Annotated in this window: 52 protein-coding genes and 1 tRNA gene (2 of these 53 running past the window's edge); 34 read left to right on the top strand and 19 right to left on the bottom strand. The window is 68.7% G+C overall.

The features are described 5' to 3' along the window. From B3611_RS09535 to B3611_RS09525, 3 genes are all read left to right on the top strand, one after another. On the top strand, window positions 1-2 hold a 2-nt sliver of the coding sequence (locus B3611_RS09535; RefSeq protein ID WP_291314840.1) for a Dyp-type peroxidase. It extends 1,135 nt beyond the left edge of the window; just 2 of its 1,137 coding nucleotides fall inside the window; its start codon lies beyond the left edge, outside the window; the stop codon is cut by the window's left edge — 2 of its three bases fall inside, at window positions 1-2. A gap of 1 nt (window position 3) precedes the next feature. Then, the gene (locus B3611_RS09530) at window positions 4-813 is read left to right on the top strand and encodes a family 1 encapsulin nanocompartment shell protein (RefSeq protein ID WP_291314839.1); all 810 of its coding nucleotides are present in this window, start codon (window positions 4-6) and stop codon (window positions 811-813) included. A gap of 287 nt (window positions 814-1,100) precedes the next feature. Then, a complete protein-coding gene (locus B3611_RS09525; RefSeq protein WP_291314838.1) occupies window positions 1,101-1,352 on the top strand; it encodes a hypothetical protein in 252 nt (83 codons plus the stop codon). Between the two features lie 95 nt (window positions 1,353-1,447). Here the strand turns inward: B3611_RS09525 and B3611_RS09520 are convergent, their stop codons facing one another. Together B3611_RS09520 and B3611_RS09515 are read right to left on the bottom strand one after the other, a co-directional pair. Beyond that, window positions 1,448-2,803, bottom strand: a complete 1,356-nt coding sequence (locus B3611_RS09520; RefSeq protein WP_291314837.1) for a DUF4185 domain-containing protein — start codon at window positions 2,801-2,803, stop codon at window positions 1,448-1,450. Window positions 2,804-2,902: 99 nt separating this feature from the next. Then, complete coding sequence (locus tag B3611_RS09515) at window positions 2,903-3,982, bottom strand: hypothetical protein (protein ID WP_291314836.1); 1,080 nt, start codon at window positions 3,980-3,982, stop codon at window positions 2,903-2,905. A gap of 175 nt (window positions 3,983-4,157) precedes the next feature. Between B3611_RS09515 and fdnG the strand changes: the two genes are divergently transcribed. Genes fdnG through nrfD form a run of 3 tightly spaced genes read left to right on the top strand, consistent with a single transcriptional unit; the run spans window position 4,158 to window position 9,532 of the window. Then, complete coding sequence (gene fdnG, locus B3611_RS09510; protein ID WP_291314835.1) at window positions 4,158-7,427, top strand: formate dehydrogenase-N subunit alpha; 3,270 nt, start codon at window positions 4,158-4,160, stop codon at window positions 7,425-7,427. Continuing rightward, window positions 7,428-8,435, top strand: a complete 1,008-nt coding sequence (locus tag B3611_RS09505) for a 4Fe-4S dicluster domain-containing protein (RefSeq protein ID WP_291314834.1) — start codon at window positions 7,428-7,430, stop codon at window positions 8,433-8,435. After that, the gene (gene nrfD, locus B3611_RS09500; RefSeq protein ID WP_291314833.1) at window positions 8,435-9,532 is read left to right on the top strand and encodes an NrfD/PsrC family molybdoenzyme membrane anchor subunit; all 1,098 of its coding nucleotides are present in this window, start codon (window positions 8,435-8,437) and stop codon (window positions 9,530-9,532) included. The genes B3611_RS09505 and nrfD overlap by 1 nt, the downstream gene beginning before the upstream one ends. Window positions 9,533-9,544: 12 nt before the next feature. Here the strand turns inward: nrfD and selD are convergent, their stop codons facing one another. Continuing rightward, the gene (selD, locus tag B3611_RS09495) at window positions 9,545-10,528 is read right to left on the bottom strand and encodes a selenide, water dikinase SelD (protein WP_291314832.1); all 984 of its coding nucleotides are present in this window, start codon (window positions 10,526-10,528) and stop codon (window positions 9,545-9,547) included. A gap of 25 nt (window positions 10,529-10,553) precedes the next feature. Here selD and B3611_RS09490 point away from each other — a divergent pair. The 3 genes from B3611_RS09490 to selB all read left to right on the top strand — a co-directional run bounded on the left by B3611_RS09490 (window position 10,554) and on the right by selB (window position 13,704). Further along, window positions 10,554-10,648: transfer RNA gene (locus tag B3611_RS09490), tRNA-Sec, on the top strand. Window positions 10,649-10,669: 21 nt separating this feature from the next. Beyond that, window positions 10,670-11,950, top strand: coding sequence for an L-seryl-tRNA(Sec) selenium transferase (gene selA, locus B3611_RS09485; protein ID WP_291314831.1), 1,281 nt, complete (start codon window positions 10,670-10,672; stop codon window positions 11,948-11,950). Next, complete coding sequence (selB, locus tag B3611_RS09480; protein ID WP_291314830.1) at window positions 11,938-13,704, top strand: selenocysteine-specific translation elongation factor; 1,767 nt, start codon at window positions 11,938-11,940, stop codon at window positions 13,702-13,704. The genes selA and selB overlap by 13 nt, the downstream gene beginning before the upstream one ends. Window positions 13,705-13,895: 191 nt before the next feature. Here selB and B3611_RS09475 read toward each other — a convergent pair whose 3' ends face one another. From B3611_RS09475 to B3611_RS09465, 3 genes are read right to left on the bottom strand one after another with little or no spacing between them, the layout of a single operon-like run. Further along, a complete protein-coding gene (locus B3611_RS09475; protein WP_291314829.1) occupies window positions 13,896-14,330 on the bottom strand; it encodes a cupin domain-containing protein in 435 nt (144 codons plus the stop codon). A gap of 59 nt (window positions 14,331-14,389) precedes the next feature. Beyond that, window positions 14,390-16,747 carry an excinuclease ABC subunit UvrA gene (locus B3611_RS09470; RefSeq protein ID WP_291314828.1) on the bottom strand — a complete coding sequence of 786 codons (2,358 nt, stop codon included), beginning with the start codon at window positions 16,745-16,747 and terminating at the stop codon, window positions 14,390-14,392. A 24-nt stretch (window positions 16,748-16,771) separates the two neighbouring features. Beyond that, complete coding sequence (locus B3611_RS09465; RefSeq protein ID WP_291314827.1) at window positions 16,772-17,701, bottom strand: DUF808 domain-containing protein; 930 nt, start codon at window positions 17,699-17,701, stop codon at window positions 16,772-16,774. 86 nt (window positions 17,702-17,787) lie between these two features. On the opposite strand from B3611_RS09465, the gene B3611_RS09460 reads away from it, so the two are divergent. The 9 genes from B3611_RS09460 (at window position 17,788) to B3611_RS09420 (ending at window position 27,218) form a co-directional block, all read left to right on the top strand. Further along, window positions 17,788-18,129, top strand: coding sequence for a DUF2218 domain-containing protein (locus tag B3611_RS09460; protein ID WP_291314826.1), 342 nt, complete (start codon window positions 17,788-17,790; stop codon window positions 18,127-18,129). A 183-nt stretch (window positions 18,130-18,312) separates the two neighbouring features. Further along, on the top strand, window positions 18,313-19,917 hold the full coding sequence (locus tag B3611_RS09455) for a peptide ABC transporter substrate-binding protein (RefSeq protein ID WP_291314825.1): 1,605 nt from the start codon (window positions 18,313-18,315) through the stop codon (window positions 19,915-19,917). A gap of 128 nt (window positions 19,918-20,045) precedes the next feature. Further along, complete coding sequence (locus tag B3611_RS09450; protein ID WP_291314824.1) at window positions 20,046-20,972, top strand: ABC transporter permease; 927 nt, start codon at window positions 20,046-20,048, stop codon at window positions 20,970-20,972. Beyond that, the gene (locus tag B3611_RS09445) at window positions 20,965-21,999 is read left to right on the top strand and encodes an ABC transporter permease (protein WP_291314823.1); all 1,035 of its coding nucleotides are present in this window, start codon (window positions 20,965-20,967) and stop codon (window positions 21,997-21,999) included. Before B3611_RS09450 ends, B3611_RS09445 begins: the two co-directional genes overlap by 8 nt. Beyond that, window positions 21,996-23,798 carry a dipeptide ABC transporter ATP-binding protein gene (locus B3611_RS09440; RefSeq protein ID WP_291314822.1) on the top strand — a complete coding sequence of 601 codons (1,803 nt, stop codon included), beginning with the start codon at window positions 21,996-21,998 and terminating at the stop codon, window positions 23,796-23,798. Before B3611_RS09445 ends, B3611_RS09440 begins: the two co-directional genes overlap by 4 nt. Window positions 23,799-24,042: 244 nt before the next feature. Beyond that, window positions 24,043-24,663, top strand: a complete 621-nt coding sequence (locus B3611_RS09435) for an ECF transporter S component (RefSeq protein ID WP_291314821.1) — start codon at window positions 24,043-24,045, stop codon at window positions 24,661-24,663. A gap of 4 nt (window positions 24,664-24,667) precedes the next feature. Next, a complete protein-coding gene (locus B3611_RS09430; RefSeq protein ID WP_291314820.1) occupies window positions 24,668-25,987 on the top strand; it encodes an ABC transporter ATP-binding protein in 1,320 nt (439 codons plus the stop codon). Then, entirely contained in the window at window positions 25,984-26,751 is a 768-nt protein-coding gene (locus tag B3611_RS09425) for an energy-coupling factor transporter transmembrane component T family protein (protein ID WP_291314819.1), read from the top strand. The genes B3611_RS09430 and B3611_RS09425 overlap by 4 nt, the downstream gene beginning before the upstream one ends. After that, complete coding sequence (locus B3611_RS09420) at window positions 26,748-27,218, top strand: hypothetical protein (RefSeq protein ID WP_291314818.1); 471 nt, start codon at window positions 26,748-26,750, stop codon at window positions 27,216-27,218. The genes B3611_RS09425 and B3611_RS09420 overlap by 4 nt, the downstream gene beginning before the upstream one ends. Here B3611_RS09420 and B3611_RS09415 read toward each other — a convergent pair. From B3611_RS09415 to B3611_RS09390, 6 genes are all read right to left on the bottom strand, one after another. Further along, on the bottom strand, window positions 27,215-29,170 hold the full coding sequence (locus tag B3611_RS09415) for an ABC transporter ATP-binding protein (protein ID WP_291314817.1): 1,956 nt from the start codon (window positions 29,168-29,170) through the stop codon (window positions 27,215-27,217). The two genes, B3611_RS09420 and B3611_RS09415, sit on opposite strands and share 4 nt — an antisense overlap. Beyond that, complete coding sequence (locus B3611_RS09410; protein ID WP_291314816.1) at window positions 29,167-30,180, bottom strand: ABC transporter permease; 1,014 nt, start codon at window positions 30,178-30,180, stop codon at window positions 29,167-29,169. The genes B3611_RS09415 and B3611_RS09410 overlap by 4 nt, the downstream gene beginning before the upstream one ends. A gap of 10 nt (window positions 30,181-30,190) precedes the next feature. After that, window positions 30,191-31,174, bottom strand: coding sequence for an ABC transporter permease (locus tag B3611_RS09405; protein ID WP_291314815.1), 984 nt, complete (start codon window positions 31,172-31,174; stop codon window positions 30,191-30,193). Window positions 31,175-31,309: 135 nt separating this feature from the next. Then, window positions 31,310-33,037: an ABC transporter family substrate-binding protein gene (locus tag B3611_RS09400; RefSeq protein ID WP_291314814.1), complete on the bottom strand. Its 1,728-nt coding sequence runs from the start codon at window positions 33,035-33,037 to the stop codon at window positions 31,310-31,312. A gap of 223 nt (window positions 33,038-33,260) precedes the next feature. After that, window positions 33,261-33,797, bottom strand: coding sequence for a DUF402 domain-containing protein (locus tag B3611_RS09395; protein WP_291314813.1), 537 nt, complete (start codon window positions 33,795-33,797; stop codon window positions 33,261-33,263). Window positions 33,798-33,799: 2 nt separating this feature from the next. After that, entirely contained in the window at window positions 33,800-34,492 is a 693-nt protein-coding gene (locus tag B3611_RS09390; RefSeq protein ID WP_291314812.1) for a hypothetical protein, read from the bottom strand. Between the two features lie 210 nt (window positions 34,493-34,702). Between B3611_RS09390 and typA the strand changes: the two genes are divergently transcribed. From typA to B3611_RS09355, 7 genes are all read left to right on the top strand, one after another. Continuing rightward, window positions 34,703-36,619 (top strand): translational GTPase TypA, encoded by a 1,917-nt coding sequence (typA, locus tag B3611_RS09385; RefSeq protein WP_291314811.1) that lies wholly within the window; start codon window positions 34,703-34,705, stop codon window positions 36,617-36,619. Between the two features lie 11 nt (window positions 36,620-36,630). After that, on the top strand, window positions 36,631-38,277 hold the full coding sequence (locus B3611_RS09380) for an ABC transporter family substrate-binding protein (RefSeq protein ID WP_291314810.1): 1,647 nt from the start codon (window positions 36,631-36,633) through the stop codon (window positions 38,275-38,277). Window positions 38,278-38,359: 82 nt separating this feature from the next. Further along, a complete protein-coding gene (gene mshB, locus B3611_RS09375) occupies window positions 38,360-39,280 on the top strand; it encodes an N-acetyl-1-D-myo-inositol-2-amino-2-deoxy-alpha-D-glucopyranoside deacetylase (RefSeq protein ID WP_291314809.1) in 921 nt (306 codons plus the stop codon). Next, window positions 39,277-39,657 (top strand): hypothetical protein, encoded by a 381-nt coding sequence (locus B3611_RS09370; RefSeq protein ID WP_291314808.1) that lies wholly within the window; start codon window positions 39,277-39,279, stop codon window positions 39,655-39,657. The genes mshB and B3611_RS09370 overlap by 4 nt, the downstream gene beginning before the upstream one ends. Before the next feature lie 13 nt (window positions 39,658-39,670). After that, window positions 39,671-39,994, top strand: coding sequence for a ferredoxin (gene fdxA, locus B3611_RS09365; protein ID WP_291314807.1), 324 nt, complete (start codon window positions 39,671-39,673; stop codon window positions 39,992-39,994). Window positions 39,995-40,035: 41 nt separating this feature from the next. Beyond that, window positions 40,036-41,127, top strand: a complete 1,092-nt coding sequence (gene dapC / locus B3611_RS09360; RefSeq protein ID WP_291314806.1) for a succinyldiaminopimelate transaminase — start codon at window positions 40,036-40,038, stop codon at window positions 41,125-41,127. 114 nt (window positions 41,128-41,241) lie between these two features. Beyond that, window positions 41,242-41,826 carry a GtrA family protein gene (locus B3611_RS09355; RefSeq protein ID WP_414646329.1) on the top strand — a complete coding sequence of 195 codons (585 nt, stop codon included), beginning with the start codon at window positions 41,242-41,244 and terminating at the stop codon, window positions 41,824-41,826. 76 nt (window positions 41,827-41,902) lie between these two features. Here B3611_RS09355 and dapD read toward each other — a convergent pair whose 3' ends face one another. From dapD to B3611_RS09335, 4 genes are all read right to left on the bottom strand, one after another. Then, window positions 41,903-42,868, bottom strand: a complete 966-nt coding sequence (gene dapD, locus B3611_RS09350; RefSeq protein ID WP_291314805.1) for a 2,3,4,5-tetrahydropyridine-2,6-dicarboxylate N-succinyltransferase — start codon at window positions 42,866-42,868, stop codon at window positions 41,903-41,905. Between the two features lie 5 nt (window positions 42,869-42,873). After that, a complete protein-coding gene (locus B3611_RS09345) occupies window positions 42,874-44,307 on the bottom strand; it encodes an amino acid permease (RefSeq protein WP_414646328.1) in 1,434 nt (477 codons plus the stop codon). Beyond that, window positions 44,304-45,761, bottom strand: a complete 1,458-nt coding sequence (locus B3611_RS09340; RefSeq protein ID WP_291314804.1) for an amino acid permease — start codon at window positions 45,759-45,761, stop codon at window positions 44,304-44,306. Before B3611_RS09340 ends, B3611_RS09345 begins: the two co-directional genes overlap by 4 nt. A 63-nt stretch (window positions 45,762-45,824) precedes the next feature. Then, complete coding sequence (locus B3611_RS09335) at window positions 45,825-46,769, bottom strand: succinyltransferase (protein WP_291314803.1); 945 nt, start codon at window positions 46,767-46,769, stop codon at window positions 45,825-45,827. 47 nt (window positions 46,770-46,816) lie between these two features. On the opposite strand from B3611_RS09335, the gene dapE reads away from it, so the two are divergent. The 7 genes from dapE (at window position 46,817) to B3611_RS09300 (ending at window position 51,879) form a co-directional block, all read left to right on the top strand. After that, window positions 46,817-47,905: a succinyl-diaminopimelate desuccinylase gene (dapE, locus tag B3611_RS09330; RefSeq protein WP_291314802.1), complete on the top strand. Its 1,089-nt coding sequence runs from the start codon at window positions 46,817-46,819 to the stop codon at window positions 47,903-47,905. A gap of 47 nt (window positions 47,906-47,952) precedes the next feature. Beyond that, complete coding sequence (locus B3611_RS09325; protein WP_414646327.1) at window positions 47,953-48,789, top strand: TIGR00730 family Rossman fold protein; 837 nt, start codon at window positions 47,953-47,955, stop codon at window positions 48,787-48,789. Between the two features lie 15 nt (window positions 48,790-48,804). Next, window positions 48,805-49,617 (top strand): dihydropteroate synthase, encoded by an 813-nt coding sequence (gene folP, locus B3611_RS09320; protein WP_291314801.1) that lies wholly within the window; start codon window positions 48,805-48,807, stop codon window positions 49,615-49,617. Next, a complete protein-coding gene (locus B3611_RS09315) occupies window positions 49,614-50,366 on the top strand; it encodes a glucosyl-3-phosphoglycerate synthase (RefSeq protein WP_291314800.1) in 753 nt (250 codons plus the stop codon). The genes folP and B3611_RS09315 overlap by 4 nt, the downstream gene beginning before the upstream one ends. Before the next feature lie 3 nt (window positions 50,367-50,369). Continuing rightward, complete coding sequence (locus B3611_RS09310) at window positions 50,370-50,744, top strand: hypothetical protein (protein ID WP_291314799.1); 375 nt, start codon at window positions 50,370-50,372, stop codon at window positions 50,742-50,744. Window positions 50,745-50,777: 33 nt separating this feature from the next. Then, window positions 50,778-50,948, top strand: a complete 171-nt coding sequence (locus B3611_RS09305) for a DUF3117 domain-containing protein (protein ID WP_291314798.1) — start codon at window positions 50,778-50,780, stop codon at window positions 50,946-50,948. 70 nt (window positions 50,949-51,018) lie between these two features. Beyond that, window positions 51,019-51,879 (top strand): methyltransferase domain-containing protein, encoded by an 861-nt coding sequence (locus B3611_RS09300; RefSeq protein ID WP_291314797.1) that lies wholly within the window; start codon window positions 51,019-51,021, stop codon window positions 51,877-51,879. 54 nt (window positions 51,880-51,933) lie between these two features. Here B3611_RS09300 and B3611_RS09295 read toward each other — a convergent pair whose 3' ends face one another. Both B3611_RS09295 and glgA read right to left on the bottom strand, forming a co-directional pair. After that, entirely contained in the window at window positions 51,934-53,370 is a 1,437-nt protein-coding gene (locus tag B3611_RS09295) for a GH32 C-terminal domain-containing protein (RefSeq protein ID WP_291314796.1), read from the bottom strand. An 8-nt stretch (window positions 53,371-53,378) separates the two neighbouring features. Next, complete coding sequence (glgA, locus tag B3611_RS09290; protein WP_291314795.1) at window positions 53,379-54,533, bottom strand: glycogen synthase; 1,155 nt, start codon at window positions 54,531-54,533, stop codon at window positions 53,379-53,381. A gap of 141 nt (window positions 54,534-54,674) precedes the next feature. Here glgA and glgC point away from each other — a divergent pair, with 141 nt between their 5' ends. Further along, window positions 54,675-55,892: a glucose-1-phosphate adenylyltransferase gene (gene glgC / locus B3611_RS09285; RefSeq protein WP_291314794.1), complete on the top strand. Its 1,218-nt coding sequence runs from the start codon at window positions 54,675-54,677 to the stop codon at window positions 55,890-55,892. Here the strand turns inward: glgC and B3611_RS09280 are convergent, their stop codons facing one another. After that, window positions 55,893-56,564: an O-methyltransferase gene (locus B3611_RS09280; RefSeq protein ID WP_291314955.1), complete on the bottom strand. Its 672-nt coding sequence runs from the start codon at window positions 56,562-56,564 to the stop codon at window positions 55,893-55,895. Window positions 56,565-56,686: 122 nt separating this feature from the next. Between B3611_RS09280 and sigE the strand changes: the two genes are divergently transcribed. Continuing rightward, window positions 56,687-57,074: the 5' portion of an RNA polymerase sigma factor SigE gene (sigE, locus tag B3611_RS09275; protein ID WP_291314793.1), read on the top strand. The gene runs 311 nt beyond the window's last position; the window shows 388 of its 699 coding nt (coding positions 1-388); the start codon lies at window positions 56,687-56,689; its stop codon lies off the right edge, out of view.

Here is a 57,074-nt window from a genome sequence, read left to right as displayed (position 1 = left end):
GACATGACCGTGTCCAATAACCTGCACCGCGAACTCGCCCCCATCACCCCGGAGGCCTGGGCCGAAATTGAGGAGGAGGCCGCCCGCACGTTCAAGCGCTGGATCGCCGGGCGCCGCGTCGTCGATGTCGTGGGCCCGCTCGGTCCCGAGCTGGCAGCCGTGCCGACGGGTCACCAGAAGAAGATGCCCGATGCCTTCGACGGCGTCTCGCTGAAGAAGCGTGAGGTCTCCCCGGTCATCGAGCTGAGGGTCCCCTTCACCGTCACCCGCGAGGCCATTGACGACGTCGCGCGCGGATCAAAGGACTCCGACTGGCAGCCCGTGAAGGATGCCGCCACGCAGATCGCCAAGGTGGAGGACTCCATCGTCTTCAACGGATACCCGGCTGGCCCCGTCCACGGCATCCTGCCGCACTCGTCCAACGAGAAAATCTCCATCTACGACGACATCGAGGACCTCCCCGAAGCCGTCTCCAAGGCCCTTGCCAAGCTGCGCCTCCAGGGCGTCGAGGGACCCTACTCCCTGCTGCTGCCGGCGGACATGTGGGAGCAGGTCCACGAGGAGACGGACGACGGATATCCGGTGATCAAGCACGTGAACAAGCTTCTCAGCGGCAACGTCATCTGGGCCCCCGCGCTCGACAAGGCCCTGGTGATCTCCACCCGCGGCGGGGACTACGAGCTCCACATCGGACGCGACCTGTCCATCGGCTACAGCAGCCATGACGCCGAAACCGTCAGCCTCTACCTGGAGGAGACGATCACCGCCCTGCCGTACACCGACGAGGCGAGCGTGATCATCACCGCCAGCTAGGCGCGTGGCGTCTCCTGGGGTGCTGGGCCGCTCGCAGATTTCACGACTTGTGTCTCCGCTCGGGTTGAGGCTCGTGCCCCTGGTTTTCGCGGTTCACCTTATCCAGAAGCACCCTGGCGTCTAGGCAAAACGGAAGATTCATCATGGTGCCTTTCCCCGCACGAGATAATTTCGTCCACATATCCGCTCTCGCTGGGCCGCTAGAGGTTCTTTCTGAACCTGTTTTGATAACGAATGAGAACGGTTCGCCCCGCACCTCCGACGATTTTCCGGGTTACAGCGCTTTCATGATCCACCTGAAGGTGGGGCTCGGGAAAAGGGAAAAGCCGCGGCCGGACGGAACTTCCGTTCAGACGCTCGTCACTCAGTCGACCCCTGTATGTGTCTGGAGCGAAAACGCACTCGAGGGCATCGCGGCGGGAGATTATGTGGTGCTAAACGGTATCATGATCGGCGCCGTTGACAACACGCTCGTTTTCGAGGCGCTCGGTATCTCGTGCGCTAACGGGCTCGTCGATAAGCTGGAGTACGACGAGTAACCGCGGAGTTCGCATTGGTTGCGCGAAGGGGCCTGATCCCCCGGACAGCGGCCGCGTCCCCCACGGTTGAACCGCAGGGGAAAATCGCGTCGCCCCTACTGCGCCAGCGGGATCACCACGTTGTCCGGGGCCTGGATGAGCAGGCTGTCCTCCACGGCCTGGTCGGCGGTGACGGCGGCGGGGTTCTGCGTGACCTCGAGGACCGAGGGATCCGCAGGAGCCGTGGCAGAGCGCGGCGCGAAGGAGTTGCCGCGGCCCACACCGAAGAAGGAGTCCAGCCCCTTCACGTTGAACTGCGTGGCGTTGTAGCGCTGGTTGGTGGATGTGTTCCACTGCGAAACCACAATGTCCATGTTTGCGAGCGTCGATCCCGGCACGATGTAGCCGCCGTAGGGCTGGGAGAAGTTTGCCGGGGTCTGCGGATTCGACCACGGGCCGTGCTCCGCGACGACAGCGACTGGCACGTCGTCCCAATTCCGGGGGAGGTCCCGGGATACACGGACCTCGATGCTCAGCGTCTGCTCATTGAACATCACCAGAACCCACTGCCCGTCGATGCGGCGGAGGTTCATCTCGCCCGCCTTCACGTTCTTGGCGAGGATGGGCGCGCCGGTGGAGGACCACTGGGCGGTTGCCGGGTTGAAGATCTCCCACGTGGTGCGGTCGCCGATCTGCTCGGGTCGGAATCGAGAGAGGTACACGGGGTTGTTGCGTTTGAAGCCGGACGAGACGACGTAGACGAAGCCGTCGTCTCCCCGCTCCCAGGAGATGAGGTTGCCCATTCCCCGCATGTAGTCCGCCCCGGTTGTTCCCACCGACACCCATGTTGCCCCGCTATCGGTGGACTTCCAGATCTGGGTGTGGCTGACGTTGCCGATGCCACGGTTCCACATTCCCTGCATGTAGAGGGTGCCGTCGATGTTGATCACGTCGGAGGGGATGAGGGTGAGATTGTCACCCTCGGCACGGTAATAGGGGATGAGGGGGTTGACCCTCTCCCCGGCGTTGAGGGGCCGGATGATTTCGATGACCCCGTTGTTCATCCGGGCGAGCACGCCCACGGGGCTCATCCATTCGCCCTGGCCGACTGTGTCGTCGCGGAACGAATCACCGAAGACAATTGCGAACTCCTGTCCGTCGCCCACGGGTGTCATCATGCCAAGATCACCCGAGCGAAGATCCACGCTGTCGGAGACACCGCGTCCCAGGAGGTCGCCCATTATCTGCACGACGACCCCGCCCGGCATGGTGACCGGCGTGCCGGGAATTTTCTTGATCGGGCTGGGGTCGGAGTTATCCACAGTGTCCCCCGGCCCTCCGGGGTTGCCCGGGTTAGCGGGGCGGCTCGAGGAGCCGAACGAGCTCTGCGCGGCGGCATCCGGTGCGGCGCAGAGGGGGAGTGCAAGGGCTCCGGCGGCGACGACGGACAGGACGCGGACAGGGAAGTGCATTCGTGGGACTCGCCTTCGGACGGGGCGCCCGGACACAGGGAGGGCGCAGGAAATTCGGACCAAGTACACATCTTAGACCACGAAGCACCGCCCCGGCGGCTAGTCGGCCAGCCGGTGCCGGCCACCCTCGGTCGCGCGCCGGGCCTCCCGGCGCAGGCGCACCTTTTCCACCTCGGTGAGGTAGTTCCCGGCCGAGATGTGCCAGGTGCGCGTGGGGGTGAAGTCGACACCCTCTGAAGGCACCGGGGCGGGGCCGGTATCGGCCCGGACCAGGTCGGCCAGCGAGGGCCCGGATGGCGGGGCGACCGGGCCGCCCACGCTGCCCGGCAGGCCGATCCGGCGCGCGCCCGGAACCGGGGTGACCACGTCCTCCGGGTCGACGGCCTCCGCGCGCTCGACGGTGACGGCCCAGCTTCCATCCGGGAACACCGTGAGCCGCGGTCCTCCCTCGGGTGCGGGTTCCGGAACCGTGGCCGGGATCTCGGGAAGCGGGGGGACAACCGGGCACGGCCCCTCCGGCGCGGCGATGTCGAGGCCCACCATCCCGTCGAGGGCGTAGGCACGGGCCGTCAGGGGAGCCGCAGGGTCGCCGTCAAGGACCGGCCCGATGATGTTTCGGATCTCGGCGCTGTCTGAGGGGGAGAGGCTGCCGAGGACGCGGCCGTCGAGGGTGGCCACGACCGCACCCGCAACCACGCTCAGGCCCACGAGCCACTGGCCGGGGGATGCGGCAAGGAGGTCCGGGCCGGTGAACTCGCCGGTGGAGGTGTCCACCACATACATGTCACCGGGCGGAAGAACGCGGGCCCCGGCGGGAACGCCGCCGCGCGGGACGGCCAGGGCGGGGTGGGGCAGGAAGACGGTGGCGTCGAAAAGCCCGCGCTCGGGGTCCAGCCGAATCCCGGCGAGCGTGGCGGGCTGGAGGCCGGCCGCGTGGACGCGCTCGATGGAGGGAAAGCGCGAACGCTGCGCGGGGCTGATCTCGCCGAGGACACCGCCGGGGTAGCGCACCCGCCACGCACCGCTCAGCGGCTCGGGGTGGAGGGTGACCTCGACGTAGGCGGTGCCGCGCGCCGCGGTGAAGTCGGAGAACAGGCTGGCCTGGACGGGTGCGGTGACGGGCACCTCCACTGCAGCCCCCCAGGCGGAAGGGGCGAGGGGGTAGCGCACCGGGGTCATTGATCGCTCCTTCGGGCACCGCCCCCGCGGGGCGGGGAGGTGGGGTCGGCAGGGTGTACCCGAGCCATTGTAGGCAGCCGCGGTGCGCCGGAACCCCGGGACGCGCGGCCCGCGGAGTGCGGGGGTGAATCCTCCGGTGACCCATAAACGCCGCCCGATGCGATAATGTAATGCCATGTCTCGAATAAGCCCTTTGAACTGGCCGGTCGTGCGCCAGCTGCGGGAAGGCGATGTCTTCGCCCGCGGGCACAACACCGAATCCCAGAAGAGCGCCCACCTTCAGGGTCGCACGGTCGAGGCGGACCGCGTGGTCAAGAGCGTGTGCCCCTACTGCGCCGTCGGCTGCGGCCAGAACGTCTACGTCAAGGACGACAAGGTCATCCAGATCGAGGGCGACCCGGACTCCCCGCACTCCCGCGGCCGGCTGTGCCCGAAGGGCGCGGCCTCCGAGCAGCTGGTCAACGCGACGAACCGCGTCACCGACATCCTCTACCGCGCCCCGCGCTCGACGGAATGGCAGAAGCTGGACCGGGAGACGGCGCTCGAGATGGTTGTCGACCGCTTCATGGAAGCCCGCCGCAACGGGTGGCAGGACACCGACGACCAGGGCCGCCCGGTGCGCCGCACCATGGGTATTGCCGGCCTCGGCGGCGCGGCAATGGACAACGAGGAAAACTATCTGATCAAGAAGCTGTTCACCGCCGCAGGCGCGATTCAGCTGGAGAACCAGGCCCGCATATGACACTCGTCCACGGTTCCCAGTTTGGGATCCTCGTTTGGACGCGGTGGAGCGACCCAGCCACTGCAGGACATGGCGAATGCGGACTGCATCGTCATTCAGGGGTCGAACATGGCGGAGGCCCACCCCGTGGGCTTCCAGTGGGTCATTGAGGCGAAGGCGCGCGGTGCGCGCATCATCCATGTCGACCCGCGTTTCACACGCACCTCCGCCGTGGCGCACAAGCACGTGCCCATCCGCGGCGGCTCGGACATCATCCTGCTCGGCGCGGTAATCAACTACGTCCTGCAGAACAACCTGTACTTTGACGAGTACGTGCGCGCGTTCACCAACGCCGCGACGATCATCAACGAGGACTTCCAGGACACGGAGGACCTCGAGGGCCTGTTCTCGGGTTACGGCCCCACCGCGGGCAAGTACGACAACGCCACCTGGCAGTACGAGCTGAACGATGGCGCCGAGACCAGCTGGGACGTGCGCAAGGACGAGACACTCACCGACCCGCGGTGCGTGTTCCAGATCCTCAAGCGCCACTACTCGCGCTACACCCCCGAGGTGGTGGAGGAGGCCTGCGGCATTTCGCGGGAGGACTTCCAGTATCTCGCGGACTCCATCGTGGAGAATTCCGGCCGGGAACGCACGACCTGCTTCGCCTACGCGCTGGGCTGGACACAGCACACCCTCGGAGCGCAGTTCATCCGCACCTGCGCCATTCTCCAGCTGCTCATGGGCAACGTGGGCCGGCCCGGTTCCGGGATCATGGCGTTGCGCGGCCACGCCTCCATCCAGGGCTCGACGGACGTGCCCACCCTGTTCCACATCCTGCCCGGTTACCTGCCCATGCCGCAGGTGGAGGTCCAGGACTGGGACACCTACCGCGAGCTCACGGGCAAGAAGGACCAGAAGGGCTTCTGGCAGAAGGGCGACACCTACGCCGTCAGCCTGATGAAGGCCTACTGGGGTGAGCACGCCACTCCGGAAAACAACTGGGGCCTCGACCTCATGCCCCGCCTGACCGGCGCGCACTCGACGTACCACACGCTGCAGCTGATGAACACCGGCGGTGTCGACGGCTACTTCGTCTTCGGTCAGAACCCGGCCGTGGCGCAGTCCAACGGCCGCATGCAGCGCATGGGCCTGTCCAAGCTGAAGTGGCTGGTGGTGCGCGACTTCCAGGAAATCGAGACCGCGACCTTCTGGAAGGACTCCCCGGAGGTCAAGTCCGGTGACCTCGTGACCGAGGAGATCGACACCGAGGTCTTTCTCTTCCCCGCGGCGAACCACGTGGAGAAGGCGGGAACGTTCACGCAGACCTCCCGCATCCTTCAGTGGCGCTTCAAGGCGAAGAACCCGCCCGGCGCCGCCGAGTCCGACCTGCAGTTCTTCTACGAACTGGGCAAGCGCGTCAAGGAGCGGGTCAAGAACTCCACGGACCCGCGCGACCTGCCGCTTCAGGCCATCACGTGGGACTACGATGTCGACGCCGAGGGTGAAATCGACGCCGAGTCCGTCCTGCGCGAGATCAACGGTTACTACCTCGACGGCCCCCGCAAGGGCGAGCTTGTCGACGGCTTCCGCGACCTCAAGGCCGACGGCTCCACGTCCTGCGGCTGCTGGATCTACTCGGGCGTCTTCGCCGGCGGCGTGAACCGCTCCGCGAACAAGCGCCCGGGCCAGGAGCAGAACGCGATGGCCCTGGACTGGGGTTTTGCCTGGCCCGCCAACCGCCGCGTCCTCTACAACCGTGCCTCCGCGGACCCCGAGGGCCGGCCGTGGTCGGAGCGCAAGAAGCTCGTCTGGTGGGACGAGGAGCAAAACAAGTGGGTCTCCGACGACGTGGTGGATTTCCCCGCCGACCGGGCACCGGGCTACGAGCCTCCCCGTGACGCGGTGGGCCCCGCGGCCCTGGCGGGCGACGACGCCTTCATCATGCAGGACGACGGCAAGGCCTGGCTCTTCGCCCCGCGCGGCATGGTCGACGGCCCGTTGCCGACGCACTACGAGCCCCAGGAGTCGCCGTTCCCCAATCCTCTCTACGAGCAGCAGCAGTCGCCGTCGCGCATCGTGATGAAGAGCCCGGACAACCTCTCCGCCCCGAACTACGGCGAGGAGGGCCTGGACGTCTACCCGTACATGCTCAACACCTACCGCCTGACGGAGATGTACACCTCCGGCGCGATGACGCGCACTCTGCCGTTCCTCGCCGAGCTGCAGCCGGAGCTGTTCTGCGAGGTCTCCCACAAGCTCGCGGAAAAGCTCGGGCTGGAAAACGGCGGTTGGGCGACCATCATTTCCCCCCGCAACGCCATCGAGGCCCGCGTGCTGGTCACCGAGCGCGTCAAGACGCTCACGGTCGACGGCCGCGAGGTGGACCAGATCGGCATGCCCTTCCACTACGGCAACGGCAAGTACGCGGAGGTCACGGGCGACAGCCCGAATGATCTGCTCGGCATCATGCTGGACCCGAACGTGAACATCCAGGCGTCGAAGGTCTCGGCGGTGGACATCCGGCCGGGCAGGCGCCCCCGCGGGGCGGAGCGCGACAAGCTGGTGCGCGAGTACCAGGTCCGCGCGAAACTCACCGAGAACACGGGCACGATGCTTATCGACGAATCCCAGGAACTGCTCGTGGAGGCCCAAATGGGCAATACGGCAGCCGGCGAGAAAGAATCGACCAAGCGCCACATGTCCGAGAAGGAGGACTAAATGCAGACGAAGAACATCCTGACGGAGTCCCCGTCGCACGTCGGCTACGATGCCTCCGAGCGCATGTCCTTCTTCACCGACACGTCCATCTGCATCGGCTGCAAGGCCTGTGAGGTGGCGTGCAAGGAGTGGAACCGCAACCCCGAGGACGGTTACGAGCTGTCCGGCAACTCCTACGACAACACGGGCTCCCTGGGCGCGAACACGTGGCGGCACGTCGCTTTCATCGAACAGAGCGAGGAGCAGATCGAGCGCGCCCGGGAGGAGGGGGCGAAGCTGATCTCCCTGGGCATGCCCGGGATGGGCCCGGCCGGGGTGCGCGAGGCGCTGCCCGATCCGGAGTCGATCACCCCGCCCGACACACCCGACTTCCGCTGGCTCATGTCCTCTGACGTGTGCAAGCACTGCACCAACGCGGGTTGCCTCGACGTCTGCCCGACGGGTGCGCTGTTCCGCACCGAGCACGGCACCGTCGTGGTGCAGGACGACGTGTGCAACGGCTGTGGCACGTGCGTCGCGGGCTGCCCGTTCGGCGTCATCGAGAGGCGCTCGGACGGGGGCGTCGAGAAGCGCAACGAGCGGCGGGGACAGGACTTCACGCCGGGGGAGAAGGCCCCGCGCAAAAACCTCGGCCTCGCCCAGAAGTGCACCATGTGTTTCGACCGGCAGGCGATCGGGGAGGGCCCGGCCTGCGCCAAGACCTGCCCGACGCAGTCGATCAAGTACGGCACGCACACCGAGATGCTCTCCGTGGCCAGGCAGCGAGTCGCCGAGCTGCACGCGCAGGGCATGACGGAGGCGCGCCTCTACGGGGCCAACCCCAACGACGGTGTCGGCGGGACGGGATCCATCTTCCTGCTTCTCGACGCCCCCGAGGTCTACGGTCTCCCGCCGGACCCGGAGGTGCCCACGGCCAACCTGCCCGACCTGGCCAAGCGCGCGGTCGTGGCCGCCGCGGGCATGGTCGGCACCGTCGCGGCGGCATTCCTGATTGGGGGACGAATCTAATGGCAGAGTTCGATCAGTTCCGCCCGCCGGAGGAACCGCGCCGGCCGCGCCGCCGTGGAGGCCCGCGCGGTGAGCGCGGATACGGCCGCAAGCAGCGCCGCGGTGAGGAGCTCATGGTTCCCGAGGCGCAGTTCGAGCAGTTCGACTCGTACTACGGCAAACCCATCGTGAAGTTTCCTCCGTGGGAGTGGCCCATCGCCGGCTATCTCTTCCTCGGCGGCCTCGCGGGCGGTTCCTCGCTCCTCGCTGCGGGCGGCAGGGCAATGGGCAACAACGAGCTTGCGCGCAACGCGCGCGTCACCGCGTTCGGCGCGGCCGGCATCGGCTCTGCGTTCCTCGTTCTCGATCTCGGGCGGCCCGAACGCCTGCTGCACATGTTCCGGGTGTTCAAGCTATCATCCCCGATGAGCGTGGGCGCGTGGATCCTCGCCGCGTTCTCCGGCATGGCCGCCGTCCCCGCGGCCGCGGAGCTCGACGACATGACCGGCCGCCGCGTCCCTGCGCCCGGGGCGCTGCGCGACTTCCTCCACTTTGCCGCCACCCCGGCGGGAATCGGCGCGGGTCTTCTGGGCTCGCCGCTCGCCGTCTACACCGCCGTGCTTCTGGGCGACACCTCCGTGCCGATGTGGCAGGCGGGGCGCAAGGTCCTTCCCGCTCTCTTTGTCTCCTCCGCGTCCTGCGCCTCGGGCGGTGCGGGGCTGGTAACCACCTCCGCGCCCAACAACGGCCCGGCCCGGGTGCTCGCGGTGGCGGGTGCCGTCGCAGACGTGGCCGCAACCCGGGCGTTGAAACGCAGCGTGGGCGACGTGATGGGGGAGACGCTGGAGACCGGCAAGGCGGGTAGGTTGCTGCGCGCCGCCGAGGGGTGCGTCATCGGCGGCGGCCTTGCAGCCGCCCTGGCCGGGCGCAACCGGGTGGCGGGTGCGCTGGCCGGGGCCGCCCTCATGGCCGGGTCCTGCTTGACGCGCTTCGGCATCATGCAGGCGGGCCGGCAGTCCGTGGAGGACCCGAAATATCTGGTGGAGACGCAGCGCAACCGGCTCGCGCGCCGCGTCGGCCGCGGCCAGGTGGGCGACTCCATCACCACCGCCCGCTGACGCCGCCGCGGGTTAGACCACCCGCACCCGCCCCGCACCCGCCACAGTCTCACCGATGACGGGGTAGCCCGGCAGCTCCCCGACGACGAGGAGGCCCCCGGAGGTCTGGGCGTCGGCGAGCAGGAGCAGCTCGTCCTCCCCGAGGGCGGGGTCGGCGTCCAGGTGTGGGCGCACCCAGTCGAGGTTTCGGCGCGTGCCGCCGGAGACGCACCCGGCCTCCAGGGCGGCGCGGGCACCGGCGATGAGCGGGACCTTGGAGTGGTCGATGACGGCGTCGATTCCGGAGGCCCGTGCCATCTTGTACAGATGCCCGAGCAGCCCGAAGCCCGTGACGTCGGTGGCTGCCCGCACCCGGGCGTCCACGGCCGCGGCCGAGGCATCCCTGTTCAGGGTGGTCATCACCGCGACGGCCTCCTCCGAGACCTCGCCGGTGGTCTTGTGGCGGTTGTTCAGGAGGCCGGAGCCGATCGGCTTGGTCAGGGTGATCGGCAGGCCGGGCTCGGCGGCGTCGTTGCGCATGAGTTTGTCGGGGTGGGCGGTTCCCGTGGCGGCCATGCCGTAGAGCGGCTCGGGGGCGGTGATGGAGTGCCCGCCGGTGACGGTGATGCCCGCCTCGGTCGCTGCATCGAGTCCGCCGCGCAGGACCTCGCGGATGAGTTCCCGGGGGAGCACGTCGCGAGGCCAGCCGAGGAGGTTGATCGCGGTGATGGGGGTGCCGCCCATTGCGTAGACGTCGGAAAGTGCGTTGACCGCGGCGATCTTTCCCCAGGTGTAGGCATCGTTGACCACCGGGGTGAAGAAGTCCGCGGTGGAAATCACGGCGAGGTCGTCGCGCACGCGGATGGCTGAGGCGTCGTCGCCGTCGTCGAGCCCGACGATGACGTTGGGGTCGGTGAACCCGACGAGGCCGCGCACCGCGTCCTCGAGCTCCCCGGGGGGGATTTTGCAGGCGCAGCCGCCACCGGAGGCGAACTCAGTGAGCTTAATTTCGGTCATGCGGCTCATGGTAACGTTGCCGGCCGGAGGCGTACGTGTCCTGGTGGGCGCCCCAGTCTTCAAAACTGGTGAGGCCGGGCATCCCGGTCTGGCAGGTTCGATTCCTGTCCGTCTCCGCCACAGATTTCCAAGGAGGCAGCCGTGGGTGACCCGCGCCGAAACATTCCCGGTACCGACGCGCTCTTGTCGCTTCTCGACGTCCCGCAGTTCGCGCCGGCAGCCCTCAAGGCCCTGGCCACAGACCTTCAGGCCGCGGCGCGACGCGGTGAGATCGCCCCGGCCGACGTGGAGCCTCTCTTCCTCGAGCGCGCCGCCGGGCCGCTGAGCTCCCTGACGCGGGTGCTCAACGCCACCGGGGTGGTGGTGCACACCAACGTCGGCCGCGCCCCGCTCGCCGCCGAGGCCGCCCGAGCGATGGAGAACGCCGCGGGGTACGTGGACGTGGAGATGGACCTGGGCACCGGGCGACGCTCCGCCACGCGCGGGGCGGGGGCGGTGCGGGCCCTGCTGGCCGCCTGCCCCGCCGCAGAGGATGCCCTGGTGGTCAACAACGGCGCCGCCGCGCTGCTTCTGGCCACCACGGCGCTGGCGGAGAACTCCCGGGTGATCATCTCCCGCGGTGAGCTCATCGAGATCGGTGCCGGGTTCCGCCTGCCGGAGCTCATCGAGTCGGCCCGCGTCGAGCTCGCGGAGGTCGGGGCGACCAACCGCACCCACCCGCGCGACTACGATGCCGCCGCAGCAGGGGGAGCCGCGGCCATTCTGAAGGTGCACCCGTCGAACTACCGCATCCACGGTTTCACCGCCGAGGCGTCGGTGGCGCAGCTGCGCGAAATCGCGGACGAGCACGGGCTGGCACTGATCGTCGACACCGGCTCCGGCCTGCTCCACCCCGATCCTGTTCTTCCCGACGAACCCGACGCGGCAACCGCCCTCGCCCAGGGCGCTGACATCGTTCTGTTTTCCGGGGACAAGCTGCTCGGGGGTCCGCAGGCCGGGGTGATCCTCGGTACCCGTGACGCGGTGGAGAGGTTGAGGAGGCACCCTCTGGCGAGGGCCGTGCGCGTGGACAAGCTGCGCCTCGCCGCGCTCGAGGCGAGCGTGCGGATGCCCTCGACCCCCGTGGCCGACTACCTCCACGCCGACGGGGGCAAGCTCAGGCGGCGCGCGGAGAAGCTGGCCGGCCGTGTCGGCGGGCGCGTGGTGGAGCACGACGGGCGCGTCGGCGGCGGGGGTGCGCCCGGCCACCCGCTGCCCGGGTGGGCGGTGGAGCTGCCGGAGGCACTGGCCGCGCCGCTGCGTGCGGGGGATCCGGCGATCATCGGGCGGGTGCACGAGGGGCGGCTGCTCCTGGACCTGCGCTGCGTGCCCGAAGACGAGGATGAACACATCGCCGCGAGGGTGGCCGAATGCATGTTGTAGCAACCGCCGGGCACGTCGACCACGGCAAATCCACCCTGGTCAGGGCGCTGACGGGGATGGAACCCGACCGCTGGGAGGAGGAGCGCGCCCGGGGGTTAACCATCGACCTCGGCTTCGTCTGGGCGGACGTGAAGGGCGAGGACGTGGCCTTCGTGGACGTGCCGGGCCACGAGCGCTTCATCGCCAACATGCTCGCCGGTGTCGGCCCCGCACCCGCGGTGATGTTCGTTGTCGCCGCGGACGAGGGGTGGAAGGAGCAGTCCACCGACCACCGCGACGCAATCGACGCCTTCGGCATCCGCACCGGCATTGTAGCGCTGACCCGCGCCGACAACGCCTCGCCCGCGCGCCGCACCGAGGTGCGCGCCGACATGGCCGCGCGGCTGGCGGGGACGACGCTCGCCGGTTGGCCGGTCGTGGAGGTCTCCGCCGCCACGGGCGAGGGCCTGGAAGAGCTGCGCCGCGAGCTCGCGGGCGTGCTGCGCGCCGCCGGGGCAGGGGATCCGCGCGATCGGGTGCGCTTCTGGGTGGACCGGTCCTTCACCATCAAAGGTGCGGGAACCGTGGTCACGGGCACCCTCGCCGCGGGCGCCATCCGCCCCGGTGACGTGCTGGATCTTGACGGACGCGAGGTGACGGTGCGCGGGATCCACTCCGAGGACGCGCCCGTCGATCTCGCCGTGCCCGCCATGCGCGCCGCCCTCAACCTGCGCGGAGTCCCGCCGGAAGCGGTCTCGCGCGGTACTGCGCTGACCACTCCCGGGGCGTGGCACTCCACCCGGCTCATCGACGCCCGCCGCGCGACCGGCACCGCCCTCACCGACGCCCCCCACGAGGTGGTGGTCCACGTCGGAACCGCGGGCGTGCCCGCCAAGGTCCGGCCCTTCGGCCCGGAGCATGCCCGCCTGGTCCTCTCCACCGAGCTGCCGCTGAGCATCGGCGACGCCCTTGTCCTGCGCGGTTCCGGCGCCCAGCACATCCTGGCCGGCGTGAGGGTCATCGACGCTGACCCGCCGGCCATCGCCCGGCGCGGCGACGGGCGGCGCCGCTCCGCCGAGCTGGAGCACCTGCCCGATGTCAGCCGCGAGATCGCCCGGCGCGTCGCCGTGCGCCCGGGGGACCTGCGGCGTCTCGGCTACGAGGTGGGGGAGGAGCCGCCCGCCGGTTCCGTCGCGTTCTCGGGCTGGTGGATCCGCGCCGCGCAGGTGATGGAGTGGAAGGAGCAGCTTCTGCGGGCGGTGGAGGAGCACGAGGCGGCCGATCCGCTTTCGGCGGGGCTGAGCGTGGGGGCGGCCGTTGACAAGCTGGCGCTGCCGGACCCGAAGCTGCTGCCGCTGGCGGCCGCCGCCGCGAAGCTCACCGTATCCGGGGGCGTGGTCGGGCGGGGGGTGAAGCGCGACCTCGGGGCTGCCGAGGCGGGGGTGCGGCGGCTGGAGGGGCACCTCGGGAGCGCCCCGTTCCGAGCCCCTGAGGCTGCCGACCTGCGCGAATGGGGCCTGGGTCCGAAGGAGCTCGCCGCTGCGGAGAGGGCCGGGCGGGTGCTGCGCATCGGCGCGGGAAGGGACGTGGTGCTCCTGCCGGACGCTCCGCGCCGCGCAGCAGAAATGCTCGCCGGCCTGGCACAGCCCTTCACGGCGTCGGACGCGCGCAAGGCGTGGGGCACGACGCGGCGGGTGGCCATCCCTCTGCTCGAGCTTCTCGACGCCCGCGGCGTCACCCGCCGGGTCGAGGGCACCGCGCGGGTTCTGGCGTAGGGGATGAACTGAGCGCGCCTGGCCGGGCGAGGGACACCGGGCCAGATGAGCGCCCATAAATGAGCGCCAGTCTGGATGCGTGCGGGCCGGCGCGAAAATCCACCAGACTGGCGCTCATTTACCGGCGCTCATCTAGATCAAGCAGCAGAAAACCCCGGACCGCACGGGCCCGGGGCTTCACCGTTTGGGGCCTACACCCCGTCGGTTTCCTGTTCGTCGGCGTCGGCATCCGCCTTCGTCTCGTGGTACGTGCCCGGCTTGTGTTCCGGCGGGGCGTAGATGGAGTACAGCTTGGCCGGCTCGTCGCCCTCGTTGACGAAGTTGTGCCACTTGCCGGAGGGCACGAACACGGCATCGTCGGCCTCGACGGCGGTGTCGAGCTCCAGGTCGTCCTCGCTTGTCCCGATCATGGCGTGCAGGGTGCCGGCCTCGAGGCGCAGGAACTGGTCGTGTCCCTCGTGGATCTCGGCACCGATTTCGCCCCCAGGCGGGATGGACATGACCGTGAGCTGAAGGTTCTTGCCCGTCCAGAGGGTGTCGCGGAAGGCGTCGTTGTCTACGGTCGCCTTCTCAATGTCCACGGCGAACGGGTTGGGGCCGTGGTCGTTGCGCAGTGCGTCGGACATATCTGCTCCTTGGTGAGGGTGTCGTTGTCGGACGCCTCCCAGCGTACTGGCTTCGCGGGCTACGAGAGGCCGGAAAACCGGCGCAGGTAGCGCCCGGTCACCGAGGCAGGGTTCGCGGCGACGGCTTCCGGGGTGCCCTCGGCCACAATCCTGCCGCCGGCGGACCCGGCACCCGGGCCGAGGTCGATGATGTGGTCGGCCCGGGAGATGACGGCCGGGTTGTGCTCGATAACCACCACGGTTGCCCCGGCGTCGACAAGCGAGTCGAAGAGGTCGACCAGCGCGCCCGCGTCCGCGACGTGCAGGCCGTTGGTGGGTTCGTCGAGGACGAAGAGGGTGGCGTCGTCGTTGAGGTGGCTGGCCAGCTTGAGGCGCTGGCGCTCGCCGCCGGAGAGGGTGGTCAGGGGCTGGCCGAGGCGGATGTAACCGAGGCCGACGTCCACGAGATGCCGCGCGATGCGGGCGGCGGCGGGCACCTTGTGCTCCCGCTCCGCGAAGAAAGCCGCGGCCTCGGTGGCGGGCATGTCGAGGACCTCGGAGATGTCGCGCCCGCCGAAGGTGTACTCGAGGACGGCCTGGTCGAAGCGCCGCCCCTCGCACACCTCGCAGGGCACGTCGACACCCTGCATGATGCCCAGGTCGACGTAGACCACCCCGGCACCCTTGCAGTTTGCGCAGGCGCCCTCCGAGTTGGGTGAGAACAGCGCCGGCTTCACCCCGTTAGCCTTGGCGAAGGCCTTCCGGATGGAATCCAGCATGCCGGTGTAGGTGGCGGGATTGGACCGCCGGGAGCCGGAGATGGAGGACTGATCCACCCACACCGTGTTCTCGTCGAGGGGCAGCGCGCGCACGAGCGAGGACTTGCCGGAACCGGCCACGCCCGTGACCGCGGTGAGCACCCCGCGGGGAATGTCGGCGTCGACCCCGTCCAGGTTGTTCTCGTCCGCACTGCGGATCTCCAGCGCACCCTCACCGTGGCGGCATTCTGCGTCGGATTTGAGCGCGTAGCGCTCGTGCAGGTGGCGCCCGGTGGGGGTGTCGGCGCCGCGCAGCTCCTCCACGCTGCCCTCGAAGATCACGTTCCCACCCTCCGAACCCGCGCCGGGGCCCATCTCCACCACATGGTCCGCAATCTCGATCGTCTGCGGGCGGTGCTCGACCACGAGGACGGTGTTGCCCTTGTCGCGCAGCGCCAGCAGGAGGGAGTTCATCCGCTCGATGTCGTCGGGGTGCAGCCCCGCGGTGGGCTCGTCGAAGACGTAGGTCACGTCCGTCAGGGGCGAGCCGAGGTGGCGGATCATGGTGATGCGCTGCGCCTCACCCCCGGAAAGCGTCGAGGCGGGCCGGTCCAGCGTGATGTAGCCCAGACCGATGGTGAGGAAGTTCTCCAGCGTCTCGCGGATCGCCCCGACCAGGGGAGCCACGGACTGCTCGGTCACCCCCTCCATCCACCCCGCCAGCTCGCGGACCTCCATCGCGCACAGCTCGGCGATGTTGCGCCCCGCCACCGTCGACTCCAGCGCATGGGGTGCGAGCCTCGTGCCCCCGCAGTCGGGGCAGGGCCCGGAGGTGGCGGCCCGCTCGACGAACTCGCGCATCGCCTTCTGCATGCCCTCCTTCTCCCTGGACAGCAGCGACTTTGTCAGCTTGGGGATGAGCCCCTCGTAGGTGGTGTTGATCCCCAGGTGGTTGACCCGCCGCGGCTCGGCGAACAGCAGCATGTGGCGCTGCTCGTCGGTGAACTCCCCGACGGGGACGTCGGTGGGGAAGTAACCGGACTCCGTGTAGTGGCGCAGCAGCCACGACCCGGGTTTGTACCCGGGGACGCGCACGGCGCCGTCGTCAAGCGAAAGCTGCTTGTCCACCACCTCCGCGACGTCGAAGGTGGACGCCCGGCCCGTTCCCTCACAGGTGGGGCACATGCCGCCGGTGCGCCTGTAGTTCTTCAGCACCTTCCTGCGCCCCCGCGAGTCCGTGAGCACACCACCGCCCGAGACGCTGGGCACGTTGAAGGAGTACGCCCCGGGCCCGCCCGCGTTTGGCTCGGCGATGCGCGAGAAGAGCACTCGCAGCATGGCGGTGACATCGGTGGCGGTGCCCACGGTGGAGCGCACGTTGGCGCCCATGGGCTCCTGGTCGATGACGATGGCGGTGGTGATGCCCTCGAGCTTGTCGACGTCCGGCCTCGCCATCGAGGGCATGAAGCCCTGCACGAAGCTGGAGTACGTCTCGTTGATCAACCGGCGCGACTCCGCGGCGATGGTGTTGAACACCAGCGAGGACTTGCCCGAGCCGGACAGGCCTGCGACGACCGTCAGCCGGCGCTTCGGGATGCGCAGTGAGACGTTGCGCAGGTTGTTCTCGTTCGCGCCGGTGACGACGATCGCGTCGTGCGGGCTGGGCGATGAAGTGGTCACGGGGGCACAGCCTACGCGGGTGCCCTACTTTGCGGCGCGATCCTTCGGGCGGAGGCGGCGCACCAGCTGCACGGCACCGAGGGCGAGGAAGCCGGCGATGAGGCCCGCGACGAGGGAGAGGCCCGTCTCGGCGAACCACCCGGCAGCACCGCCGCCGACGGCCTCCACGGCATGTTCGATGAGCTCGTGCGGCGCGTGCCAGCCGAAAACCTCGTGCAGGCCACGCACGATGAGGTGGCCGCCGACCCACAGCATGGCGACGGTGCCGATGATGCCAATGGCGGAAAGCACCCACGGCATGCCCTTGACCAGGGCGCGCCCGAGCCTCGGGGTGTGGCCGCGGCGGATCATGCCCTGGCCGATGTCGTCGATCTTGACCAGCAGGCCCACGGCCCCGTAGACGCCGAGGGTCATGAGGATGCCGACCACGACGAGGACGGCGGCCTCGACGAGGAAGCTCTGGTCCTTCACCGTATCCAGGGAGATGATCATGATTTCCGCGGACAGAATGAGGTCGGTGGTGATTGCGCCGCGGACGAGGGAATCCTCGTCCTTCGCGGCCTCCCCGCCCTCCCCGTCCTTGCCCGTGTGGGAGGAGGGGAGGAAGCGGTGGGCGATCTTCTCCGCGCCCTCGAAGCACAGGTAGGTGCCGCCGACCATGAGGATGGGCACCAGCACCCACGGTGCGAAGGCGTTGAGGAGCAGCGCGATGGGCAGGATGATGACCAGCTTGTTGCGCAGGGAGCCCTTGGTGATGCGCCAGATCATCGGCAGCTCCCGCGCCGGGGTGACGTCCGAGACGTACTGGGGGGTGACGGCGGCGTCGTCGATGACCACGCCGGCGGCCTTCGCGGACGTCTTCGCCGCCATCCCCGCGACGTCGTCGGCGGACGAGGCTGCGGTGCGCGCGATGAGGGCGACGTCGTCAAGCAGGGCGAGTAGGCCACCGGACATGGTGGGACCCCTTTCGTATGTGGAACCCCGCTGCCGCGGGGGCGGATAACCGGAGGGTTATTTTAACGTTTCGCTAAGGTGTGGGCATGTACCAGCTTGTCACGTCCAGGGCGCGGGTGAGGACGGAGAACCCGGCGCGACGCGCGAAGGTTCTCTCGGCGTACTTCCGGGAACCCATCGAGACCGAGTGGGACCCCGACCAGAAGCGGGGGCACATCGTCTTCCGGCGCGCGGAGGACGGCGCGCCGGAAAGCATGTGCGATCTCCTCTGTGGGGAGGGTGTGCTCATGCTCGCGCTCGAAGCCCCCGCGCGCGACATCGGACACCTCGAACAATGGGTGGAAGATGCCCTCGCCTCGGCGGCGGGGGATGAGGCTGGCTCTGCTGGCGTGGGGTGGACGCGCCGGACGGCTCTCGCCGAAGGTTAACCGGGGGTAAACTTTTACCCCCGTTTTCCCATTGTTCGTACAGGAAAAACTTCACGGCGACAGAAACTTCACAAAAAATAGCAACACCGGCCTTTCCGTGTGGTGGAATAAGGGGCAACGAGCCGGGTGTGACTCAATGCACTCGACGCGCGTTATCCCGACACAACTAACGAAGGAGGCGCTGTGCAGCTTAAGAAAGCAGCAGCGGTGTTCGCGGCGAGTGCCCTCACCCTGGGCGTTGCAGCCTGCGGTGATTCCGGTTCCGACAACGCCAAGGGCGGCGACGGCAAGTCCAAGGGCGGCGACAACTACGTCATGGCCAACGGCTCCGAGCCCCAGAACCCCCTGGTTCCGGCCAACACGAATGAGACCGGCGGCGGCCGCATCGTCGACGAGATCTACTCGGGTCTCGTCTACTACGACGCCGAAGGCCACACCCACAACGACATGGCCAAGTCCATCGACCTGGAGGGCGACAAGACCTACAAGGTCACCCTGAAGGACGACGTCAAGTGGTCCGACGGCTCCGCGGTCAAGGCCGAGGACTTTGTCAAGGCGTGGAACTACGCCGTCAAGGAATCCCTCATCAGTGCCTCCTTCTTCGAGCCGATCCTCGGTTACAAGGAGGGTGCCGAGTCCATGGAGGGCCTGAAGGTTGTCGACGACAAGACCTTCACCATCGAGCTTGCCCAGCCGGAGGCGGACTTCCCGACGCAGCTCGGCTACTCCGCGTTCTACCCGATGCACCCCTCCGCCTACGACGACATCGCGAAGTACGGTGAGAACCCGATCTCCAACGGCCCGTACAAGCTGGAGAAGTGGAACCACAACCAGGACGCCACGATCGTCCCCAACGGCGAGTACAACGGCGACCGCAAGGCAAAGAACGATGGCGTGACGTTCGTCTTCTATGCGCAGCAAACCGCCTCCTACTCGGACCTGCTGGCGGGCAACCTCGACGTCCTCGATGCCGTGCCGGACTCCGCCTTCTCCACCTTCCGCGACGAGCTGGGTGACCGCGCCGTGAACCAGCCGGCCGCGGTGTTCCAGTCCTTCACCATCCCGGAGAACCTCCCGCACTTCTCCGGTGAGGAGGGCAACCTCCGCCGCCAGGCGATTTCCCGCGCGATCGACCGCAAGCAGATCACCGACACCATCTTCCAGGGCACCCGTACCCCGGCCAGCGACTTCACCTCTCCGGTCATCCCGGGCCACTCCGACTCCCTCAAGGGCGAGGACGTCCTGAACTACAACGCCGAGGAGGCCAAGCGCCTCTGGGCCCAGGCTGACGCAATCTCGCCCTACAGCGGCAAGTTCACCATCTCCTACAACGCGGACGGTGGCCACCAGGCGTGGGTCGACGCGGTGACGAACTCCATCCGCAACACCCTCGGGATCGATGCCGAGGGCAACGCCTACCCGGACTTCAAGTCGCTGCGCGACGACATCAAGAACCGCCGCATGCAGGGTGCCTTCCGTACCGGCTGGCAGGGAGACTTCCCGACCCTGGGCAACTTCCTCACCCCGCTGTACACCACCAAGGCCAGCTCGAACGACGGTGACTACACCAACCCGCAGTTCGACGCCCTCCTGAAGGAGGCGGCCGGCGCCTCCACCCCGGAGCAGGCCACCCCGAAGTACAACGAGGCCCAGGAGATCCTGCTCAAGGAGCTCCCGGCAATCCCGCTGTGGTACGCGAACGTCACCGGCGGCTCCTCGGACAAGGTTGAGAACGTCAAGTTCAACTGGAAGTCCGTGCCGGTCTACGAGCAGATCACCAAGAAGTAATCCGTGACCGGTTAGACCGCGACACCCCGCTGGCCCCGTGCCAGGGGGGTGCCCGTCTTTCCGCCACCTCATACATTTCACTGCACCGCAGTACATTCCGTTCACATACCTAAGGAGAGCCCGCAAGCATGTTGCGTTATATCGGGCGACGGCTGCTCCAGATGATCCCGGTTTTCTTCGGCGCCACGCTGCTTCTGTACGCGCTGGTGTTCCTCATGCCGGGTGACCCCGTCCAGGCCCTCGGTGGAGACCGTGGCCTGTCGGAGGCAGCGCGAGCACGCATCGAGGCGCAGTACCACCTCGATAAACCCTTCCTCGTCCAGTACCTCTACTACATCAAGGGCATTTTCACGGGCGACTTCGGCACGACCTTCTCCGGTCAGCCCGTCACCTCCGTGATGGCCCACGCATTCCCGGTGACCATCAAGCTCGCCATCATGGCGCTGGTCTTCGAGGCCGTCCTGGGCATCATCTTCGGTGTCATCGCCGGTATGCGCCGCGGGGGCATCTTCGATTCCACGATTCTCGTCGTGTCCCTGTTCGTCATCGCGGTTCCCTCCTTCGTCATCGGCTTCGTGCTGCAGTACCTCATCGGTGTCAAATGGGGCCTGCTGCCGGTCACCGTCGGCAGGAACGCGTCGTTCGAGGCGCTGCTCATGCCCGCCATCGTGCTGGGCTCGCTTTCCTTCGCGTATGTGGTGCGCCTGACACGGCAGTCGGTCAGTGAAAACCTCAAGGCCGACTACGTGCGCACCGCCCGGGCCAAGGGCCTGAGCGGGGGCACGGTCATGTCCCGCCACGTCCTGCGTAACTCACTCATCCCCGTCGTTACCTTCCTGGGCGCCGACCTCGGCTCCCTCATGGGCGGCGCAATCGTCACCGAGGGAATCTTCGGCATCAACGGCGTGGGTGGCACGATCTACCAGGCCATCATCAAGGGTGAGCCGGCCACGGTGGTCTCCTTCACCACCGTGCTTGTCATCGTCTACATCGTGGCCAACCTCATCGTTGACCTCCTCTACGCAGTTCTCGACCCAAGGATCCGTTATGCCTAACAACGAAACCTCACGGAACACCGCGGCTGCCCGGGACATCAACGACGATCTCGGCAACGAGACCCGTGATGCGGTTTCCGCCGACGCGGGCCTGCGCCGCGGCCAGGACTACTTCATCGCCGAGACGGACGAGACCGGCCTGGGCGCCGTCGACGCCGTCTCCGACGATTCCGCACCCACCAGCCAGTGGGGCGAGGCGTGGCGCTACCTGCGCCGCCGCCCGCTGTTCTGGATTTCCGCCGCGCTCATCCTGGCGACGATCGCGCTGGCCATCGCCCCGGGGTTGTTCACCAGCGTCGACCCGCGCGCCTGCGAGCTCGGCAGCTCCCTGAAGGGCCCCACCGGCGGCCACCCCTTCGGCTTTGATCGTCAGGGCTGCGACATCTACTCGCGCACGATCTACGGCGCCCGGGCCTCCGTCACGGTGGGCGTGCTCACCACCCTCTTTGTCACCATCATCGGTGCGATATTGGGTGCCATCGCGGGCTTCTACGGCGGGATCTGGGACACCATCCTCTCGCGCCTGACGGACATCTTCTTCGCGGTGCCGCTCGTACTGGCCGCCATCGTGGTCATGTCGATGTTCCAGAACCAGCGCTCCATCTGGATGGTCGTTTTCGCGCTGTCGATGTTCGGTTGGACCCAGATCACCCGCATCACCCGCGGCGCGGTCATGGGCGTGAAGAACGATGAGTTCGTCACCGCGGCGCGCGCTCTTGGCGCATCCGACCTGCGGATCATCACCTCCCACATCATGCCGAACGCCGCCGCGCCGATCATCGTCTACGCCACCGTCGCCCTGGGCACGTTCATCGTCGCCGAGGCGACGCTGTCCTTCCTGGGCATCGGCCTGCCGTCGACGGTCGTGTCGTGGGGCGGCGACATCTCCGCCGCCCAGGCGTCGCTGCGCACCAAGCCGATGGTTCTGTTCTACCCGGCAATCGCTCTGGCCCTGACCGTGCTGAGCTTCATCATGATGGGCGACGCCGTGCGCGACGCCCTCGACCCGAAGGCGAGGAAGCGATGAGTCCCACCATCCCCAACCCGCGCGGCGGGGAGAAGCGCCCGCTTGACAGCGCCCCCTCCAGCGCCCCCACCACCGCCACCGGCGGCAGCACCACAGCAACCACCCCGGCCGGCGGGGAGCAGCCGCTGCTCGACATCTCCAACCTGAAGATCACCTTCGAGTCCACCACGGGCACCGTCGAGGCGGTCCGCGACTTCGACCTGACCATCTACCCCGGCCAGTCCGTGGCCATCGTGGGCGAGTCGGGCTCCGGCAAGTCCACCGCGGCCATGTCGATCCTGGGCCTGCTGCCCGGCACCGGCAAGGTGACCAACGGCTCCATCAAGCTTGACGGCAAGGAGCTCACCGGCCTCGACGAGAAGGGCTGGCAGGAGATCCGCGGCAGCCGCATCGGCCTTGTCCCGCAGGACCCGATGAGTAACCTCAACCCTGTGTGGCGCATCGGCACCCAGGTGGAGGAGTCGCTCAAGGCGAACAACATCGTCGAGGGCTCCGAGCGCCACAAGCGCGTCGTCGAGCTGCTCGGCGAGGCGGGCCTGCCCGACGCGGAGCGCCGCGCGAAGCAGTACCCCCACGAGTTCTCCGGCGGCATGCGCCAGCGCGCGCTCATCGCCATGGGTCTCGCGGCGCGGCCCGAGCTGCTCATCGCCGATGAGCCGACGTCCGCCCTCGATGTGACCGTGCAGAAGAAGATCCTCGACCACCTGGACAAGCTCACCTCCGAGCTCGGAACGGCGCTGCTATTCATCACCCACGACCTCGGCCTCGCCGCGGAGCGCGCGGATTACCTCGTGGTGATGCACCGCGGGCGCATCGTGGAGAAGGGTCCGAGCCTGAAGATCCTGCGCAACCCGCGGCACCCCTACACCCGCCGCCTGGTCAAGGCCGCGCCCTCGCTGGCGTCGGCGCGCATTCAATCCGCCAAGGCGCAGGGCCTGGCCACGGCGGAGGAGCTCACCACCGATCACGTGGGAGGCGAGGTTGTGGTCAGCGTGCAGAACTTGGTCAAGGAGTTCGATGTGCGCGGCCAGCGCGGGGACAAGAAGATCCTCCGCGCGGTGGACAACGTCAGCTTCGACCTGCGCCGCGGCTCCACGCTGGCGCTGGTGGGTGAGTCCGGCTCCGGCAAGTCCACCGTGGCCAACATGGTGCTCAGCCTGCTCGAGCCGACGAGCGGCTCCGTCATCTTCGAGGGCCGCAACGTCGCGGAGCTCAAGGGCCGGGAGTTGTTCAACATGCGCCGCAAGATGCAGGTGGTATTCCAGAACCCCTACGGTTCGCTCGACCCGATGTACTCGATCTACCGGTGCATCGAGGAGCCGCTGACCCTGCACAAGGTGGGCAACCGTAAGGAGCGCGAGGCGCGCGTCGCCGAGCTTCTGGACATGGTGCAGATGCCGCGCTCGGCCATGCGCCGCTACCCGAACGAGCTCTCCGGCGGCCAGCGCCAGCGCATCGCCATCGCCCGGGCGATGGCGCTCAATCCGGAGGTCATTGTGCTCGACGAGGCTGTTTCCGCCCTCGACGTGCTCGTGCAGAACCAGATCCTGCGCCTGCTCACCGACCTCCAGGACGAGCTGGACCTGTCGTACCTCTTCATCACCCACGACCTCGCGGTGGTCCGCCAGACCGCCGACGACATCGTCGTGATGTCCCAGGGCCGCGCCGTGGAGCAGGGGCCCGCGGACATGATCTTCGACGACCCGCAGGACGACTACACCAAGAACCTGATCAACTCCGTTCCCGGCCTCAACATTGAGCTGGGCACGGGCGAGGATCTCGGTATCGAGGTCGGTTAACTCCAGCGGCCGGCAGGCACCCGGGAGGGCGGGCAACCGTCTCCTCCCGGGTGTTTTCGCGTCCGGGAACCTTCCCCCGGGCGGCGGGCGGGACGTCGCCAAGCGGGCCGCGCCACGCGCCTTGCTATGCTGTCCCGGACACGTTGCAACAACGCGGGTGCTCCCCGGAACGGGGGCTGAGATGCCTGAGGGCGAACCGTTGAACCTGATCCGGGTAATGCCGGCGTTTAGGAAGGAAAACTCCATGACTGCACCTACCTCCACAACTCCCGCGCGCAGCCTGCAGTGGCGCGTGATCGACATCGTCACCGCGGCCGTGCTCGGCGTCGCCTGCGGCCTCATCTTCTGGGTGTGGAACACCGTGGGCTACGCCGGCTTCAAGGCGTTCGACGCGCTCACTCCGGGCCTCGGCGGGTTGTTCACCGGGGTGTGGTTCCTCGGCGGCACGCTCGGCGGGCTGATCATCCGCAAGCCGGGTGCCGCCGTGTTCGTCGAGGTCATCGCCGCCAGCGTCTCCGCGCTGATCGGCAGCCAGTGGGGCATCGAGACGCTCTATTCCGGCCTGGCCCAGGGGCTCGGCGCGGAGCTGGTCTTCCTCATTTTCGCTTACCGACGCTTCTCGCTCACCGTCGCCGCCCTCGCGGGCGTCGGCTCGGCGGTGGGCGCGTTCATTCTCGAGCTCTTCACCTCCGGCAACCTCGCGATGAGCATCACCTTCAACGTCATCTACCTGGTGTGCATGGCCATCTCGGGCGTTGTTCTCGCGGGCCTCCTGGCCTACTGGCTGGTGGGTGCCCTGGCCAAGACCGGTGCCCTGGACCGCTTCGCCGCCGGCCGCGAGCGCTTCGGGGCCCGCGGAATCTAGCCGCATGGCGCAGGCGGTTGTCTCGGCGCGGGGGCTCGGGTACCACCACGCGACGAGGAGGGACCCCGCGTTCACCGGCATCGACCTCGACGTCGCGGCGGGGGAGAGGGTGCTCATCACCGGCGATTCCGGCTCGGGCAAGTCGACGCTGCTCTCCGTGATCGCCGGGTTGGCCTCGGACGGCGAGGAAGGCCACATGCTCGGCTCCATTTCGGTCGACGGCGCGGTTGGGATGGTAATGCAGGACCCCGAGGCGCAGACCATCCTCACCCGCGTGGGGGACGACGTCGCCTTCGGCGCGGAAAACCTCGGTGTGCCCCGGGAGGAGATCTGGCGCCGCGTGGACGCGGCCCTCGACGCGGTGGGCCTCGACGTGCCGCTCGACCACAACACCGCGCACCTCTCCGGCGGGCAGAAGCAGCGCCTGGCGCTCGCCGGGGTTATCGCGATGGGCGCGACGATCATTGTGCTCGACGAGCCCACCGCCAACCTCGACCCCGCGGGGCGCGACGACATCGTGGGCGCCGTGGACCGCGTCTGCCGTCTCACCGGGGCGAGCCTGATCGTGGTGGAGCACCGCCCGATGCACTGGGCGGGGGTCATCGACACCTTCTACCGGCTGGACCCCGCCGGTTTGCACCGCATCGCCGCCTCCGAGCTGCCCATGCCGCCGACCCTCCCCCCGGCACGGGCGGTGCCGGACGGCGCGGAATCCGCGGTGCGTGCTCTCGGTCTCCAGCCCCTGTGGGGTCCGCCGCGCTCCATCACGGTGCCCCAGGGCTTCTCGACGGTCATAACCGGCGCCAACGGCACCGGAAAAACCACCCTGGCACTGGCGCTTGCGGGCTTGACCGTCCCCCGCGCCGGCCGTGCTGACTACTCCCCGGAAGTGGCCCGCGGGCTGGGCGCCCCGCCCCACGAGTGGCCCTCCCGGGACCTGGCCGCGCGCATCGGCTACGTCTTCCAGGATCCGGAGCACCAGTTTGTCACCAGCACGGTGCAGGCGGAGATGGAACTCTCCGGCGCCCCGCGCGAGCGGGTCGACGCCCTTTTGTCCCGGCTGCGCCTGGATCACCTGCGGGGCGCGAACCCCTTCACCCTCTCGGGAGGGGAGAAGCGCCGCCTGTCCGTGGCCACCGCGCTGGTCAACGCCCCGGGCCTGGTCTTCCTCGACGAGCCGACCTTCGGCCAGGACGACCGCACCTTCGCTGAGCTGGTGGGCCTGATCCGCGAGTTGACCGAGGAAGGCGTGACGGTGGTGTCCATCACCCACGACGACGCCTTCATCTCCTCCCTCGGCGACCACCGCGAGGTGCTGACGTGACCCGCAACCTCATCGCCGGGGTCAACCCCGTCACCCGCATCCTCGCCCTGGCGCTGTTCACCACCCCGCTGATGGTCACCATCGACTGGGTTTCCGCCACCGTCGCCATCGCGCTGACCTTGACAGTTGCCCCGCTGTGCGGGGTCGGTTGGACGAGGACGCTGCGCCGCGCGTGGCCGCTGCTGCTCGTCGCCCCCATCTCCGGCATCCCCATGGCCCTCTACGGCCAGAGCGGGGGAGAGGTCTACCTCAGCTGGGGCCTCGTCGAGGTCTCCCAGCTCTCCCTGAGCCTCGCGGCCGCCATCGTCCTGCGCATGCTGGCCATCGCGCTTCCCGTCGTGGTGCTCTCCGCGGACGTGGACCCGACCGACCTCGGTGACGGGCTCTCACAGGTTCTCCACCTGCCGGAGCGCTTCGTCATCGGAACAGTCGCCGCGTTCCGTATGCTCACCCTCCTGCGCGGCGACCTCGATGCGATGCGCCGCTCCCGGCGCGCCCGCGGCATCGCCGACACCGGCCGGGTGCGCTACTGGCTCTCCCTCGCCTTCGGTCTGCTGGTGATGAGCCTGCGCCGCGCCGGCAAGCTCGCCACGGCAATGGAGGCCCGCGGCTTCGGGCGCGGCACCCCGCGCAGCCACGCCCGCGCGTCGCGCCTGTACCGGATCGACTGGCTGGTCATGGTGCTGAGCATCCTGGCCGCCGCGGTCGCGCTCGCCGCGGCGTGGTACAGCGGCCACTTCCGCCCCCTGTGGAGCGTGGGGTGAGGCCCTACACGGTGCTTATCGACGGCCCCTCCGGCGCCGGGAAGACCACGCTTGCCGCAGTCATGGGGCGCGCGCTGGGCATCCGCGTGGTCCACCTCGACGATTTCTACCCCGGGTGGGGAGGACTCGCGGAGGGTGCGCGGATGGTTGCCCGGGATGTCCTGCACCCGCGGAGCCCGGGGTACTGGCGCTGGGACTGGGGCGCTCACCGGCGCGCCGGGTGGGTGGAGCTCCATCCGGCGGCCGACGTGATTGTGGAGGGAGTGGGGGCGGTGACGGGGGCGTCGATACGCGCCGCGCGGGCCCGCGGAGACGTGACCACCGTGCGGGTGGTCGCGGCAGCGGGTGTGCGCAGGTCCCGGGCCCTGCAGCGCGATCCCGGGTACGCGGACTACTGGGACATGTGGGCGGCGCAGGAGGCGGGGATGCCGCGGCCGCCCGTCGACGTCACCGTGCGCGTGGTTTAACCGGCCTCCGGGGTGTATTTCAGCGGCACCCGGTTGCGCTCCACGTCGGGGTCCGGGATCGGGATGGCCGAGAGCAGTGCCCGGGTGTAGGGGTGCTGCGGGTTGTCGAAGACTTCGTCGGCGTCGCCGAACTCCACGAAGTCACCCTTGTACATCACGGCGACCCGGTCGGAGAGGTGGCGCACCACCGACAGGTCGTGGGCCACGAAGAGGTAGGACAACCCCAGCTCCCGCTTCAGCGATTCGAGCAGGTTGATCACACCCGCCTGGATGGACACGTCCAGGGCCGAGACCGGCTCGTCGAGCACGATGACGGAGGGGTTCGTCGCCAATGCGCGGGCGAGGCCGATGCGCTGACGCTGCCCGCCCGAGAAGTGCCCGGGGAAGCGGTCGATGTGGGACGCGTCCAGTCCGACGGTGCGCATGAGCTCCGCCACGCGGGTGTCCTTGTCGCCCTCGTAACCCAGCGCGTCGAGCGGCTCGCTGAGGATCTCCTTGACCGTCATGCGCGGGTTCAGTGAGCTCATCGGGTCCTGGAAGACCATCTGCAGGTTGCGGCGGGCGGCTTGGCGCCGGGCGTGGTTGAAGGTCGAGGCGTCCTCTCCGCGCAGCACGATGCGGCTGCCCTCTGCGGGCTCGAGGTTCATGATCTCCAGCAGGGTGGTGGTCTTGCCGGAGCCGGACTCGCCCACGATGGCCAGGCACTCACCGGCGCGCAGGTCGAAGGACACGTTCTTCACGGCCTGCACGGTGCCCACGCGCCGCTTCACCAGCGCCCCCTTGGTCAGCGCGAACTCCTTGTTGAGGTTCTCCACCTCCAGGGTCACCTCGCGCTTCTCGCGGGGGACGCCGGCGAAGGGGTCGTCTGGAAGCTTCGGCACGGGGTAAAGCGGTTTGCCGCCGATCATGCCACCGGAGATCTCGTCCCTGCGGATGCACGCGGCCTCGTGGGTGGTGCCGGGTTCCACCGGTTTCATGGGCGGTTCCCCGGAGAGGCACGCCTCGACGGCGGCGGGGCAGCGGGGGGCGAACTGGCACTGGTTCTTGACATCGATGAGCTGCGGGGGGTTGCCCTCGATGTAGGTCAGGGGCTCGGTGGAGGGCTGATCGACGCGCGGGGTCGAGCCGAGAAGGCCGATGGAGTACGGCATGCGCGGGGCGTGGAACAGCGTGCGCACGTCGGCCTTTTCGACGGGCCGGCCGCCGTACATGACGAGGACGTCGTCCGCGATGTTCGCCACCACGCCCATGTCATGGGTGATCATGATGCAGGCGGCCCCCGTCTCCTTCTGGGCGACCTTGATGACGTTGAGAATCTGCGCCTGAATGGTCACGTCGAGCGCCGTTGTCGGCTCGTCGGCGATGATCACGCTCGGGTTGTTCGCGATGGCGATCGCGATGACGACGCGCTGGCGCATGCCACCCGAGAACTCGTGCGGGAAGGACTTGAGGCGCTTCTGCGGCTCGGGGATGCCCACCAGATCCAGTAGCTCCGCCGCGCGGGCGAGCGCCTGCTTTCGCGGCATGTTCTGGTGCGTCTGGATCGCCTCGACGAGCTGGGTACCGATGTCGTAGACCGGTGTCAGCGCGGAGAGGGGGTCCTGGAAGATCATGCTGATGCCGGAGCCGCGGATATGGGACATCTGCTTGTCGGACTTGCCCAGGAGTTCCTCGCCCTCGAAAACGACGGAGCCCGTCACCTTGGCGTAGTCGGGGAGCAGGCCCATGACCGCGAGCGAGGTGACGGACTTGCCCGAGCCGGACTCTCCCACGATGCCGAGGGTGCGCCCGCGGTAGAGGTCGAAGTCCACGCCACGCACCGCCGAGACCACACCGGCCTCGGAGGGGAAGGACACGTTGAGGTCCCGCACGCTGAGGATGGGCCAGGTTGCACGGGGGTCTCCGCCCGCGGCACCCCCGTTGGAGCTGTTTCCGGTCACTGCGGTTGTCATGCTTTACCTCCGGAGTTGGAGTTCGGGTCGAGGGCGTCGCGCAAACCATCGGCGATGAACGCCATCGAGGTGGTGAGCAGCGTGAGGACGAGGGCCGGGAAGTAGAACTGCCACGGCGCGGTGCGCAACGTGGTGGTGCCTACCTGAAGCAGGGTGCCCAGGGAGACGTCGGGAAGTTTCACGCCCAAGCCCAGGAATGACAGCGCCGTCTCGGACATGATGGTGGCAACGAGCCCCATCATGAACTGGATGATCAAGAGGGAGGCGACGTTGGGGATGATGTGGCGAACGATCGTGCGCGGGCGGGAGACGCCCATGAAGCGGGCGGCGCGCACGTAGTCGTTCTCGCGCACGGACAGCGCCAGCGACCAGATCACGCGCGCCGGGTACATCCAGCCGAAAAGAACGAGCACGACGGTGAGCACCTTCCAGTCGCCGCCCGAGCCGGAGACCAGCAGGGCGATCATGAGGAAGGTGGGCACCGCGAGCATGAAGTGGATCACGGCGAGGACTGCCTTCTCCAGAAACCCGCCGTAGAGTGCCGCGCCCGCACCAAGCAGGGCGGAGATGAGCGAGATGGCCAGCGCGGCGGGAACCGCGATGGTCAGCGAGCGGCCCAGACCGTGGACGGTCTGCGCGTAGAGGTCGTTTCCGGAGTCGGTGGTGCCGAACCAGTGGTCCGCGGAAGGGCCCACCGAGAGGTTGAGAAAGTCCGGCTCGTCGTAGGACCACGGGGTGGCGAATTTGCCGAAGACCGCCAGCAGCACGAGGGCCGCGAAGATCAGCAGACCCACGACGGCCATCTTGTTGCGCAGGAAGCGGCGGCGGTAGATGGTCAGCTTCCTCGTCCCGCGCACCGTGACGGCGCTCTGGGGTTCCTCCGCGATCAGGCCCAGGCCCTGCGCCCCCGTTTCGGACTGCGGGGTGAGGTCGTTGACGGGGATGCTCGCGACGGGGGTGACGGGCGCGTTGCCCGATCCCGGCTCGATGAAGTTTGGGTTGTCGGTCATGTCATTCCCCTTAGCTGACGCGGACGCGCGGATCGAGGGCGACGACGAGGATGTCCGCGAGGATCGCGGAAACGGCGGTCATGGCCGCGCCGAAGGCGGCGACTGCCACGGCCCCGTGGACGTCGTTACGCGAGATGGTCTGGATGAAGTACTGGCCCATTCCCTGCCAGGCGAAGATCTGCTCCGTCATCACGGCACCGGTGAAGATGCCGGGCACGGAGAACGCCACGGAGGTTGCGACGGGGATCAGGGACGTGCGCAGCGCGTGGCGACGCACCGCCTGCGACTTGGTCAGGCCCTTGGCGCGGGCGGTGCGCACGTAGTCGGCGTTCAGGGTGTCCAGGAGCAGGGTGCGCTGCAGGAAGTGGTACGCGGCGTAGGAAATGATGAGCAGCGACAGCGTCGGAAGGATGAGGTGCTGGCCGTAGTCGACGAACTTCGCTCCCATCCCCTCCGTGCCGGGGGAAGCGGAGCCGGTGACGAAGAAGATGCGCTTGCCGGTCCAGTCGTTGATCTTCAGCCCGAGCCACACCACGGCGATGGAGGCCACGACCACGTGGGTGTTCATGGTGATGATGGACAGGCCCTGCCACACCCGGTCCGCCCGCTTGTACTGTCGCGAGGCGGTGTACACGCCGACGGCCACGCCGAGGAGGATCGACAGAAGCGTCGCCAGCAGGGTGAGCTGGGCGGACACCCAGATGCGGAAGGAGATCTGCTCGTTGACGGAGTCTCCGAGGGGTGAGACGCCCCAGTCCCAGTGCAGCAGGATGCCCGTCAGCCACGTCCACCAGCGCTCCATGATCGGCGTGCTGGGGTTGAGGTTGTACGGCCCGAGGAGCTGGTCGATCTGGTCGGGGCTTAGCGGGGGGCGGCGCCCTGCATAGTTCGAGCGGGGGTCGAGGAAGAAACTGGCGAGGAAGAAGGTGAGGTTGGTGGCCAGGAAGACGATCAGGCTCCAGCTCAGGATCTTCCGGATGAGGTAGCGGAACATCGGTCCTCTCACGGGGTTGTGGGCGGAGCGCGGGTGGAAAGCCCGGCTCGCGGCAGGGGAGTGGAAGCGCGAAACCGCCCGGCGGCTCAGCGGGCGGTTCCTTGCTTCATGTGGGCGGGGCGCTACTGCGAGCTGCTACTTGGCCCAGCCGACGTTCTCGAGCGGGACAACGGCGAAGGACATTGCGCCGTAGTTGGCGAGGCCCTTCTTGGTGGCCACGAGATCCGGGCCGTTGGCGTAGGGCATGATGCCGAACTCACCGAGGGCCTCCTTCTCAAGCTCGTTGGCCTTCTTGATCTGGTCGTCCGGGTTCTCGATCTTCTGCAGCTCCTCGATCTTCTTGTCCATCTCCGGGGTGCCGGTTCCGGACTTGTTCAGCTCGGAGTCGGAGGCGTAGGTCTGACCGAAGTAGGCCACGCCGAACGGGTCGGAGCTGTTAAAGCCCATCATGAACAGGTCGAAGTCGCGCTGCGAGGTGACCTTGGAGAAGTCGGAGGAGGGGCGCTCCTCCACCTTGATGTCCACGCCGACCTGCTTGAGCATGGCCTGCACGGCGCTGGTAGTCGCCTGGACCATCGGGGAGTCACCGAGGGTGACGTAGCGCAGCGAAAGCGGCTGGCCGTCCTTCTCGTACATCCCGTTGGCGCCCTTGGTGTAGCCGGCGCTCTCCAGGAGCTGGCGGGACTTGTCCTGGTCGTACTGGACCACGCTGCCGAAGTTGTCCTCGTAGCCCTTCTGGGTCTGGAACAGGGCGAAGGAGCCCGGGAGGTCCTCGGAGTAATCCAGGCCCTGGAAGCGGATGGCCGCGAGCTGGGAGCGGTCGATGCCGCGCATGATGGCCTCGCGAACCTTCTTGTCTTCCAGGCCGGGGGCCTTGGCGTTGAGGGTGAGGAGGAAGTTCGAGGGGCGCAGGGCCTTGCGGATGTCGACGGAGTCGCCCATTTCCTTTGCGGTGGCGAGGCGGTCGCGGGTGGCCACGCTCGTCGCGTCGAGCTCGCCGGCGCGGAAGGCATTGAGGGAGGCCTGGTCCTCCATCGCGCGGTAGGTGATCTTGTCCAGCTTCGCCGGCTCACCCCACCACTTCTCGTTGCGCACGAAGGTGACGGTGCCGTTGTTGGGGTCGAAGCTGTCCACCTTCATCGGGCCGGCACCCCACTCCGGGTGGAGCTGCTTGAGGTAGCCGTTCATGAACAGCTCCGGGGTGTTCACCTGCGGCGGAAGGAGCTCGCCGAACAGGCCCTGCCACCACGGGTAGGGCTGGGCGAAGGTGACTACCGCCTGCTTCGGGTCCGCGCCCTGCTTGACGGACTCGACGAGTTCATAGCCGTCGGTCGAGTTGACCTGGACCCCGTCCATCTTCCCGTTGTTGAACTTCCAGGTGTTCTCGAATGCCGTCCAGTCCAGCTGGGTGCCGTCGTTGTACACGGCCTTCGGGTTGATGGTGTAGGTGACCACCGTCTTGCCGTCGACGGTCTCGTTCTTCACGTCGGTGAGGTAGTCAGGGTTGGCGTGCCACGTCCCGTCACCGTCGAACAGCGACACCTGCGGGTTGTACTTCGTCCAAACGTTGCGGGTGTAGAGGTTCATGTTGGCGTGGAAGACGTTCTGCTGCTCCGCCATCTCCGTCAGCGGGAGGGTGAGCTCGCCGCCGTCCTTGATCTGGTCCCGCTCCAGCGGGTTGTAGTCGCCGGAGGCGCTGACGTCCGAGGAGCCCTTGCCGGAGCCCCCCTTCTGGCTGCTGGAGTTACTGGAGTTGCTCGACGAGCCGCCGTTGTTCTCCTTCCCGTCGGAGCCGCACGAGGCGAGGGTGAGGGAGAGGGCGGAAATACCCGCGATGGCTGCGACGCGAAGACGTTTGTTCATGTCCGGGATCCTTTCGGCTATGGGGCTGATTACAAATTAACCGATATGTAGCCTGCGTCTCATACGATTCGTCGACGAATTTCCGACCCGGTGTTTAGGGGTGGGAACATTGCTGCTCACCGATGGTATTCACCGTGAAAGTAAATCCCCCGCCGGGCACGAAAAAGCCCCGCCACCGGTGCGGTGACGGGGTTTGCGGTACGAGCGCGGTGACGTTCCCGGGCTAACCGGCAGGGGCGAGATCGACATCCTTGGCCCAGGTCAGCTCGATGCCGAGGGTGCGCAGCCACTCCATGGCATCGTCGTCGTGGCGGGTGATGCCCTCCACGGCGGTGAGGGTGACATCGATGGCCTTCTCTGCCTCCTCGGCGCTGATGTAACCGGCGGAGGTGGCGGCGGCGAGCTCGTCAATGTCGAGCACGTCGATGGGGTTGCCGGTCTGGGAGACGAGGTCGACATACAGGTCGCGGGCGTGCCACACGTCCCCGTCAACCTCGATGTCGGCAACGTCGAAGTAAAAGTCCTGCTCGACGTCCACGCCCTCGCGGAAGTGGAAGATGTTGGCGCGCAGACCGAGGTCGGGCAGGAGCCAGCTTTCCAGGTAGCCGAACTTGGGGTGGTTGGCCCCGCGGGCCATGTACAGGCCGAAGTCCGTCACCTTGAAGGTGTCCACCTCCCGCAGGTAGCCCTTCGGATCGGTGTTGGTGTTGGTCGCCGTGTCAAAGGTTTCCTGCTTCACGGGGTGAAGGTCGGCGCTCATGGTTACCTCACGTTGAAACTAGCGGCGGTCGGGGCAAAGAAACAGACGTTGGAGGTGGTGCGCACACTTCCGCCAACGACGGCGAGCACCGTGCCGGCCCCTGTGTCGGCGGTGCCGGACAGCGTCGCCGGTCCTGTTGGGTTTATACGATTGTTACCTAAGGGTGTTACGCCGACGCGGGCGTTGGACACGTTCACCCAGTAAACGTTCATGCCTCCCTGCTCCTCCGCGGCGGCCGGGGTGCCCAGGGCGGTGAAGGTGAACACCGCCTGACCCTCGCGCGCGCCAGGGGCTGGAATGGAGGTCGGGCCGGGGACTGCGATAGCGGAGGCGGTGGAGTTCATGCCCGGCCCCATGCAGTTCAGCGCGACGGTGGGCCAGAGGAACTGGGTGAAGGCTGGCCCGCCCTCGGGGAGGGCCGGGCCGCCCGGCTGGCCTTGTCCGGCGTAGAAACGCACCGCGGTGCGCAGGGTCTCGGCGATCTGCGGGGGGACGAAGGGCTGGTTGGCGAACTCGTTGACCTTCTGGACGGTCAGCGGGGTGGGTCGGCCCAGCTCGTCGAGGAAAGGTGAGGACTGCGCATTGGCGGCGGGGTCCGCCGCGGCGACCCCGGTTAGGCCGAGGGTGAGCGCGGCTGTCAGGGCGGCGGTGCGCATCAGGCGACGGGTGCGCGGCGCGGCTGCGGCAGGGGACACGTGGAATCCTTATGTGGAGAAAACAATGAGCATTAGGCAACTTATGTAACTCTAGTCACCATAGTCACTTGAGTTTCCCAGTCAAGCGGGAAGCCTGCGAATGGCGTCAATAATTTGCCTCACCGCGCCACCCGCACACTGCGCACCGGCGGGGTAGGGGGTAGGGTTTAAACGTTATTTACACCTAATGCTTTAAGGAGCACCGAGTCAGTGTCGCATCCTGAATTTCGCAACGTCGCCATCGTGGCGCACGTTGACCACGGTAAAACCACCCTCGTCAACGCAATGCTGGAGCAGTCCGGCGTGTTCAGCGAGCACGGCGAGCACGGTGACCGTGTCATGGACTCCGGTGAACTCGAATCCGAGCGCGGAATCACCATCCTGGCCAAGAACACCGCCATCCGCCGCGTCGGCCAGGGCAAGGACGGCGCCGACCTCGTCATCAACGTCATCGACACCCCGGGACACGCCGACTTCGGCGGCGAGGTCGAGCGCGGCCTCTCGATGGTCGACGGTGTTGTCCTGCTCATCGACGCCTCCGAGGGCCCGCTCCCGCAGACCCGCTTCGTGCTGGGCAAGGCCCTCGAGGCCAAGAAGCCCGTCATTATCTGTGTGAACAAGACCGACCGCCCCGACGCCCGCATTGACGAGGTCGTCGACGAGGCCCAGGACCTGCTCCTCGAGCTCGGAGCCGGCCTCGAGGACCCGGAGGCCGCCGAGGCCGCCGAGGGCCTGTTGGAGCTTCCCGTGCTCTACACCTCCGGCCGCGCCGGCCGCGCCTCCCTGGAGAACCCGGGCAACGGCAACCTGCCCGACCACGAGAACCTGCAGCCGCTTTTCGACGTCATCTACGACGTCCTCCCCGAGCCCTCCGCGGACGTGAGTGCCCCCTTCCAGGCGCAGGTGGCCAACCTGGACTCCTCCTCCTTCCTCGGCCGTATCGCCCTCATCCGCGTCTACCGTGGCTCCGTGAAGAAGGGCGACACCGTGGCCTGGATCCACTACGACTCCGAGGGCGGCCAGCACGTGAAGAACGTGAAGATCGCCGAGCTCCTCGTCACCGAGGGCCTGGATCGCGTTCCCGCCACCGGTGAGGTTGTCGCGGGCGACATCGCCGCCGTCTCCGGCATCGACGAGATCATGATCGGCGACACGCTGACCCACCCGGACCACGTTGATCCGCTACCGCGCATCCAGGTCGACGAGCCGGCCATCTCCATGACCATCGGCGTGAACACCTCGCCGATGGCGGGCCGCGGCGGCGGCACCAAGCTCACCGCCCGCATGATCAAGGCGCGTCTGGACCAGGAGCTCATCGGCAACGTCTCCATCCGCGTTCTTCCCACCGAGCGCCCGGACGCCTGGGAGGTCCAGGGCCGCGGTGAGATGGCGCTGACCGTGCTCATCGAGACGATGCGCCGAGAGGGCTTCGAGCTCACCGTGGGCAAGCCCCGCGTGGTGACCAAGGAGGTCGACGGCAAGACCTACGAGCCCTTCGACCACATGGTCATTGACGTGCCCTCCGAGTACCAGGGGGCGGTGACCCAGCTGATGGCCAACCGCAAGGGCCAGATGACGGCGATGAGCAACGCCGCCGCCGGCGATTGGGTCCGCATGGAGTTCGACGTTCCGTCCCGTGGCCTGATCGGTTTCCGCACCACCTTCCTCACCGACACCCGCGGCGCGGGCATCGCCAACTCCTACTCCATCGAGCACCGCCCGTGGGCCGGAGAGATCAAGGGCCGCCCGACCGGCTCGCTGGTCGCCGACCGCACCGGCCAGGTCACCGCCTACGCCCTGACGCAGCTCGCCGACCGCGGCGACTTCTTCGTCGAGCCCGGCGCGGAGACTTACGAGGGCATGGTCGTCGGCGCGAACACCCGCGACGAGGACATGGACATCAACATCACCAAGGAGAAGAAGCTCACCAACATGCGTGCCGCCTCCGCGGACACGACGGTGACGCTGGCGAAGGCCCGCACCCTCTCCCTGGACGAGGCCATCGAGTTCTGTGACGAGGACGAGTGCGTCGAGGTCGCCCCCGAGGCGATGCGCGTGCGCAAGATCATCCTCAACTCCACCGAGCGCGGCCGCGCCCGCTCCCGCGCCAAGCAGCAGAACAAGTAATATCCCGGGGGATGAAACCCCTACGCACGATCGCACCGCCGCCCGCCGCCTCCGTGAAGGTGGGCGCGGTGCTTTTTGCTGCGGGCGTGCTCGCCTCCTGCGCCGCCAACCCCGGCCCGCCTCCGCTGGTGGAGCCCGAGCGCGCGGCGGCGGGGACCACCACCACCGCCACCACCACGGTGCCCGCCGCCCCCGACCCAACCGCGCGCACGCAGGTGCAGGTGGGGGTCGACCCGGTGCGCAACGGTCTGAACCCGCACCTCGTGGCGGACGAGTCGGAGGTGGTGCGCTCCGTCGCAAAGCTCGTGCTGCCCAGCGTCTTCGTAGACGGCAGGCGCAACCCCGACGTGGTGCGCGCCGCGACGCAGTTGCCCACGACCCCCGGGCCGGGCGTGGCCATGACGGTGCGCTACATCATCGCCGACGAGGCGCAGTGGTCCGACGGAACCCCCATCACCGGCGCCGACTTCGCCTACCTCTGGCGCGGCATGACGCGCACCCCCGGGGTGGTGGACCCTGCCGGCTACCGGGCCATTTCCCAGGTGCGCATCCAGGGCGGGTACGGCAAGGTCGTCGACGTCGACTTCTCCGCCCCCGTGCGCGACTGGCGCTCCCTGTTCGACTTCCTCCTGCCCTCCCACGTGCTCGCCGCGGACGCCTCGGACTTCGCCGGGGCGCTGGGCACGACCATCCCCGCCTCCGCCGGGCGCTACATGGTGGCCAACGTCGACCGCGGACGGGGGACCGTCACGCTCAACCGCAACGACCGGTTCTGGGGAGCCAACCCGGCGCAGATTGACGTGCTCACCCTCAACGGAGTGCGCGACACCACGCAGACTGCCGACCAGTTGCGCGTGGGACAGGTCGCCTTCGTCGACGCGACGCCCGCCGAGACGAGCGGGACCGTATTCTCCATGGTCCCCGGTGTGCAGACCCGCTTCGTCGATTCCCCGCGCACGCTCGGGGTGACGCTGTCGGTCACCTCGCCGCTGCTCGCCACGGACGAGGCGCGCGCCGAACTACGCTCGCTTATCGACGTCCCCCTCATCGCCCGGGTCGCCGCGGGGCGCACCGCCGACCTCGTGGTGGCCGATCACGGCCCCGTGCGCGAGGACCCGCCCGCGATGCTGCCCCGGCTGGTGGAGGGCAACCGCCCGCTGCGGGTGGGGGCGGACCCCGCCGACCCTCAGGCGGCCGCCGCGGCGCGCTCGCTGGTTGATCTGCTGGCCTCGCGCGGTGTGACCTCCCAGGTGGTCTCCACCGACACCCAGCGCATGGCCTCCGAGGGGCTGCCTTCCGGTGAGCTGGACGTGGTGGTGGGTTGGTCCACGGACACCGGCTCCGCCGCCAACCTGGCGGGCCGGTTGTACTGCCCGCCGGAGAAGTACCGCGCCGGCAACCTCTCCGGGTTGTGCACCCCCGCGACGGAGGCCCTGGCCAACGACGTGCTCGCCGGGCGCGTCACCGCCGACAACGCGCCGGCCGCCGTGGCGGAGGCTCTGGACCGCGCGAACGTGTGGGTGCCGCTTCTGGGGGAGAAGCGGGTCTACGCACTCACCGGCGGTATCGTGGGGCCGGACGTGGACCTCGGTGCGTGGCCCGACGGGGTGGCCACCGCGCCCACGTGGCGGCTCGGCGCCCCGGCGCGCACGCCCTAGGTCAGCCCAGGTCACCCCAGACCAACCTGGGGCAGCTCAGAGCACTGACACCCCACCGCCGACGAACGAGGAGAAGAGAAACGTGAGCGAGCACACCCCCGGCGCGGGAAGGACACGGGACCTGGAAGGGTACCGCGTCGTCGCCGTCCACGCCCACCCGGACGACGAATCCATCTCCACCGGCGGGGCGCTGGCGGACCTCGCGCGCCGCGGCGCGGACGTTCTGGTGGTCACCTGCACCCTCGGTGAGGAGGGGGAGGTGATCGGGGAGACCTACCAGCAGCTCATCCAGGACGAGGCCGACCAGCTCGGCGGTTTCCGCATCCACGAGCTGCACCGCGCCCTCGGCATCCTCGGGGTGCGAGGGGTGTTCCTCGGCGGCGCCGGGCACTACCGGGACAGCGGGATGGCGGGCTCGCCGGCCAGCCGGAACCCGCGGTCCCTGGTGAACAGCGGTGAGGGGGGCGTCGAGAAGCTCGCGGCCATTTTCGCGGCGGAGCGCCCGCACCTGGTGATCACGTACGACCCCGACGGCGGGTACGGCCACCCGGACCACATCCGGGCCCACGAGCTGGCCCACGCCGCCGCCGAGCGCACCGGTGTGCCCCGGCTCGTGTGGGCCGCGCGGCTGCGCTCCGAGCTCGAGGCCGGCCTGCCCGCCGCCGCACCCGAGGGCTGGACCATGCCCGCCCCCGGGGAGCTCGACGCGGTGGACGAGACGGAGACGTGGGTGGAGCTCGACGATGAGACCTACGCGGCCAAGGTCGAGGCCATGCGCGCCCACGCCACCCAGATCTGGATCGGCGACGGCGCTACCTCGGAGACCAACCCCCACGCCGCTGTGGCGGGCGGGGAGCTGACCGCCTACGCGCTGTCGAACCTGGTCACCCAGGTGGTCACTCGGCGCGAGCACTACCGCAGCGGCGCCGGTTTGCCGCTCACCCCGGGCGGCGGGCTGCTGGACGGGATCGAGCGCGGGGACCACGACGGGGGAGCGAGGTGACCCGGCCGGTCGTGCGCGACGACTTCTCCCGGGCGGAAGCGATCGGCGGCCTGGTCTGGCTGAGCGTTGGGGCGGCGCTGTCCGCCCTGCTCGAGGTGGTCTACCTCGGCGCCCGCGTGTTCGGTGTGCCCTTTCCCCTCTCCGTGGTCGTGGCCGCGCTGTTCAACGCCGTTCTCACGAGGACCGCACGGCTGTGGAGCCCGAATCCGGCGGTCGCCCTCATCCCGCTGGGGGTGTGGCTCGTGTGCCTGTTCGCGTTCATGTTCGCCCTGCCCGCCGCGGCGGGCACGATGCTCGTGCCGGCCAGCCTCTCCACGGTGGCGCTGCTGCTGGCGGGCGTGGTGGGTGGCGTTTGGCCCCTGGCCAGGCGCAAGTGACATAATGGCGGGCATGACTTACGTGATTGCCCAACCATGCGTGGATGTTATGGACCGCGGCTGCGTAGAGGAGTGCCCCGTTGACTGCATCTACGAGGGCAAGCGCATGCTCTACATCCACCCGGACGAGTGCGTCGACTGCGGTGCCTGCGAACCGGCCTGCCCCGTCGAGGCCATCTTCTACGAGGATGACACCCCGGACGAGTGGTCCGACTACTACGACGCCAACGTCGGTTTCTTCGACGAGCTCGGCTCCCCGGGCGGAGCCGCCAAGACGGGCAAGCTGGACTTCGATCACCCGATGATCGCCGCCCTGCCGCCGCAGAACCAGGACTAGAAAACCCCACACTCCCAGCGCGCAGGAAGGCGAAGACGTTGATGGACCGTACACCCCTGGGGGCCCGGCTCCCCGATTTCCCGTGGGACACCATCGCGAACGTCAAGGCGAAGGCCGCCGCGCACCCCGACGGCATCATCGACCTGTCCGTGGGGACCCCGGTTGACGCCGTCGACCCCGCCATCCAGCTCGCGCTCGCCGAGAACGCGGCGGCCCCCGGTTACCCGCAGACGATGGGCACGCCCGAGCTTCGCGACGCCATCGCATCCGCCCTGGAGCGCCGCTACAACGCGGCGGGCCTGGGACCGGCCTCCGTCCTGCCCGTGGTGGGCACGAAGGAGGCCATCGCCTGGCTGCCCACCACGCTCGGCCTGCGCGGTGGCACCGTCGTGATTCCCGAGGTCGCCTACCCGACGTACGAGGTCGGTGCGCTCATCGCGGGCTGCGGCATCGCGCGTTCCGACGAGCCCGTCGAGGGCGCGTCGCTGGTGTTCATCAACTCCCCGTCCAACCCGTCGGGCCGGGTGCTCGGCGTCGACGAGCTGCGCCGCTGGGTGGAGTTTTCCCGGGAGACCGGCGCGATCATCGCCTCCGACGAGTGCTACATGGGCCTCGGCTGGTCGGCCGAGCCGGTTTCCATCCTCGACCCCCGGGTGACCGACGGCGACAACAGCAACCTCATCGCCATCCACTCGCTGTCCAAGACCTCCAACATGGCCTCCTACCGCGCGGGATTCCTCGCCGGTGACGAGGCGCTGATCCAGGAGCTTCTGCTCGTGCGCAAGCACGCCGGCCTCATGGTTCCCGGCCCCATCCAGCACGCGATGGTTGCGGCGCTTCTCGACGACACGCACGAGGAAATTCAGCGCCTCACCTACGCCCACCGCCGCGCCGTCCTGCTCAAGGCGCTCATCGGCGCCGGCTTCCGGGTGGACGACTCCGAGGCGGGCCTCTACCTCTGGGCGCGGCGCGACGGCGCCGACGCGCGGCAGAGCCTCGACTGGCTCGCGCAGCGCGGCATCCTCGCTGCCCCCGGCGACTTCTACGGCCCCGCCGGCGCGAACCACGTGCGCATCGGCCTGACCGCCACGGACGACCGCATCGCGGCCGCAGCGCGGCGCCTCGCGGAGTAGGCAAGCTCACACTGCGCCGGATGCCGTGTCCGCGTGCCGGGTTCCTCGCGCGGGAGGGGTGACAACTAGAATCGACGGGTTAGTTTGTGCCCGCCCATCCCGTAAAGGAGCCTCATGCCCGCAACCGAATCCGCGCAGGTGAACCACTCTGGCGGAGGCAGCTTCGCGGTCCGCTTCGCCACCGGCATGAGGGAATTCGTGAAGTTCGGCATCGTCGGTGGCTCCGGCGTGGTGGTGAATTTCCTCATCTTCTACGTGGCGAACAAGATGCTCGAGCACGGCGGCGGCCACGAGTACGACGCCCTGTTCAACCTCTTCGGCACGCGGTGGAACGTGCGCTGGTACCACGCCCTGTCGACGATCGCGTTCGTGGTGGCGAACGTGTGGAACTACCAGCTGAACCGCTCCTGGACGTTCCGCAGGATCCCCCAGAAGTCGTGGCTGCGGGGCTTCTTTCCCTTCCTCGCCACCGGCTTGGTCGCCTTCGTGGTCTCGCTGACGCTGCTCACCCTGCTGATGAACCCGACCTCACCCATCGCATTGCCGAGCGACGTCTTCGACGGCTCAAGCGGGTTGCGGACCAAATCCTACTGGGCGCAGGCGATCTCCACGCTGATCGCGATGCCCGTGAACTTCATCATCAACAAGTTCTGGGCCTTCGGCAAACCCAAGGTCGCACCCCTGGAGACCGCGCTCTGACCTACCCCGGGCAGCACGAGAGCCGGGCACCCGCGCGGGTGCCCGGCTCTCGCTGTTTCTTCTGCCCGGTTTCCGGTTAGTTCTTGTGCAGCGCCTCGTTCAGCTCGATGCCCTTGGCGGGAACGACCTCCACGGAGCCGGTGAGCGAGTTGCGGCGGAACTGCAGGCCGTTCCTCCCGGACAGCTCGAGGGCCTTGACCTCCGCGCCCTCGGGCTGACCCAGGGCGGCGGCGACCTCGGGGCTCAGGGCCACCTTGGTGCCGGCGGTGACGTAAAGGCCGGCCTCGACGATGCAGTCGTCGCCAAGCGAAATGCCCACGCCCGCGTTCGCGCCGAGGAGGCAGCGCTCACCGAGTGTGATGGTCTCCTTGCCTCCGCCGGAGAGCGTGCCCATGATGGACGCGCCCCCGCCGATGTCCGTGCCGTCGCCGACGGTCACCCCCGCGGAGATGCGCCCCTCGACCATCGAGGCACCGAGGGTGCCGGCGTTGAAGTTTACGAAGCCCTCGTGCATCACGGTTGTGCCTTCCGCGAGGTGGGCACCGAGCCGGATGCGGTCGGCGTCGCCGATGCGCACGCCGGAGGGGACGACGTAGTCCACCATGCGCGGGAACTTGTCCACGGAGAAGACGACCACCGGGCCCTTGGCCGCGAGCCGGCCGCGCGTCATCTGGAAGTCCGCCACCGCGCAGGGGCCGTAGTTGGTCCACACGACGTTGGCGAGCAGTCCGAAGACGCCGTCCATGTTCGCGCCGTGCGGGGCGATGAGGCGGTGGGAGAGGAGGTGCAGGCGCAGGTAGACATCGTAGGCGTCGATCGCGGGGGCGCTGAGGTCCTCGATGGAGGTCTCGACGGCGACGCGGGCGACCCCGCGGTCCTCGTCCGGCCCCACGAGGTGCTCGAAGCGGGCGTCGGCCTCCTCCAGGCGTTTCGTGCCGTTCTGGGTGACGGGTTCGCCCAGCTTGGGGGCGGGGAACCAGACGTCGAGGACAGTACCGTCGTATGTGACCGTGGCAATTCCACGCGCGATCGCAGAAGTCATGCCCGCTAGCTTAGATCATCGTCCGCGGCCGACGGTCGGGCACCGCGCGTGAAGAAGGACACCACGATGAGGAAGCCCGAGATGACGAGGACCGAGAGGATCTGGCCCCGGGCGGCGGGGTCGGACAGCATCAGCAGCGTGAGCCCGACGAGCGCGGCGAGGGTGACCCACGGGATCCATGACCCGCGGTGGGCGCGCACCGCGGAGTTCTCCCCGCTGGCGTCCATCTCGGGGCGCAGCTTGATGAAGCTCAGGGTGATCATCACCCAGGTGACGATGAGGCAGCCGCCCACTGCGCTCATGAGGAAGTCCAGCAGCCCGGGCGGGTTCCACATCTGCAACCCGACGGAGACGAAGGCGAAGAAGACGGAGAGCAGCACGGCGTTGGTCGGCACGGAGCTGCTGTTTGTCCGCCGGAAGACCCGCGGCGCGTCGCCGTCCTTTGCCAGCTGGAAGATCATGCGCGAGGTGCCATAGATCTGGGCGTTGAAGGCGGAGAGCAGCGCGAGGACGATGATCGCCTCCATGAACCCGGCAACGCCCGGAATGTGGGCCAGGGAGAGGACCTGGGTGAAGGGTGAGTCGGCGGCGGTGTCCGCGGCGTCGATCTGTGCGTAGGGCAGCAGCAGGATGATGATGATCACCGAGCCGATGTAGAACAGCGCGATGCGCCAGATGATGGAGTTCACCGCGTTTTTCACGGCCTGGGCCGGGTCGGCGGACTCGGCCGCCGCGATGGTGACCACCTCGATGCCCCCGAAGGCGAAGGCCACCGCGAGAAGGCCCGCGGCGATGCCGGGAATGCCGTTGGGCGCGAAGCCGGACTCGCGGACGTTGTCCAGCCCCGCGAACCCGGTGCCCGGCAGGAGGCCGAGGAAGAGGGCCGCGCCGATGATGAGGAAGGCTACGATGACGACGATCTTGATCATCGCGAACCAGTACTCGAACTCGCCGAAGCCCTTCACCTGTGCGAGGTTGACCACCGCGAAGAAGGCCACAGCGACCAGCGCGGGGATCCACGCCGGCACCCCGAACCAGCCGCCCATGATGGCGGAGGCGCCGGTGATCTCCGCGCCGCCGACCATGGTGAGGAGGAACCAGTACAGCCAGCCGAGCAGGAACCCGGCCCAGCGGCCAAAGGCCTGGCGGCCGTAGGTGGAAAACGATCCCGGCGACGGCCGGGCCGCGGCCATCTCACCGAGCATGCGCATGACGGAGATGACCACCAGGCCCGCGATGACGTAGGCGAGGAGGATGGCGGGCCCGGCGGCCCTGATGCCGGCGCCGACACCGAGGAAGAGCCCGGCGCCGATGGACATGCCCAGCCCCATGAGGGTCAGGTGGCGCGACTTCAGGCCGTTGCCGAGGGGGGCGGTGTCGGACGCCCCGGCGCCTGTCGGCGGACGGGCGGGAGGGGGAGTGTGGCTGGTAAAGCTCATCGGGTGGTCCTTTCGGGGGAGTCGGCGGAGCGGCGCCGGAAGGCGGGGGAGCGGGTGTAGGCAACGCCGGCGAGCGTGATCACTCCGACGACCACGGCCACCGCGAGGATCTGGAAGCGCCCTTCCGCGGTGGTGGCCATGAGCACGACGATGACAGCGGCCAGCGCGACGGTGGCCCAGGGCAGCACCTTCGGCGCCCACATGCGCACGTGCGTGATCTCCCCGGAGGCGACAATGCGCGGGTGGATGCGAAGGTAGGAAAACGCGATGACGAACCAAATGACAATCAGGCACCCGCCCACCGCATTGAGCAGGAAGGCGAGCAGGCCCGGCGGGTTCCAGTACTGCAGGCCCACGGCGATGAAACCGAAGATGACGGAGAGCACCACGCTGCGCAGGGGCACGCCGCGCGGGTCGGTGGCCCGGAAGAAGCTCGGGGCGTCGCCACGCTCGGCGAGGTTGTGCAGGAAGCGCGACGAACCGTAGATCTGCGTGTTGCAGGCGGAGAGCAGGGCGATGACGATGACGACCTCCATGATCCCCACCGCGCCCGGGATGTGCGCGAGGCGCAGCACGGAGGTGAAGGGCGATTCGGAGGCGTCTTTCGCCCCGCCGATCTCCTCGTAGGGCAGCAGCAGGGCGATGAGGAGCACGGAGCCGATGTAGAAGGTGCCGATGCGCCAGATGATGGAGCGGATCGCGGAATGCACCGCCGTTTCCGGCTCCTCCGACTCGGCCGCGGCGATGGTCACCATCTCGATGCCGCCGAAGGCGAAGGCCACGGCCAGGAGCGCGGTGGCGACACCGCCCCAGCCGTTGGGCATGAAGCCCACGCCGGAGACGTTGTGCAGGCCCACGAAGTCCGTGCCGGGCAGAACGCCCAGCCAGAGCAGGACGCCGAGGACCAGGAAGGCGACGATGACGGTGACCTTGATCAGGGCGAACCAGAACTCGAACTCCCCGTAGTTGCGCACCGCCGCGAAGTTGATCGCGGTGAACACCACGATGGCCGCCAGCGCCGGGATCCAGGCGGAGATGCCCAGCCAGCCGGCGATGATGGCGGAGGCGCCGGTGATTTCCACGGCCATGATCATCACCATCATGAACCAGTACAGCCAGCCCACGGCGAAGCCCGCCCAGGAGCCGAAGGCCTGGTCGGCGTAGGTGGAGAAGGTGCCGGAGGAGGGTCGCGCCGCGACCATCTCGGCGAGCATCTGCATCACGCAGACGGTGATCGCGCCTGCGACGAGGTAGGCGAGGACGACGGCGGGGCCGGCGGCGGCGATGCCGACACCGGTGCCGAGGAACAGCCCGGCGCCGATGGCGGAGCCGAGGCCCATCATGGTCAGGTGGCGGGTCTTCAGCTCGCGCCGCAGCCCGGGCGCGGGGTCCGGCTGGCCCGCCTCGGGCGCTGCTCCGGCCCCGGGGGACGGTGGTGGGACGGTGTGTGGCATGGCTTCACTTTAAACACCCGCCACGCCCGGCGGGGCATAGGTTGCCCGTGTCAGCCTGCGGGTTTAGCGCGGGCGGAGCACGGGGCAGGCCGAGTTGGGCTCGTTGAGGACGGCAATATCGCTGTGACCTGCAATCTCACTGGCCGGGACCACCCTCCCGGATCGTGAGTCGAAGATGGCCGTCGACGGCTCCAGCATCACGTTCACGCCGATCTCGCAGCGGTCCCCGAGGTCCACCCCGATCACCCCGGCGGAGGCGTGGAGCCGGCAGCCCCGGCCCACGCGCATCGGCGCGCGGTTGCGCCCCTCGCCGATCCCCGCCATGAGCGCGGCCGACAGGCCGAGGTCCGTCCCCTCGCCGACCGTCACCGCCGAGGACAGGCGCCCCTCGATCCGCGCCGGGCCCAGCGCCCCCGCGTTCCAGGAAACGTAGCCCTCCCGCAGCACCGAGGTGCCCGGCGCGAGGTAGGCGCCCAGGCGCACCCGCTCGGCCTCGGCGATGGAGACCCCCGAGGGCACCACGTAATCCACCATGCGCGGGAGCCGCTCGATGCCGTAGACGTGGATCTGCCCGCGCGAGCGCAGGTTCGCCCGGATGAACTCGAAGTTGTCCGGCAGGCACGGGCCCTTGTTGGTCCACACCACCGGCACGAGGTGGGTGAGGCAGTCGTGCATGTTGAGCTCGAGGGGGCGTACCAGGCGGTGGGAGAGCAGGTGCAGGCGCAGGTAGACGTCGTGGGCGTCGCGGGGAGGGAGGGAGAGGTCCGTGATAGTGGTGCGCACGGGCACGAGCTCCACGAGGCGGTCGCGGTCCATCCCAACGATGGCGAGGAACCGGTCCGACAGGTCGCGGGCGGACACGCGCACGGTGCCGTCGACAAGCTCGCCGCTCATCGAACCGTCCTCGATCAGCGCGGGGGAGGGGTACCAGGTGTCCAGCACCGTCCCGTCGGACGCGATGTTCGCGATCCCCGTTGCCTGAGCTCCTACTGTCCGAAACGGCACCATGACTGCCATCCTATCGGCCCGGGTGGCGCCGCCGCGCACCCGCTAGGATGGCCCGCGTGGCTTCACTGAACCTGTTCGCAGACCCCGTCGACCTGACCGCGGCGCTGATCGACATCGAGTCGCCCTCCCACAACGAGGGGGACATCGCGGATGCGATCCACGCGGCCCTGGCCGAGCTCGACGGGATCGAGCTGATCCGCACGGGCAACACCATCGTGGCGCGCACGCACGCGGGAAAGGCGCAGCGTGTCGTGCTCGCCGGGCACATCGACACGGTGCCCCTGGCGGGCAACACCCCGCACCGCATCGAGGGCGACGTGCTCTACGGCTGCGGCTCGGTGGACATGAAATCGGGCCTGGCCTGCTACCTCGGGGCCTTCGCCCGCTTTGCGACGTCCAGTGACAGCGCCTTCGACCTCACGCTCATCGCGTACGAGGCGGAGGAGGTCAGCACCGAGTACAACGGCCTGTTCCACCTCGAGCGCGACCGCCCGGAGCTGCTCGAGGGCGACATCGCGCTTTTGGGCGAGCCCTCGGGTGCCGTCGTGGAGGCCGGCTGCCAGGGTTCCATCCGCGTCTTCGTCCGCGCGCACGGGAAGCGCGCCCACTCCGCGCGCAGCTGGCTGGGTGTCAACGCCGCCCACGAGCTGGCGGGCGTGCTCGCACGGGTCGCGGCGTACGAGCCGCGCCGGGTCACCATCGCCGGCTGCGAGTACCGCGAGGGGCTCAACGTGGTGGGGATGGAGGGCTTCGTGGCCACCAACACCATCCCGGACGAGGCGCAGCTGACAGTGAACTTCCGCTACGCCCCCGACCGCTCCGTCGAGGACGCGAAGGCGCACCTGGAGGAGGTCCTCGCCCTCGAGGACGGCCTCGAGCTGGTGTGGGATGACGTGGCCCCCGCAGCGCTTCCGGGCCTGGACGACCCGGTCGCGGCGGCGCTGGTCGCCGCAGTCGGCGGGCAGTACCGCGCCAAGTTCGGATGGACGGATGTTGCCCGCTTCTCTAGCCTGGGGGTTCCGGCCGTGAACTTCGGTCCGGGCGACCCGGGATACGCCCATACGAAGGACGAACAGTGCCCGGTGGAACAGATCCGCACCGTGGCGCGGATCCTGGACGCCTACCTGGCCGGGTAGGGCAGCGGCCCGGACCCAACCAACCGCAGAACCGGAAGAAGGCAACCTTGGCGCCCCACAAGACCCCCAAGCCGCACTCCAAGCTCCGCAAGGAGGTGGAGGAGCACGCCAAGCCGCACAAGGACCGCAAGCTGCGCGGGCCGATCATGCTGCGCTCGGCCGCGAAGCAGTCCTCCACCCACGACCAGCGCCTGCTGGAGTCGCGCGGGAGCTCGGACCATGACTGGAAGCACGCGGACCCGTGGCGCGTCATGCGCATCCAGTCCGAGTTCGTCGCCGGGTTCGACGCCCTCTCCGACCTGCCCAAGGCCGTCACGGTCTTCGGTTCCGCCCGCCTGGGCGAGGGCACGGCCGAGTACGAGCAGGCGCGGGAGCTGGGGGCGGCGCTTGTCGACGCCGGTTACGCCGTCATCACCGGCGGCGGGCCGGGCCTGATGGAGGGGCCCAACCGTGGCGCCCACGACGCCGGCGGCATGTCGGTGGGCCTGGGCATCGAGCTGCCCTTCGAACAGGGGTTGAACGACTGGGTCGACCTGGGCCTGAACTTCCGCTACTTCTTCGCCCGCAAGACCATGTTCCTCAAATACTCGCAGGCGTTCGTCGCCCTGCCGGGCGGCTACGGCACCCTCGACGAGCTCTTCGAGGTGCTCGTGATGGTGCAGACGGGCAAGGTGACCAATTTCCCGATCGTCCTCCTGGGCACCGAATTCTGGGGTGGACTGGTCGAGTGGATCCGGGACCAGCAGCTCGCCCGGGGCCTCGTCTCCGAGGGGGACGACGAACTGTTCCTGGTCACCGACTCCGTCGAGGAGGCCGTGGGCTACATCGTCGAGGCCCACCAGGTCATGACCGACGAGCGCATCCGCGAGGGCGGTGCCCGCTAGGTGCTCGCCCGCGTAATGGCGATCGTCAACCGCACCCCCGACTCCTTCTACGACCGGGGAGCGACCTTCGCCCTCGGCGACGCCCTCGCCCGGGCGGAGGAGGCGATCGCGCACGGCGCGTCCATCGTCGACGTCGGCGGCGTCAAGGCGGGCCCGGGCGGGGAGGTCGGCGCCGACGAGGAGGCCGACCGCGTGGTGCCGCTGATCGACGCCATCCGCGGGCGCCACCCCGGCATCTCCATCTCCGTGGATACGTGGCGTTCAGAGGTGGCCGAGCGGGCCGTCGCCGCCGGCGCGGACCTGATCAACGACACCTGGGCGGGTTACGACCCCGAGCTCGTAGAGGTCGCCGGGGCACACCGCGTGGGCTACGTCTGCTCGCACACCGGCGGCGCCACCCCGCGCACGCGCCCCCACCGGGTGCACTACGACGATATCGTCGGCGACGTGATCCGCGAGACCACCCGCCTGGCGGAGCGCGCGGCCGCCGCCGGGGTGCCCGAGCAAAAGGTGTTCATCGACCCGGCGCACGACTTCGGCAAGAACACATTTCACGGCCTGGAGATCCTGCGCCACGTCGACCGCCTGGTGGCCACCGGCTGGCCGGTGCTCATGGCGCTGAGCAACAAGGACTTCGTCGGCGAGACCCTCGCCCGCCCGGTGGGCGGGCGCGTGGCCGGCACCCTGGCCGCCACGGCCTGGTGCGCAGCCCGCGGGGTGGCGGCGTTTCGCGCCCACGAGGTCCGCGAGACCGCGGACGTGATCCGCATGACCGCCGCCATCGCCGGTGAGGTGGCCCCCCTCGACACGGTGCGCGGCCTGGCGTGAGCGTCGGCATCAGCGTAGTCATCCCCGCGCTCAACGAGGAGAGCACGGTGGCGGGGGTCGTCGCAACGTGCCTCGAGTCCTCGGCCGACGAGGTCATCGTCATCGACCCGGACTCCACCGACGGCACCGCCCGTGCCGCCGCCGGGGCGGGCGCGCGCGTGGTGAACTGGCGCGGTGTCGCCCCCGACATCAGGCCGCGGCCGGGCAAGGGGGAGGCTCTCTGGCGCGGCATCCGGGCTGCGGCGGGCGACGTGGTCGTCTTCGTCGACGCCGACGTGACCTCCGTTGAACCCTGGTGGGCCGACGCGCTCGCCGCACCCTTCGCCGACCCCGCCGTCCACCTCGTGAAGGCCTCCTACGACCGCGGAATCGACGACCGACCCACCGGGGGCGGGCGGGTCACCGAGCTCACCGCGAAGCCCCTCATCCGCGCCCTGTTCCCCGAGCTGGCCCACATCGACCAGCCGCTGGCGGGGGAGTACGCCGTGCGCCGCTCCACCGCGCTGCGCCTGCCCTTCGTGGGCGGCTACGGGGTCGAGGCGGGGCTTCTCGTCGACGTCGCGCGGCGCCACGGCCCGGATTCCGTCACACAGGTCGACCTCGGGGCGCGCACCCACCGCAACCGGCCCCTCGGGGAGCTCGCGCCGATGGCCGAGGTCGTCGCCCGCACCCTGCTCTCCCGGGCCGGGTGCGTCCCCGCGCTCACGCCCGCGGAGGAGCGTCCCGCGTGGGCGGGCGATACTATCTAACCCATGCTGTCCTGGATCCTTCTGATCATCATCATCGCGCTCGTCTGCGTCATCGGGCTCATGATCTCCTCGCGCGTGTTCGGCCGCGGGGAAGCCCTCGAACCCCTGCCGCCGAGCGCGGACATCATCGAGGGTAACCGCCGCGCGGTGGAGGCCGGGGACCTCGACGGCATCACCCTCGAGGTGGTGCACCGCGGCTACCGCATGGACCAGGTCGACGCACTGGTGGAGCAGCTGGCGGCGCAGAGGGATGTGGTTCAGGGTGTGGCACCGGGTGCCGGCCGCCGGGCTGAGCGGGCGTCCCAGCCGGCGGCCCCCGCCGCGCAAAACGGCGTAGACTGTTATGAAACCGAGACCACACGAGTCGAACACGACTGACCCGCGCGCGGGAGCAGAACCAGGAGGCCCACTATGGCAGCGATGAAACCGAGAACCGGCAACGGACCGATGGAAGCGGTCGAGGAGAGCAGGAAGATCGTCATGCGCATCCCCTCCGACGGCGGCGGGCGCCTCGTCGTGGAGATGAGCAAGGAGGAGGCCGCCGAGTTGGGCCGCCTCCTCTCCGGAGCGGCCGACGCCTGAGCTCACCGGCTGTTCGGGTCATTCTCCGCCCGTCCAACCCCGCCCGCGCGCGGCGCGGTAGGATCACGCCATGCTCAGAGACATCGTTGACGTTCTCGCGGACCCCGTTGACCGCTCGCCGCTGACCGGCGCAGACGACTTCGCCCGCCTCGTTTCGGAGACGGGGCACTCCTACGACGTGGCCCGCCAGGGTTACGTCACGCTCGTCGGGGGCCGGGGGCTGCACCACGAGGGTGACAGTGCCGAGATGGTCACGGCCCGCGAGCTCTTCCTCTCCCAGGGCCACTTCGCCCCGTTCGTCGAGACGGTCACCGAGCGCGTCGCGGATGCCGTCGAGAAGTCCCACGCCGCCGAGCCCGTCATCCTCGAGGTCGGCGCGGGCACCGGCTACTACCTTTCCCACACCCTCGACAGCATCGAGGGCTCGCGCGGTGTGGGCATCGACATCTCGACGCCCGCCGCGAAGCTTTTGGCCAAGGCGCACGCGCGCATCGGGGCCGTCGTCGCGGACGTATGGGAGGGCCTTCCGCTTCTCGACGCCTCCGTCGACGCCCTGACCGTGATCTTCGCGCCCCGCAACCCCGCGGAGTTCGCCCGCGTGCTCGCCGATGATGGCGAGGCCGTCATCCTCGTCGCCGACACCGGCCACCTCGACGAGCTGCGCGAGCCACTCGGCATCCTGGGCGTGGAGGGCAACAAGGTGGAGCGTCTACTCGAGCAGGCCTCCGGCCACCTGGTGCAGCTGGGCGAGACCGAGCTGATCGAGTACCCCATCCGCCTGGACCGCGGCTCCATCGCCGCGCAGGTGGGCATGAGCCCCTCGGCGCGCCACGTGGAATCCGGGCAGCTGCGCGAGCGCATCGCGGCGCTGCCGGATTACATGGACGTCACCGCGCGGGCACGGTTGCTGCGCTTCCGCAAGGCGGGGTAGCGGAGGGCATGAAAAAAAGGGGCCGCCGGCCCCTTTTTTCTTTGCAGCCCGGTACTAGTGCCCGCGGCGCCACTCGCTGAAGATCTCCGCGTCGCCGGTGGAGCGCACCCGGATGCCGGAGCAGCCGCCTTCCGGCCAGAACCGCGAGGAAAGCACCGCAGCCCCGCCGCCGGCGAAGACCTCGATGGTGGAGCCGTCAACGATGATGGTGATGTTGTCCTCGTCCTCGTCGTGCAGGCCGCACTCGGCCGGGGTTCCGTCGTGGCGGTCGAGGGCGATGGTGTCGCCCGAATGCGTAACGATGGCGGCGGGCTCGCCGTCGCCGTCGAGGATCTCGGCCACGACGGACGAGCCGACCGGGATCTCGCAGATGCCGGTCCACATCTTGGCCCGCCGGGATTCCTCCACCGCGTCCGGCAGCCCCGGGGCGGGGGTCTGGTAGAGGTGGCCGTGCTGCAGGGTCACCCGTCGCGGCAGGGTGAGCGCCCCGGCCCAGCCTGCCGCCTCCCAGTTCTTCTCCGTTGTCAGGTCCGCGTTGCGCCCGGAGCGGCGCATGGAGCCGTAGAGGTAGGCGCGGTCGTAGCGGTTCTGCCGTTCGCGCGTTCCGTTGGTGTAGGTGGTGGTGCGGGGCCGGGAGAAATCATGGCCGTGGTCGATCACTTGAGCCGGTGTGACCACGGTGAACTCGTTTCCGTCGAGTTTTCCGGTGACGTAGACGGTCTCGTCCCGGTTGCCCCCGTCGGGTCCCCGGCGCTCGAGGGTGAGAAGGAGGACGTCGTAAATCTGCCCGTCGACCTCGTCGCGCAGGCGGAAGATGCGCGGAGCCACGACGGACTCACCGGCGGGGTCGAAGCCCGGGTCGCCGTCGAACTCGAGAGCGCCGAGCACGGTCCAGTCGGCACCCACCTCGGAGGTGAGCACGGTGACCACGGGCGCGTCCGTGGGGCCGGTGACGGCGAGCATGAGCCAGCCCGACTCGCCGCGGTCGCGGTCATCGTTGCTCAGCCACCCCTGTACGACACAGGGGGAGCGGAAGCTGGTGAAACCGCCTGTGTCGGATACTGCGTCGCCGCGGCGCACGAAGGCGGCGCTGGCGGAGTATTCCTCGCTGATGTCCTCGTCGTCGCCGTCCAGGTCGTCGGCGTGGGCGATCTGAATGGTGCTGCCCGCCTCCGTGGCGGAGGTGAAGTAGAGGTCGATGCCCCCAGGGGAGGCAACGACGGCACCGGCGCGCACGGTGGTCTCATCCCCGGCCGGCACGATGGCGTCGTTGCACTCGACCCAGTCGAAGGGGTTGCCGTCCGAGACGGCGTGGCCCCAGCGGCTGGGTTCACCCGGGGCGAGGGCGTACTGGTGGAACATGTGCCAGGTGTCACCGGAGCCGGTGGGATCGGACGGGTCGCTGGTGGAGCCGTCGCGAAGCACGCCCGCGGCCGCTTGCAGGATGCCCCGCTCGGCGGTGAAGTGCAGTTCTGGTCTGTAGATACCCATGTGATCCCCTAAATCAAGCTCTTGTAGATGTCCACGGTCTGCCGGGCGATCTTGTCCCAGGTGAACTCGCTGCGCACGCGCTCGAGGCCCGCGCGACCGAAGGAAGCCGTGCGCTCCTTGTCGGCGGCGACCTTGTTCACCGCCTCGGCGATCCCCTGTTCGAAGGACCCTGGGTCGGACTCGTTGTAGTCGACGAGGATGCCGGTCTCACCGTCGACGACAACTTCGGGGATGCCACCCACGCGGGAGGCCACCACGGCGGTTTCGCAGGCCATCGCCTCCAGGTTGACGATGCCGAGCGGCTCGTAGATGGAGGGGCAGACGAAAACGTCGGCGGCTGCGTAGACCTCGCGCACCTTCTCGGCGGGCAGCATGTCCCGGACCCAGAACACGCCCTCGCGCTCCGCGCGCAGGGTGTCCACCAGGGCCTGCGTCTCCGCCGCGATCTCGGGGGTGTCGGGTGCCCCGGCGCACAGAATGAGCTGGATGTCCCTATCGAAATGCCGCGCGGCCTTGAGCAGGTGGGGCACGCCCTTCTGCCGGGTGATGCGCCCGACGAAGGCGACAATCGGCTTGGAGGGGTCCACCCCGAGCTCCTCGGTGATCGTCCCCTCCCCGGGGAACCACTTGGAGGTGTCTACGCCGTTGAGCACCACGTGGACCCTGTCCTCGCTGATGCGCGGGTAGGCGGCGAGGATGGACTCCTTCATCCCGGAGGAGACGGCGATGACGGCATCGGCGTATTCCATCGCGTTCTTCTCCGACCAGGAGGAGATGTCGTAGCCGCCGCCGAGCTGCTCGCGCTTCCAGGGGCGGTCGGGCTCGAGCGAGTGCGCGGTGGCCACGTGCGGAATGTCGTAGAGCAGGCCGGTGAGGTGTCCACCCAGGCCGGCGTACCAGGTGTGGGAGTGCACCACGTCGATGTTGTCGGCCGCGTTGGCCATGCGCAGGCCGGTGGAGAGCGTCTTCAGGGCGCCGTTGGCGCCCTCCAGCTCGGGGTCGACCCCGTGAACGTAGACGTTCTCCTCGTCGCGGGGCGCACCCATGCAATGGACGTCGACGTCGACGATCTCGCGCATGAAGCGGGTGAGCTCCGTGACGTGGACGCCGGCACCGCCGTAGACCTCCGGCGGATACTCTCTGGTCATCATTCCGACTCTCATACCCGCCGAGCCTAGTGAGGATTCAGCGGCGCTGCAGAAGCCCGCACGGCATTCGGCCTGCGTCAAACCGCGCGGGGCCCGGGTGCTGCGGGGCCGATATTCCCCGTGCACCGGGGCCGGAAACGACTAGGCTGGAAAAGTGTGAAAAGCCAGCCGAGAGTTCTTGCCATTGTCCTTGCGGGCGGCGAAGGCAAACGCCTGTTCCCGCTGACCGCTGACCGCGCCAAGCCGGCCGTCCCCTTCGGGGGGAACTACCGGCTCATCGACTTCGTGTTGTCCAACCTGGTCAACGCCGGGTACATGAGGATTGCGGTGCTCACCCAGTACAAGTCGCACTCCCTCGACCGCCACGTGGCCACCGCGTGGAACGTTTCGGGCCCGACACCGCAGTACATCGCGTCTGTCCCGGCGCAGCAGCGCCGCGGCAAGCGCTGGTACAACGGCTCCGCCGACGCCATCGTGCAGTCGCTGAACCTGATCTACGACGACATGCCGGACTACGTGCTCGTCTTCGGCGCGGACCACGTCTACCGCATGGACCCCTCCCAGATGGTGGAGGACCACATCCGCTCCGGCAAGGCCGCCACCGTCGCCGGCATCCGCGTCCCGCGGGAGGAGGCCACCGCCTTCGGCTGCATCCAGGCGGACGAGGACGGCACAGTCACCGAGTTCCTGGAGAAGCCGGCGGACCCGCCCGGCACCCCGGACGACCCGGAGGTGACCTTCGCCTCCATGGGCAACTACGTCTTCTCCACCGAGGCCCTGATCAAGGCGCTGCTGGAGGACGAGGAAAACGACGACTCCGACCATGACATGGGCGGCGACATCATCCCGTACTTCGTGAACAAGGGCGAGGCCAACGTCTACGACTTCTCCCACAACGAAGTCCCGGGTGCCACCGACCGCGACAAGGGATACTGGCGCGATGTCGGCACCATCGACTCCTTCTACGATGCCCACATGGACCTGATCTCCTCGCACCCGATCTTCAACCTGTACAACAAGGCGTGGCCGATCCACTCCACGGAGGACAGCAACCTCCCGCCCGCCAAGTTCGTCCTCGGTGGCATCGCCCAGGAGTCCATCGTCGCCGCAGGCTCCATCGTCTCGGGTGCGACGGTGCGCAACTCGGTGCTCTCCACCGACGTGCGCGTCGAGGAGGGGGCGACCGTCGAGGGCTCCGTGCTCATGCCGGGTGTCCGCGTCGGCCGAGGCGCGGTGGTGCGCCACGCCATCCTGGACAAGAACGTCTACGTCTCCGACGGCGAGATCATCGGCGTCGACCACGACCGGGACCGCGAGAACTACACGGTCTCCGACGGCGGCGTGGTCGTCGTGGGCAAGAACCGCGTGGTCTAGCTACCGCCGAGTGACCAGGGTGACCCCGCCGTCCAGGGGGAGGCGGGTCACCACGGCCCCGGCGTCGTCAGCGAGCTTGTCGACGTCATCCGCCAGCGCCCTGGCGGCATCCGTGTCGCGGTCGCGGCGCGTGGGATCGGCCACCGTGCCGTCGAGAAGCGAGTCCGCGATGACGAGCGTGCCGCCGGGCGCCAGGAGTGGCCAGGCGGCGCTGACGAGGGCCGAAAGCTCCACGGGGGCGACGTCCGCGTAGACGAGATGGTATGACGCGGGGGCCAGCCGGCTCATCACGTCGAGCGGTCGGGCGGTGAGGAAGCGGGCCCGGGAGCCGGCGAACCCGCCGGTCCTGAACGCCCCGCGCGCGCCAGCTTGGTGCTCCGCCTCGGGGTCGATGCAGGTCAGAGTGGCTTTCTCGGGCAGCCCGTGGAGGATGTGCAGCCCCACCACACCCGCGGCGGGGGTGACCACGACGGCGCCGTGGCTGGACCCGCCGGTGGCCGCGAGCGTGGTCAGCAGGGAGCCGAGCCCCGCGCTGGGGGCGGAGAGGTAGTTCTCCTCCGCGTCCGTGCGGGCCTGCTGCAGGCCGCGGTCAAAGGCGGTCTCGCCTCGGCGCGCGCGCCCGGCGATGTACGAGTTCATGGTGGTAAAGGCGGAGTCAGTCACGGTGTTCATCATAGGGCCATGGTGGGGAAGCGACGGGCAGCCGCGAGCTGTTAGCGGATTGTTATCCGCTTGCAGCGTTTTGCTGGCCGCTTTTCTGGCGTTTGCCATACGAGTTTGAAACAATCATTCCCATGGAAAACGACCGTGCCCGCGGCTTCGAGCCGCACCCCGCCGCCCAGCAGGACCCCGCCACGGGTCCGGGTGACAGCAGCACGGTCGCCGCGGAAGACCCGGCAGGAAACCCGGAATCCGCCGATCTCTCCGGCACCGCCGCCTTCGATGCCGGTGCGGGGGCGATGCCCTCGTGGAGTGAGCTGGTCTCCGAGCACGCCGACAGCGTCTACCGCCTCGCGTTCCGCCTCTCGGGGAACCAGCACGACGCGGAGGACCTGACGCAGGAGACCTTCATGCGTGTATTCCGCAGCCTGAAGAGCTACCAGCCCGGCACCTTCGAGGGGTGGCTGCACCGCATCACCACCAACCTCTTCCTGGACATGGTGCGCCACCGGGCGAAGATCC

The organism is Corynebacterium sp. UBA2622, from assembly GCF_002339505.1.
Lineage (GTDB): Bacteria > Actinomycetota > Actinomycetes > Mycobacteriales > Mycobacteriaceae > Corynebacterium.
The sequence above is the reverse complement of the archived record's forward strand: the minus strand, read 5'-3'. Positions and strand labels throughout refer to the sequence as shown.

Bases quoted from the DNA above. Each gene is read 5' to 3' on its own strand.
- B3611_RS09530 (WP_291314839.1), top strand. From the start codon at position 4: ATGACCGTGTCCAATAACCTGCACCGCGAACTCGCCCCCATCACCCCG.
- B3611_RS09525 (WP_291314838.1), top strand. From the start codon at position 1,101: ATGATCCACCTGAAGGTGGGGCTCGGGAAAAGGGAAAAGCCGCGGCCG.
- B3611_RS09520 (WP_291314837.1), bottom strand. From the start codon at position 2,803: ATGCACTTCCCTGTCCGCGTCCTGTCCGTCGTCGCCGCCGGAGCCCTT.
- B3611_RS09515 (WP_291314836.1), bottom strand. From the start codon at position 3,982: ATGACCCCGGTGCGCTACCCCCTCGCCCCTTCCGCCTGGGGGGCTGCA.
- B3611_RS09505 (WP_291314834.1), top strand. From the start codon at position 7,428: ATGCAGACGAAGAACATCCTGACGGAGTCCCCGTCGCACGTCGGCTAC.
- nrfD (WP_291314833.1), top strand. From the start codon at position 8,435: ATGGCAGAGTTCGATCAGTTCCGCCCGCCGGAGGAACCGCGCCGGCCG.
- selD (WP_291314832.1), bottom strand. From the start codon at position 10,528: ATGACCGAAATTAAGCTCACTGAGTTCGCCTCCGGTGGCGGCTGCGCC.
- selB (WP_291314830.1), top strand. From the start codon at position 11,938: ATGCATGTTGTAGCAACCGCCGGGCACGTCGACCACGGCAAATCCACC.
- B3611_RS09475 (WP_291314829.1), bottom strand. From the start codon at position 14,330: ATGTCCGACGCACTGCGCAACGACCACGGCCCCAACCCGTTCGCCGTG.
- B3611_RS09465 (WP_291314827.1), bottom strand. From the start codon at position 17,701: ATGTCCGGTGGCCTACTCGCCCTGCTTGACGACGTCGCCCTCATCGCG.
- B3611_RS09460 (WP_291314826.1), top strand. From the start codon at position 17,788: ATGTACCAGCTTGTCACGTCCAGGGCGCGGGTGAGGACGGAGAACCCG.
- B3611_RS09450 (WP_291314824.1), top strand. From the start codon at position 20,046: ATGTTGCGTTATATCGGGCGACGGCTGCTCCAGATGATCCCGGTTTTC.
- B3611_RS09445 (WP_291314823.1), top strand. From the start codon at position 20,965: ATGCCTAACAACGAAACCTCACGGAACACCGCGGCTGCCCGGGACATC.
- B3611_RS09440 (WP_291314822.1), top strand. From the start codon at position 21,996: ATGAGTCCCACCATCCCCAACCCGCGCGGCGGGGAGAAGCGCCCGCTT.
- B3611_RS09435 (WP_291314821.1), top strand. From the start codon at position 24,043: ATGACTGCACCTACCTCCACAACTCCCGCGCGCAGCCTGCAGTGGCGC.
- B3611_RS09430 (WP_291314820.1), top strand. From the start codon at position 24,668: ATGGCGCAGGCGGTTGTCTCGGCGCGGGGGCTCGGGTACCACCACGCG.
- B3611_RS09415 (WP_291314817.1), bottom strand. From the start codon at position 29,170: ATGACAACCGCAGTGACCGGAAACAGCTCCAACGGGGGTGCCGCGGGC.
- B3611_RS09410 (WP_291314816.1), bottom strand. From the start codon at position 30,180: ATGACCGACAACCCAAACTTCATCGAGCCGGGATCGGGCAACGCGCCC.
- B3611_RS09405 (WP_291314815.1), bottom strand. From the start codon at position 31,174: ATGTTCCGCTACCTCATCCGGAAGATCCTGAGCTGGAGCCTGATCGTC.
- B3611_RS09400 (WP_291314814.1), bottom strand. From the start codon at position 33,037: ATGAACAAACGTCTTCGCGTCGCAGCCATCGCGGGTATTTCCGCCCTC.
- B3611_RS09395 (WP_291314813.1), bottom strand. From the start codon at position 33,797: ATGAGCGCCGACCTTCACCCCGTGAAGCAGGAAACCTTTGACACGGCG.
- B3611_RS09380 (WP_291314810.1), top strand. From the start codon at position 36,631: ATGAAACCCCTACGCACGATCGCACCGCCGCCCGCCGCCTCCGTGAAG.
- fdxA (WP_291314807.1), top strand. From the start codon at position 39,671: ATGACTTACGTGATTGCCCAACCATGCGTGGATGTTATGGACCGCGGC.
- dapC (WP_291314806.1), top strand. From the start codon at position 40,036: ATGGACCGTACACCCCTGGGGGCCCGGCTCCCCGATTTCCCGTGGGAC.
- B3611_RS09355 (WP_414646329.1), top strand. From the start codon at position 41,242: ATGCCCGCAACCGAATCCGCGCAGGTGAACCACTCTGGCGGAGGCAGC.
- dapD (WP_291314805.1), bottom strand. From the start codon at position 42,868: ATGACTTCTGCGATCGCGCGTGGAATTGCCACGGTCACATACGACGGT.
- B3611_RS09345 (WP_414646328.1), bottom strand. From the start codon at position 44,307: ATGAGCTTTACCAGCCACACTCCCCCTCCCGCCCGTCCGCCGACAGGC.
- B3611_RS09340 (WP_291314804.1), bottom strand. From the start codon at position 45,761: ATGCCACACACCGTCCCACCACCGTCCCCCGGGGCCGGAGCAGCGCCC.
- B3611_RS09335 (WP_291314803.1), bottom strand. From the start codon at position 46,769: ATGGTGCCGTTTCGGACAGTAGGAGCTCAGGCAACGGGGATCGCGAAC.
- dapE (WP_291314802.1), top strand. From the start codon at position 46,817: ATGGCCCGCGTGGCTTCACTGAACCTGTTCGCAGACCCCGTCGACCTG.
- folP (WP_291314801.1), top strand. From the start codon at position 48,805: ATGGCGATCGTCAACCGCACCCCCGACTCCTTCTACGACCGGGGAGCG.
- B3611_RS09310 (WP_291314799.1), top strand. From the start codon at position 50,370: ATGCTGTCCTGGATCCTTCTGATCATCATCATCGCGCTCGTCTGCGTC.
- B3611_RS09305 (WP_291314798.1), top strand. From the start codon at position 50,778: ATGGCAGCGATGAAACCGAGAACCGGCAACGGACCGATGGAAGCGGTC.
- B3611_RS09300 (WP_291314797.1), top strand. From the start codon at position 51,019: ATGCTCAGAGACATCGTTGACGTTCTCGCGGACCCCGTTGACCGCTCG.
- B3611_RS09295 (WP_291314796.1), bottom strand. From the start codon at position 53,370: ATGGGTATCTACAGACCAGAACTGCACTTCACCGCCGAGCGGGGCATC.
- glgA (WP_291314795.1), bottom strand. From the start codon at position 54,533: ATGAGAGTCGGAATGATGACCAGAGAGTATCCGCCGGAGGTCTACGGC.
- B3611_RS09280 (WP_291314955.1), bottom strand. From the start codon at position 56,564: ATGAACACCGTGACTGACTCCGCCTTTACCACCATGAACTCGTACATC.